The sequence below is a fragment of the Gilliamella sp. ESL1225 genome, from assembly GCF_058502635.1.
In genome coordinates, this window is sequence record NZ_CP196358.1 from 461,372 (window position 1) to 519,042 (window position 57,671).

The window sequence follows — 57,671 nt, forward strand, 5'->3', positions numbered from 1 at the left end:
GATAATTAATTTCTTCCATGCGGTGTGTAAGCAGCACATATTCAATATCTAACGGCTCGACTTCATCGTCATTATCGTGATTATAGCGCAGTTCTTCAAGCACATTGATATAAGAGCCATGATAACTTTCAATTTCAGTTTCCGTAATGGCAAAATTTGTTTCGATATTTGTCATATCAAAATCAAAATAGACCGATACCGCGTTAAACGCTTTATCAAAACGCTGGTATAGCTTTGCGAATTGTCGTTTTTCACCTAGTGTGAGATGATGAGTCTCTTCAGGTGTGGGGACAAGATGGCGTAACGCTTTTATCGCTTCTTGTAAACGAGCTTTCGCCTCTTGCCAAGTTGGGGCAAGAACGTAATTTTCACCACCATTAGAATAAAGAAATAATGCTTGTTCAACAGCATCTTGATAGAGAGTTGGTGTTTGAAAAGTGACAATTTGACCAAAGGTTTTACTCTTATCAAATAATCGATTAGTACGAGAAAATGCCTGAATAATATCATGTGGCCGCATTGGCGGCCGGTCGATGAATAAAGTCGAAATACAAGGAGCATCAAAACCGGTTAATAACCTATCTACCACAATAATAATATCAATCTGTTCAGCTCGTCTATGGTACCGGCTTTGTTTTCTAGCCAGTCTGGCATTAATATTTTGATTATAGGCGCGAATTGTTTCAAGAGTAAAATTCGTACCATAGCACTGATTATAATCAATTAACGCTTCTTTCATTTTTTCTTGATTGCGAATTGATGATTCTTCATTTTCAGACAGTGAATATGTCAGCGCGACTTTAGGAAAATCAGGCAAAATACTGCGTGTGTTCTCATTAATTTTGACGGTTTCAAGTCCGGCGACCACACGTTTAAACAAATCATAATATTCCTGTGCAATAGCGATACTTGGTACTGTTAAAATTGCACCATAAGCTTTGCCTTCACCATTTTCAGTCGTAAAACCAAGTTTGCTTTTTGATTTATTGATAATCGAGTCAATAACTTTCAAGCGATGTCTATTGTCATCATAAACTGAACTTGGAATCAACTTTTCTTTTTCTTTCGTACTTAATTGATTGGGTTTTTTATTAACATGATAGTGGTAAATAATTTTATCAATTTCATCTTCTTCAAGTGTACTTTTATATTCCACTTGAAAGCCAAGTACTGCATTATCGTTAATCGCTTCTTTTACTGTATATTCATGTAGGCGCTTACCATATTGTTGCTCAGTCGTTCTCGCTAAATCACCTAACTCAGCACGTGGATTTTCGGCAAAGATTGGTGTACCAGTAAAACCATACCATAGTGCATACTGAAAACAGCGATCAAGTTCCTGTTTTTTTCGTGGTGTGACAGCCCGGTGGCACTCATCAACAATAAATGCCACTTTAAGGGCTTTTATTTTATTGTATCGTTTTTGTTTATGTTCGCTAATGTTAGCTTCAGCCATGCGCTTCATTAAATGATTAAGCTTTTGAATAGTGGTAATAACAACACCGCGCTCTTCACTTGCCAACCGCTGTACTAAATCATTTACATTGTCTGTTTCATCAATGGATACAGGATCAAATTCAGCATAAGACGTAAAGGAACTGGTTGTTTGCTGATCAAGATCAACACGATCAACAATAAATAGGGTTTTATCAATCGCAGGAATCTGTAACAGATTACACGCCACTTTATAAGAGGTTAAGGTTTTACCTGAACCCGTGGTATGCCATACATAACCAGATTGCTGGCAAGCTGAAGCTTGTTTTACTGCCTCAATAGCATGGATCTGATAGGGGCGTAATAAAATCAACGCTTCATTGTCTTTGTCGGTAATGGAGTATTGCGTCACGATTTTATGCGCCTGAGGAATAGATAGTACAGCTTTAGCAAAAGCTAAATAATCAGTGATAGGCTTATTATTGATATCCACCCATTTACATAAAAAGCGTTCATTTAATTGTGAGTGTAATGCCGAGGCAATATAACGGGTATCTGTGCCATTACTGACTACAAACATCTGTACTGAGGAAAAGATACCTTTAAACTTTCCTTCTTTTAGGTATTTTTTAATCTGACGGAAGCCATCCATATAAGGATGCTGACGATTTTTTAGCTCAATATGAATCATCGGCAAGCCGTTGATCAACAACGTAACATCGAAAATACGGTTACGATCATTATCTTGCTGCTTACCACTAGTAAAATGATTGATCACTTCATAAATAGTACTACCGCCAGCCACATCAGCACGATTAATCACATTAAGACGAATCGTGCCAAGCGTAGCGTCTTCACGCTGTACTTGTACTTTAGCAATACCATTTTCACCGGCAAGCCATTTAGCTGCTTCATAAAAATTAATAAAAGTCAGCTGTGTTTTAACCTGCATAAACTCTTGCTCAGTTAAAGCGACGCCACGTAATATTGCACGATTATTCGCTTCAAGAATATTGCGTAAGTTTTGCCATAAAGCTGCTTCGTTGGTTAAATCATCCCGATAATGCCATTGGGACTCACCTTGAATCAGTTGATTAATAAAGTTGATTTCTAACTTTCGCTCTTTAGTAAATTGAATCGCCACATGCTGTCCTTTTTATTATGATCCACTAAATAAATAATCGCTGTAACATCGCTTTTTTTAACGTCTGATAATGGGTTAACTTATTTTGTTGCTCCGTGATTTGTTTATCTAATTGTTGGAAGAAGTTACCAATTTGGGTTTGTTCTTTTAAAGAAGGAATTTTAACTGAAATATCTTTAAAAAGTGGAAACTTCAAATTCCAAGTATCAGATGTCAATCCTTGTGAATTATTTCGAAACATATTTATCATAAACGGTAATTTAAATTGATAAGAAAAGAATAGACCAGAAATATTATTCCTAGGAATGATAACCGTATAAGCAGGGCTTAAAACACCTGAGTAAATAGATAATCCACTTGCACCTTGCCACATTCTCATAGAGTTATATGCTATATCTCCAACACATACTATTTTATAATTACTCTTATCCGAACTAGAAGTATCTCTTCGTTCTAGACTTGATGCCAAAACAACACCTGAATTAATAGTTACAGAAATAAGCTCACCTGACTCAGCTCTCTCATTTCTTTCATCAAAACACTCTTCTAACTTTTTCTTTACCCAATTTCCACTAAATCCTTTAAAGCGCACTCTCGGCACCTTTTCACCTTTTTGTGGGAACATTTTTTGTAGCATGGCTTTTTTATAATTTTGAGCTTGAGTCAAGGTGTTTTGTTGTAGTTCAATCACTCTATCTAGTTTTTGGAAAAAATTACCGATTTGGTTTTGTTCTTGTTGCTTAGGTGTAATAATCGGCATTGTCCTAAAAACTGAATCACTAATTGCAAATCTATCAGAACGTGCACCTTTATCACCATTCATAAACATAAAACGATGCCATTTAGATGTTGAAAAATAATAATCTAAAAAATCGTTATTAATCGAATGTGTTCTAAACACGTAATATAATGGTGACATAACCCCTGTTCGATTTAACTTATTGCGTTGTATTGGTCCAACTGGCGCTAAATTCGAGATCCTTGGATTATAAACAAAATCATTTGGTTGAACGACGTAGTAGTGACATAAATTTACTTCATTTGAAATATCTTTATTAAAAAAATCCCTTTGGTTTACAATACCGTATTCAGCTGAATTAGTAAAAGTTTCAGTAATAAGATTGCTTTTGTTTTTTTCTTGCACTTTATCCGAAATATCACAAAGTTTTGTTATATCCCACTCTCTAATAAACCCTTTAAACCTTAGTTTAGGCACTTTACTCTTAATGCTTGCCATTACTGATTCCTTGTAATGCCGCTTTAAAGTCTTCTAACTCTTTTTCCGCTTCTGGTGTTGTGCCTGTCAGTTCATCTAACATAGTAAACAGTTCACTTTCTGCGATTTTTAGTTCTTGTTGTGTCTGCATAATTGCTGTGGATAAATCAGTTAGAGGGATCTCTGGTTCTGCTTCAAAAGTATCAACATAACGTGGAATATTAAGATTAAAATCATTCTCTTCAATCTCAGCAAAACTCGCGAGATAACTGAATTTATCAATAGTTTTGCGTTCTACATAAGCATTAAATATCGTTTCAACATGTTCATCAGTTAAAATGTTTTTGGTTCGCGCTTTTTCGGATAATTCTTGTGCATCAATAAACAACACATCACGTTGATTATAATCTTTGCGTAAAATAATAATCGTGGTTGGAATACCAGTATTATAAAAAATATTCGCAGGTAAACCTATCACAGCATAAATATGACCGTTTTCAAGTAATGTGCGACGAATTTTCTCCTCACTGCTTCCCCTAAACAATACCCCATGTGGTAGCACAATCGCCATGGTGCCATTGGATTTTAAATGGTAGAAGCCATGCAGTAAAAAGGCAAAATCAGCACGGGATTTTGGAGCTAACACACCATAAGGCGCAAAACGAGCATCATCTAAAAAGCCTTTTACTGCACTCCATTGTGCGGAATAAGGCGGATTCATTAATACGCCATCAAAATTGGTTGGTTCATCCGTTGGCCAGTCATCACTTAGGGTATCAGCATTGCTTAAATATTGATTTGCAATTGGCACTTGATGCAGCATTAAGTTCATTCGCGCTAGATTATAGGTTGATGTGTTAATTTCCTGACCAAAATAGAGCACTGTACCCGATTCTTGGCTTTCTTTTTTGACGTTCAGCATTAATGACCCCGAACCCATAGTAGGGTCGTAAATACTAAAACCTTTTTGTTTGTGTTTACCATGCATCACAATTTTAGTCATCAACTTTGCGACGCCATGTGGTGTATAAAATTCACCTGCTTTTTTACCTGACTCAGAGGCAAACTCACTGATCATATATTCGTAAGCATCACCTAAAATATCACCGACATAACCATCTAAGTCGATCTCCGCCAGTTTTTTCATTACGCCAGCAATAGTTTCATTTTGTTTTTGTGGTGAGGCTCCAAGTTTGCGCGAATAAAGGTCAATATCCTGAAATAGGTTAGCAAAAATTTCATGCGCTTGTTCGATATTACGAAAGCCTTGCGCTAAGGTTTCCAACTGGAAAGTACTGTTATTAATATCATCTAGCAGTTGAGTAAAAGTGTATTGCGGTTCTATCACATAAGAAAACTGGGTATAAAGCATCTCTTTAAGATCTTGCTGTAATTCTGGATTAGCATAAGCCTTAGCATAGATTGCTTGTGCCTGTTTTAAATCGTCAGCTTTCTCTTCTAGCTGATCAATCGCATAATCCAACATATTATCCGATAGGTATTTATAAAAAATAATACCCAACAAATAGTTTTTGTATTCATTGGCATCCATCTTGGAGCGTAAAATATCCGCTGACGCCCAAAGTGCGTTATAAAGTGACGTTGAATTTTGTTCCATGTAGCAGAATTTCATTAATTAATAATTAAACTTGGTACTGATTTTAACAGATTTATAAATTTTTTATCCAGTATAAAAAATGATAGGTTAATTAATTTGTTACTTATGCTGGCTATTTCCTAAACATTTCCATAAATGCCATTCAATATACCGACTATGCAAATAATCTTCTTTTACTCGAGGTAACAGTATGCTTTTATTCTCAAAATTCCAGAATAATATTGCAACCATTTGATGAATACTCACAAACCACGTTACAAATAGTGCATTATTTTTTCGAGATAGTTCGCAAAATTAGAACATAACAAAATAAAAACAATAACAAAATTAAAAAAATAAAATCGATAATAAATTCCCTACATATCAATAACTGTTTCATAGATTCTAATATCGTTGTTACTTAGTTCTTTAATCCTTAATACTAAGTAGTTAAGCGCATTAAGATTGCTGTACTCGTTCATAAAGAGGAAGGAATGCCATCATTGATTGATACCTAGCTTTTAAAAAAACTCTTCATAATGGATATTATCGATACAGATAAACTTTAAACTCTTTATAATAGTCGGTAATGATAACTATTCATGACTAACTCTCCTTTGTTATATTTACCTAAATTTAGAGATAAATACTGAAATCATGCTCGAATTTACCATTGAACCATCTTTGGCATTCAGCGGCACTACGTCCCCAAAACCCAGATTCCACTAGCATGCTACAAACTATGATTCGAAATCCGTGTAAAAAGAATTCTGTTTTAGTGTCATAATCTATCATTCCAATCGTTTTATTTAACGTGTTTTTGCTAATTGTCTTAATCAGAGATTCATGATTTTTTAATAAAAGAAAATGATGTAAATAGGCTCTTTTAATACATCTAAAAAGGCAAAAAGAAAGTAACACCGAGTTCAATTTAAGTTGTTACCCTTATTTTATTATTTATAATGGTAATACTTCATAAGTACTATTAAAAATCAAACTTATATTATGGAATAGTAAAAAGGGTTTCTTATGCATTTGAAATTGACAGAAGAAGATGTGAAGTTACGGTTTGTAACACCGGCTATCGTTGAAAAATCAGCTTGGACTCATGATTTAATTAGAATGGAGTATTATTTTACTGATGGACAGGTTTTGGTTAATGGCAATCGGAAAAAACGAGGAATACAGAAGAAAGCGGATTATTTATTATTAGCTAAGAATAAAGAAACGCCTCTAGCCATTGTAGAAGCTAAAAGTCATGAATATTCAATCGGTGAAGGGCTTATGCAAGCCATTCAATATGCGAATATTTTAGATATTCCGTTTGCTTACTCAACGAATGGAAAAGGCTTTATTGAGCGAGATCTATTAACTGGAATAGAACGTGATTTATCAATGGATGAGTTCCCAACACAAGCTGAATTATGGCAACGTTACCTTGTTCATAAAAATATCACAAAATCCGAAGAGAAAATGATTGAGCAGCCTTATTACATTAATTCATTTAAGAAGATCACGCCTCGCTATTACCAACGCATTGCAATTGATCGCACTATCGAAGCTGTCGCATCAGGTCAAAAAAGAATCTTACTGGTTATGGCAACGGGTACAGGTAAAACCTATACGGCTTTTCAAATGATATGGCGATTAAAAAAAGCTAATCCAAGTATGAAAGTACTTTATTTAGCTGACAGAAATATTTTAATTGACCAAACCATTACCAATGACTTTAAACCGTTTGAAAGAATTATCACCAAAGTCCAAGGTCGAACTTTAGATAGCTCTTATGAAATTTATATGAGTCTTTACCAGCAATTGGCTGGCGATGAAGGCGAAGAGTCATTTCGACAATTTAAACCCGAATTTTTTGATTTAATCATTATAGATGAGTGTCATCGAGGAAGTGTCAAAGAAGAGTCACAATGGCGAAAAGTACTTGATTATTTCAGCTCGGCAATCCAAATCGGCTTAACGGCAACGCCTAAAGAAACCAAAGATATCAGTAATATTACCTATTTTGGTGAGCCTATCTATACTTATTCTTTAAAGCAAGGTATTGAAGATGGATTCCTCGCCCCTTATAAGGTGATACGAGTAAGTATTAACCATGATGTTGAAGGATGGCGACCCGAAAAAGGTCAAACGGATATTGATGGCAATTTAATTGAAGATCGAGAATATGACCGCAAAGATTTTGATAAAAAACTGATTATTGATGATAGAACACAATTAGTTGCCAAGCGTATAACCACATGGCTTAAAGCCAATGGTCGCGACAGTAAAACCATTATTTTCTGTACGGATATTGATCATGCAGAGCGTATGCGCCAAGCCATGGTTAATGAGAATAGTGATATTGTTAAAAACCACCCTGAATACATTATGCGAATTACAGGTGATAACAAAATAGGCAAGGATAAGTTAGACTATTTTATTGATGCCAATGAACCTTACCCAACTATCGTTACCACCTCTAAATTAATGACAACGGGGGTTGACTGTAAAACCTGTAAATTAATTGTGCTTGAAAACAATATTGAATCAATGACCGAATTTAAACAGATTATTGGTCGAGGTACTCGCTTAAGTACCGATCATGATAAATGGTTTTTTACGATTATGGATTTTCGCGATGTCAGCCGATTATTTGCCGATAAAGATTTTGATGGCGATCCGGTTGTTATCATTGAAAATCCAGTCGTAACGGGTGATGAGGATGAACCAAATCCAGAATCGCCAATCAATGGTGATTGGGATGATGAAGGAGGGGATTCTGATATTATTGACGACATTAACGCTCAAAAATCGCAAAAAATACGTGTTAGAGGTGTTGAAACCACCATTTTAAATGAACGCGTACAGATTATTGATGCTGATGGAAAATTGATCACAGAGAGCTTAACGGATTTTACTAAGCGAAATATTTTATATGAATATGCAACGCTAGATGACTTTATTCAAGCATGGAATAAAGCAAGTAAAAAACAAGCAATTATTGATACGTTAGAAGAGCATGGTGTTTTACTCTCCACACTACAGCAAGCAGCAGGCAATAAAGATTATGATCCATTCGATCTTATCTTACATATTGCTTACGACAAAAAGCCATTAACTAAAGCTGAACGGGTTAATGCTGTAAAAAAACGCGGTTATTTGTATCAATATGATGAGATCTGTCAAAAAGTATTATCCACTTTATTAGATAAATATATGAATGAAGGCATTACCTCATTAGAAGATAACAATGTTTTAAAAAATACCCCATTTGATCAAATGGGCAGTCCAATTAAAATAGCGAGTATGTTTGGCGGTAATGCCATGTATCATCAAGCTATTATCGGATTACAAAACGAACTATATTCGTTAGTAGCTTATCAATAAAACAGAAGCCCTTAATTGCTAAGGGCTTTTTCTTAAATTAATACACATTCATCATCATTCGGTCAATTTATTGAGTTTATCAATTTTGGTTAACGTGGTTTCGATTGTTTTAACAATACGGTTTTGTTCAGCAAGTGGAGGGAGAGGGATTAATAAATTTCTAAGTGTTTCAGCGGATAGTTGTTTAACTGCAGTACCTGAAGATACATATTTAATAAAAGTTTCAAAATAAGAACTACTGAATATCGCTTCTAAATAAGAAACTAATTCTTTATTAATACCACGTAAAATGACCATTTGAGCATTAATAAATCCTGTCTTAAACCGTTCAGTTTCACAAAAAAGTGCATATTTACCAATGCTACCTCGCAATAGGCAAACAAAATCTAAGTGTTGTAATTTTCCACTACGCAAATTTTCAAATTTTTCGTGACTTATGAATCTAAGATTTAAATTTTGTTTAAGTCGGTTTTCAATCATATCTTTTGCACCAAAAAAAGGGATACCGGAAGATTTAAAATCTTTCTCTGTCGGATAGCTCGAACTTCTATCACCATTTATAAACGTATTCAATTCTCCCAACCTCACCCAAACCCAATTATCAGGAATATCAAACGGAATCTCATCTTCGGTAATTTCGGGTAGTGTTTTCTCTTTTTTGATCACCTTTTCATTAATTAATCGCGCTTTTTCTGTTTCAATTTGTTTGAGCAAATCACGCGCGTCACCATCTTCAGAACGTTGCTGGGTTAACTTACCTTGAATGGCGGATTGTAATAGCGAAGCTCTAAGCTTATTCGGGAATGCTTTTTGTATATTATAAAGCTTGGTTTCATCCACTTTGAGTTTATCAATTTTAGCTAAAGCTGTTTCAATTGCTTCAACGATTCGGTGTTGTTCAGATAATGGTGGCAGAGGAATTAATAATTCAGATAAACTCTGTTTATTTAATGTATTACCTTTTATCGCATTGTTAAAATTACCTGATTTTGCAATACTTGGCAAAAATAACATTAAAAAATCTCTAAATGTATTAAATGTATCATCTTTAAATGGATTAATAGAAATGATAGCCTCATTGTGATATGCATCAATTCCTAAAATAGATATTTTTCCTATTGTTAGCTTGAAACTCATAATGAGCGTACCTTTTAATGATATACCAACATTACTAAAAGCTTTAAGTTTTCCTTCTTCTGAAATCTGTTCTTTTGTTTTTGTAATAACACCTCCATCAATCATGTCAGCAATAGATACCCATGGATAATTATTTTTCCAATATTTTGTATCAGATCGAGGTGGTGTTTTCCCTAAATGAAAGCTAACAATATCATTGAATCTCACCCAAACCCAATTATCAGGAATATCAAACGGAATCTCATCTTCGGTAATTTCCGGTAATGGTTTTTCTTTTTTGATCACCTTTTCGTTAATTAGTCGCGCTTTTTCTGTTTCAATTTGTTTGAGCAAATCACGCGCATCACCATCTTCTGGTAACTGCTGAGTTAATTTGCCTTGAATCGCGGATTGTAATAAAGCGGCTTTTAACTTATCGCTTACTAATGTTGCACTCATCTACTTGCCCGCCTCTTCATGCAGATCAATACCAATAAAATCAGCAATATCGGCTAATGATTTATCGATACGGGCATTTAATGTGGTGCGCAGCTGATGATATTCCCGAATCGTTTCTTCGGGGCTTAATACTTCTTCTTCAATAGTTGGGTAACCACATAAATCTAAATTAAAACCATTATCCGTTAAAAACGCTTTACTAAATTTTTGAGATTTAAAGGTGTCAGTATCCTCATCGGCAATGACTGTGCGATTTTGCCACCACGCTAAGCAATCATTAAAGTGTTCTAATTTCATTGGGCGAGTTTTAGAAAAATGTTTTTGATCTTCAGGCATATCTAACCGATAAAACCATACATCTTCAGTGGTTTTACTGTTATCAAAAAAGAGGATATTGGTTGTAATCGAAGTATAAGGAGCAAATACACTATTCGGTAATCGGATAATAGTGTGCAAGTTAAAATCATTAATTAACTTCTTCTTAATCGCTGTTTTTGCCCCATCAGCGCCAAACAAGAAACCATCCGGAATAATGATAGCACAGCGCCCACCACCTTCAGTAACATGTTTTAAACGATACATCGCAACCGACATAAAGAGATCCGCTGTTTCGCCACTTTGTAAATCTTTAGGGAAGTTACTTTTAATGCTCTCGCTTTCAGTGCCACCATAGGGTGGATTCATGACAATAATATCAAAGCGTTCATCTTCTCTGTATTCTCGAACCTTACGCTCTAATCCATTACCATGTTCAATGGTCGGGTTGTCTAAATCATGAAGTAATAAATTAGTAACACATAACATGTGTGGTAATGGTTTTTTCTCGATACCATAGAGGCTATTTTGTAATATAGCTCTATCTTCGACAGTGTTAACTTGTTGATCTAATAATTTTAATGCAGAGGTTAAAAAACCGCCTGTACCACAAGCACAATCAGCAACACGCTCGCCTAGTTTTGGCTGTAATACATTAATCATAAAATCAGTCACAGCACGAGGTGTATAAAACTCGCCGGCATTGCCAGCACTTTGTAAACTTTTCAGAATTGTTTCATAGATTTCACCAAAAGCGTGTTTATCTTCGTATTCATTAAAGTCAATTTCATCAATAACATTAATCACCTTACGCAGTAACACGCCATCTTTCATGTATTGGTTTGCATCTTCAAAAACATGTTTTACAATCGATTGCTTAATCGGTGTATTGACATCAATGTCTAGTTTTTTTAATTCAGGAAATAATGTCTGATTCACAAACTCTAATAAGGGTTCACCCGTCAGCGCTTCACCATCTTTATTATCTTTTGCCCAATTTTGCCAACGCAGTTCGATAGGAATAATTGATTTATATTTTGAATCAGTAAATTCCCAAATCTCTTCTTTAGCACCATAAATTTTTAAAAAGATTAACCATGTCATCTGCTCAATACGCTGTGCATCACCATTAATACCACTATCACCACGCATGATGTTTTGAATTGATTTTACGAAATTACCTAAACTCATATGAATATTTACTCTTATCTATATTTTCTATGATTATTGTACATTAATTTAGTCTTACTTGTACTTTAAAGTATCCATCGCTGAGTTATCGTTATCATTTTATTATTCCTTGTCATACAGCTTGATAAATATTACATATATGATATAAACAAAAATCTTAAAAAAATATCATGAGCAAGGGTCATACCTTATCTATGGTGAGTAATATTTTAAAAATCTGAATATATACTTGAACATAGTGATTCTATTAAATTGTTATTTATAAATTATTGTTTATACGCATTCCCGAGTTGAATGACTAATAATGAATTTATATGCAAATGTTTTTCAAATTCTCTCATGATAAGCTTTAACAAAAATAAAATATGTCAGGAAATTGTTATGAGTAAGTTGGAAAACAAAATCGAAGCACAACACCGCTGTTTATTTGATGTACTAAATGCCGGCTCTTCAATAATAATATTACGTTGATTAAGCGAGATATTCTCAACAGTAATGCCAATTTCACTGGGTTTAACGGGTGGGGTGCCTTTAATGCTGGTGAGTTTGATGATATTACGGGATTGTGTTGCCGTTTTTATGACTAAGCCCGCTTTACCGGCGGCGGTCATATCGGCTAATGCGTAAATATCTTCGCCGGTGCCATCGGGAAATATGCCGGTTGCTTCAATTAAACTGCCACCGATTGTTGAGGTGTATTCACCCGATATTACTTGGCGAGCCCCTGATTGGATATTATCTAACCCAAAAAACAGTAACGTGGTTGCAAGTCCTAGACCTATGCCGGTTTCAGTTAACGCGCTGGCAGCAATCAGCGTCGAGGCACCTTGTACGACTTTCATCCCCCCTAAAAAGCGGGGCAGTTCGTGCTCAAGGATTTCGTTTGATTTGCCCTTGGTGGTATAACCCGCAGTCACGAGTGCTGTACTACAGACTAAGTCACCGATGGGGGTAAAGCGAAAAGGCAGGCAGAGTTGCTAACTCCGTACAAAGCTATTCCAAAAATTTAGTTTATCGAGCCTGTCCATGTGTACCTGACTATTTTGTTATCATCTAATTTACTGCTCGGAATTATTAGATCACTACAGTTCAGTTAATCATTTTATTAACATTGAAAATTTAGTAAAAATAAAAGGTTGTAATCTTATTTCAACATTTATTCTAGTATCCTTTAATACAACTTCAGTCATTAAAAACTCACCATCAGCATCTTTTTCTATCTTAAAATGCTCTACACCTTCAATTAAATTATGTGCTATTTTTTTTCCTTTTAACTCTATAACTGTTTGTATCCAACCTTCTGTTGCATTAAACGAAAAAAGCAAAGACATTTCATTTTGATCAGTATATTTATATGCAAAGTGCAAATCGGGTGTATTTTGAAAAATTGGTTCGCTTTCAAAAAAAGTCAACAAATCTATTTCATCTGGTAACGATCGAATAAACATTTATTTTTTCCCTTCTCTTGGAATTGTTGTTATAAATCTGCGTGAGCCATCAGGCATAATTTCAAATGATGTTTGTAATAGAGTTCCTTTTCCTGATGATCCTATTAAAAAAGATTCTCTAATTTCAAAATTTTGAGAACCTTTTGTGTAATTATCAATAACATTACCTTTTGTATTTATTACTTTATTAAAGTGTTCAGTTAAAACAACTGTACCCGATTCATTGGTCTGTAGACCAAGACGTCTCATCATTTGGGATAATTGAGTTGAACGTTCAATATTATGTAATTCGCTATCTACTTTGCCATAGAGGAAATCAAATTTATTTGGATCTATTTCAAGCGTCGTCTCTTTTTCAGAATATCTTAAATGATTAGTTAAAGTCCAATTTTTAGTAGTTTCTACTTCTCCGTCAACCCACTTCACCTCACTAAAATCCTGAAACTTAATGGTATGACGTTTAAATGGCGTATTAGGTGATAAGTTTATTGCCCCGACTTCAAGGCTTTTAATGTCATCGGCAAGGGTGCCATTTGGTGTACTTGTTGTTATTTTATTAAACGCCGCCATATTATGACGAGTATGCGCCATTTTGTTAATGGCATTTAATTTGCTGGCTGCACCAATATCAATCAGTCCATAGGTGATACCTTCATACCCTTTAGGGACAATGCCGGTTTTAGCAATGATTTTTTCACCGATGGTACTGACTTCGTTATCGGTAATAAACCGGCTCGCACCAGCGGCGATATTATCTGCGCCAATAAAGCCAATACCCAGGGCAAGAGGTGTTCCGCTGCCCACGGTCGCTACTTCAACGCCGGCTGCGGCAATCAGGGTGAGTGCCCCGCCAATGACTTGCAAGCCACCGATAATTTTATTTTCATATTTATCAATAAACGCTTGGTTTTTCTCTGCTTGGGCTTTTAGTGTATCACCCCAAAAATACCCGATGATGCCATTTGCTATAGTCGACACCGGGGACATTAACGAGTCAGGACGGGTTGCCGCATCTAAGGCATTACTTAATTGATGAGGGTTAAGATAGCTAAAATAGTCATTAATAAATGTGCTACCCACCGCGCTTGTTGTATATTGCCAATCATCAATATGCGCCCACTTTTCGGGGATTTTAATATCGGCTAGTCCCTGAGTATTAAAACGCCCAATAAAGGTATGACCTTCGCGATTTGAGCTAATGCGATATTTAAAATCAGGGTGATGCTGTAAATAAAAACCATGGTTAGCTTTTAATTCAACATAGGCAAATTCAACCTGTGTGCCTTTTAACCGATACTTTTTGCGTGTTTCAACATGCTTAATGATAGCCGGTTGCCGCAGGTATTTGAGGAGCTTAATAGCGTTAATATAGAGGGACTCGATATCGGTAAGATTATCATGCTGCGTGGCGGTTTTGATGGCGGCTGTTAAGCGTGTTTCTTCATCGTTCTCATCACCTGTACCATCTAACACAAGGGGGCTGTAGAGATAGGCGCGGACACGTTTAACGATATCACTATTATGATAGCGATAATCCGCCTTATCAAATCCCTCACTGTGTTTAAGCTGACTAACGGCTGAAATCACGTCCTTGTAGAGGGAGGGCGGGTAAGTTGCCCCTTCGCTGTCTTCATAGTCTAACGTGCCGATGCGCTGCTCGGCGGTAAAAAAATAGGTGTTGTTTAATAATATCAGTAGCTGATAAAACATAAACCCAATGTGCTCATCCGGGCGAAACATATTTTGTTGCCAAAGCAAAGGGGCATAGCGGAAATGCTCGGCGGAATAGCCATAATTAATTTGACCCGCTAGGGCGTTATCTATCTCAACTGTAAAGGGTGAATTGCCGGAGGTTAATAAGGCAGTTAAGTCATCAAGCCAGGCTTGTGCCAGTTTTTTAACGTGTAAGCGTTTATCGCCCCTTTCTGCAAGTTCAATGGCATTTAAACCACCGCCTAGCAGTAAATGCACTTTGGGGTACACCTTTTCGGTACTAAACACACTTTTATTCTTACCTAAAAAAATTTCATCGCGGCTAAAATCATGATTGAACAGGAAATGAGTGGTATTAATGTCAGGTGATATACCATCATAAAAGCCGATGGGCTGTGCGGGGCGGTTGGTGAGTTCAACAATAATCCAAGTGTAATCAGGTTGGTATTCTGGGATTTTTCTATTATATGGAATGGGCGGTGGCACAGGTGGGGAGGGAGGGCGCATATCGAAAACGGGATTGAAAATCGGTAAGGTGCGCAAAATAAGTCGTTCGTGATAGAGGGCCTGTAATAAACACTTCGCCACCTTATCGGGATAACGGTGATAATAAGCCGCATAATGTAAGCCGTTTTTTTGCAGTAAGGGATAGAAATTTTTACAGCTATTGGGGTTGGCAACGAGCTTTTTAATAATTGGGTGATAGTCGGTTTTATGGAAGTATTTAATGCGACGAGGATAAAAAGGACTGCATCTAAATTCGCCCTCACCCTCTCTAAATTCTTGTATAAGGTTATCCCACTCGCTTGGGGTGAGCAGTTGATAGTAGTACATTTCCTTGACCCATTTTATTGTATTTATTAATTAGTATCGGTTAGTTTGGCGCGTTATTGATATTGAATAAAACCGATAATTATTGTGGTGAGAAGATTAGCATAGGAAAGATAAATTACAAAGTGGAATATTATTAAGAATTGTTAAGATAAATAATTTACTTAAATGATCGCAAAGAGTTGATTATTAATCGTCACGCTAAATAAAAGATTGTTACTAGGAAAAAATTAACATAAGGAATATTTCATAAAAAAATCTATATGACATCTGATAAAATTTTATCTTGAAACTGAATAAGTATATACTCATCGACAATTAATTAAAGTTATAAAAGGAAAGCCATTATGAATTATGCCCGCTATATTGATCATACCTTACTTGCTATGAATGCGACGGAAGCGCAAATCACAACACTATGCCAAGAGGCTTTAACTTATCAATTTTATTCTGTTTGTGTCAATTCGTGTTATGTCCCGTTAGCCTCTCGTTTAGTAAAAGATAGTAATGTAAAAGTTTGTTCTGTTGTTGGCTTTCCGCTTGGCGCTATGTTGACTGAGGCTAAAGCCTTTGAAGCCAGTGCAGCTATCAAGGCAGGTGCACAAGAAATTGATATGGTCATTAATGTTGGTTTTTTAAAGAGTAATGATTGGCAAGCGGTGCAAGCGGATATCGAGGCCGTGTTTAATGCTTGCGGTAACGTTCCATTAAAAGTGATTTTAGAAACGTGTTTATTAACAAAAGATGAAATTAAAAAAGCTTGCTTATTATGTAAAGAAATCGGTGTCGCATTTGTGAAAACATCAACTGGCTTTAGCCAATCTGGCGCAACCGTTGAAGATGTGCAGTTAATGCGACAAACTGTTGGTGAAAATATGGGAGTTAAAGCCTCCGGTGGCATTCGCGATAGGCAAACAGCAGATAACATGATAAAAGCAGGTGCGAATCGTTTAGGCGCAAGTGCCGGAATTTCGATTATTCATGATGATGAAGCAACATCTAGCAATTATTAGTCAATAAAATTAGGGATTGTTATTGAATATTAACCTCCCTAATAACACATTTATATTTGATTAAATACTATGAAAAATATCACCCTTTTAGGTTCAACCGGCTCAATTGGTTGTAGTACATTAGCCGTTATTCGTCAAAATCCGCAAAATTATAAAGCTTATGCATTGGTAGGTCACCAAAACGTGACTAAAATGACCGAGCAATGTTTAGAATTTAAACCTAAATATGTGGCAATGTTTGATCCTAAAGCGGCTGCTTTATTAAAACAAAATCTTGCCACATTTAATCTCGACATTACCATTTTTAGCGGTGAGCAAGCAATTTGCGATCTTGCTGGACTTGATGAAGTGGATATGGTGATGGCAGCAATTGTCGGTGCTGCAGGTTTAAAATCAACACTTGCTGCAATTAAAAAAGGGAAACGTATTTTACTGGCTAATAAAGAATCGCTTGTTACGTGTGGTCATTTATTTATGCAAGCCGTAAAAGATTATAATGCTGAGCTTTTACCCGTCGATAGTGAACATAATGCGATTTTTCAAAGCCTTCCTTTAGCCATACAATCCAATCTTGGTTTTGCCAATTTAACGGATCACGGCATCAATAAAATTATTTTGACGGGGTCAGGCGGGCCATTTAGGGAAACGCCCCTCTCTCAATTAACGTCAATAACGCCAGACGAGGCCATAAGACATCCCAATTGGTCAATGGGGAAAAAGATTTCAGTTGATTCGGCAACCATGATGAATAAAGGACTTGAGTATATTGAAGCTCGCTGGTTATTTAATGCATCGCAAGATGAAATGGAAATTATTATTCATCCCCAATCAATTATTCATTCGATGGTCAGCTATCGAGACGGCAGTGTGATTGCTGAGTTAGGGATACCTGATATGTGCACGCCAATTGCTTATGCTATGTCCTATCCTAATCGTATTTTATCGGGCGTTGCGGCGTTAGATTTTACAAGTTTATCAGCGTTAACCTTTAGTAAACCAGATTTTAAACGTTATCCTTGTCTGCAATTAGCCATTGAATCGTCAAATCAAGGTCAAGCAGCAACAACAGTATTAAATGCAGCTAATGAAGTTGCTGTTGATGATTTTTTACATGGTAAAATAGGTTTTATGGATATTGCAAAGCAAGTTGAAAGGATTTTAATCAAAGCTAATTTCTCAGAGCCGAAATCGATTGATGACGTTTTAGATATCGATGCATGGGCAAGAAACCAAAAATAATTAACAAACGCCAAAAATAAAGCCCAACGACGTTTGTTAATTATTTTTGCAAATACGATTAAGGTTCGTGACATGTTAAGGTAATGACAAATCTTGCCCCACCTAAAGGACTTGTAACCACAAATGCTTGACCATCATGAAAATCTGCCATTAATTTGACATAAGCAAGTCCTAAACCATACCCTCCTGTTGTACGGGTTCTACTTGTATCAAGACGTGCAAAAGGCATAAATACTTTTTGCCGCGCATTATATGGAATACCAAGACCATCGTCGTCGAGTTCAATAATGACTTTATTTTTTTGTTTATAAATATGTAAAATAGCTTTATAGGTAGCATATTTAAAAGCATTTAATAACAAATTTTTGACAATCGTTTCGGCTAAATTCACATCAATATAAGCATCAACATCTTGAAAATCACAGACTAATTCAAAATCGTTCGGTTTAAATAATGCTAATGAATCGCATACTTTTTGCCCCCAATCTTTTAAAGAAACTTTGCTGCATTTTAGTTCAATATTGCTTTGTTGCATTTTGAAATAGGATAAGCTGACATTAATTAAGGATTCTAATTCATTAATATTGTCACTCATGCCTTTTTGTAATAATTGTTTTTCAGTTTCGTCATGGCTTTCTTCAAGCATACTTAACTCAAAGCGCATTCTTGCAAGAGGGGTACGTAATTCATGTGCCATCGCATGCGAAATAATTTGATTAGTACTGACAAGGTATTCAATGTGTGTACCCATATTATTTAAGACACTCGCTAAGGGCTTAAATAGCCATCCTTTAATATTTTCAGAGCGAGCTTTTAAATTTCCTTCCGCAATTTGTTCCGCTGTTTGCCTAATTGTTACCAGATCTTTCCAAACGGCACTAAATGCAAAATAAATAAGGATAAAAAAGACAATTGCACTAAAGAGTGCCCAAATAATCAAAAAGACACTTAACGACATGGCATTGGACTCTAAAATATCACGCATAATCGTTGGTCCTAGCTTAAGGATATATCCATCTTTTAAATCGACAAATATCAGTTCACTATCTTCATCATAGGCAAACCCTTCTTTTGCCATTTCATTAAGAACTGAAGTCGGTAATGGTTCATTCTTCGGTAGTACTTCTATCGGGTAACCAAAATAAGGTTGCAATTCAGCAATAATATTATCTAGTGGGCGATTTGCATTTTGTTGCACAAACATGCGGATTAAATTGACGGTCCCACGCTGTGATTCACGAAAAACGACATGGTCATCTGGAATACCCGTAATTGAAGTTGGTAATGAATCAAAAACAAGTAATGCACCATAGGCGATAACACATTGCAGAGATAATAAAATCACTAAATAGGAAATAATTCGACGATTAAAAAAAAGAGGTTTTGCCAATACCTGTTTCAATGGTTATCTCCTTCACGTAAAAATAAATACCCTTTGCCTCGCACAGTTTTTATTCTCGCCGGCGCATCGGCATCATCAAGTAATTTACGGCGTAAACGAGAAATACGGGCATCAATTGAACGATCACAGCCATCAAAATCAATACCTCTGACTTGCGAAAAAATATCATCTCTTGATAAGATCGTTCCAGCATGGCTTGCAAGTAACCATAATAAATCAAATTCAGCTGTGGTGAGTTCAATTTCTTTATTTTCTAATATCACTTTCCGATTTTCACTGTTAATGACCAAATCATCAAATGTTAAGATTTTACTATTAGTTGGATTTGGGTTAGTTACTTTTAAGGTAAGCGGTATCTCTTTTTCTGTTTCAATTTGTTTACGACGAAGTAAAGCGCGTATTCGTGCTAATAAAAGTCGTGGCTCGACAGGCTTAGCTAGATAATCATCCGCACCGAGTTCTAATCCAACAATTTCATCGATATTATCTTCACTTGCTGTCATGATAAGAATAAAATTATTAAACCAACCCCGTATATCACGACAAATATCAAAGCCTGATTTTCCGGGTAACATAACATCTAAAATGAGTAAATCAGGATTAATTTCGCGGATTTTTTCTTCCGCAGTTTCGCCAGTGTTATGCCATAAGACATCATATCCTTGACGTGATAAATAAGATTGGATTAATTCTGCCAGTCGCTTATCATCTTCTATGATTAAGATCTGCTCAGTCATTTTATAAAATTCCAATATAAATATTTAATAGCATTAATAACTTATTATACAGATTAATGCTGCCTAGTTACAAAATATATACAAAGACCCAACAATGTAAAATAATGAATTATGCAACAATATGCGCCATTATTTATCTATTTTTCAAATTAACGTAATATGAGCGCGTTTTTACCTATTGCTAAACCCCTTTTATATACTCCACAACTTACTAAGCAAACCCCCATTATCCTTTGTGATTTTGATGGAACAATTAGTATTAAAGATGTCACTGACACCTTATTAAATCATTTTGGGCAAGAAGGTTGCGATGAGTTAGAAGAACAGTGGGAAGCTGGTATAATAGGCTCTCAAGAATGTATGCATAAACAAATTGCCTTAATGGACGCGAGTTTATCAGAACTCAATCAAGTGCTTGCAGATATTAAAATTGATGAAAGTTTCCGAGATTTTGTTCAATATACCGAAAAAAATCAAATCCCGGTTCATATTGTCAGTGATGGTTTGGATTATGCCATCCAATTTATTTTAGCGCGTCATGGACTACATCATTTACCGATTTTCGCTAATCAATTACAACATGATAATCATCGTAGTTGGCAATTGGCTTTTCCTTATGCCAATAATCATTGCCTTAAAAAAAGCGGGAATTGTAAATGTCAGCATGTTAAAGAGCAAGTGACTGCAAGCCCTATTTTATATGTAGGTGATGGTTCTTCTGATTATTGTGTTTCACATCGAGTGGATTTTATTTTTGCAAAAGATAAGTTGATTACTTATTGTCAAAATCATAATCTCGATCATTTAGCGATTAATCAATTTGCTGATGTGACGACTTATTTACAATCTCATAACCCATCTAATCAATATATGATTAATCAATAGATGGCTTTAGCGTTAAGTCCAACGCAATCATTTCAAATATTTTTAAAGTGAGTAAACTGATAGTGAGTACAATACAAGATTTATCTTATTTTTTACCGGGCAATAAAAACGGCGTTTTGTTAATTCATGGTTTGACTGGCACACCCAATGAAATGCGCATTTTAGCTAATGGTCTTAATAAAGCAGGATTTACTGTTTATGCGTTACAACTCGCGGGGCATTGTGGCACTGAAGCTGATTTATGTAAAACAACATGGCAAGATTGGTATCAAAGTGTGTTAGATGGTGCTGATTTTTTAGCTAAACATGTCGATAATATATTTGTTGCGGGTTTATCCATGGGCGCATTATTAGCCTTAAAATTAGCAGCAGATAGACCAGAACAAATAAGGGGCGTTGGTGTGCTTGCTCCAACCTTCGCATATGATGGTTGGAGTATGCCATTTTGGGCTAAAAAATTCTTCTTTTTACTTGTTTATTTTAAAAGATTGGGGATTTTTCAAAAGGTCTCATTTATTGAAAAACCTCCTTATGGTTTAAAAGATGAACGCATTCGTGCAGTTGTATCCGAAAGTATGTTAAGTGGCGATAGTGGCGCGGCTGGTTTAGCTGGCAACCCGTTCCCAGCCTTGGCAGAAATGCAATTATTAGCTAAACATATTCGACGTGAATTGCCTAAGGTTACTGTCCCATGCTTAATTATGCATTCCGGTAATGATGATATTGCGAATATTGAAACTAATGCCAAATTAGTTGAGAAAAACGTTTCAGGAAAAACGAAATTTGTCGTATTAAATGAAAGTTATCACTTAATCACTATTGATAGCCAACGACGTGAAGTTATTAAAGAATGCAGTCAATTTTTTGAACAATTAGCAAACAATAAAAGTGAAGAGAAAAAGGCGTTATGTCACAACTAGTCATTATCCTTTGGATATGTAATATTGTTTTTGATACTTTAGGGCAAATTGCCTTTAAATTTGCTGCCATTTCACCCAAAAATCGAGATGGTTTATATTATTGGCTCGATCTTGCCAAAAATAGCTGGATTTGGATTGGAATTGCGTCTTATATTGTTGAGTTTTTATTATGGTTAGCCTTTATTACCCTTATGCCATTGGCTCAAGCTGTCTTATTAGCTTCATTTAATATTATTACAATTATGCTAGTTGGTCGGTTGATTTTTAAAGAAAAACTCACTTTTTATCGAATCATCGGCATGATTCTTATTACTGCGGGTGTCATTTTTGTGGGGATGTCTTAATATGGCAAGATTTTATATTATTGGATTTGCTTTTTTACTTTTCTTTGACACCATTGCACAGTGTTGTTTTAAATTAGCAGGAGAATATGCACAACCATTAGAATTTGGCTTAGTTTGGTTAATACGCGTATTTAGTACAAAATGGATTTATATTTCAATTGCCGGTTATATTTTAACGTTTTTCACATGGATGACATTACTTAAAAAAGCGCCGGTCGGTCCTGCATTTGCTGCCTCACATTTAGAAATTGTCACGGTAATGGTGGTTTCAATTTGGTTATTTAATGAACCTATCACACTTTATAAATTAATTGGTGCCATTTTAATTATGTCGGGTATTGTTTTTTTAGCGATTGCCGAAAGCAAAATTCACAAGAAAGAAGCTCATTGATATGAGCTTCTTTTTTTTCAATAAAAGAATATAAAACCCTAATTTAAAGTAATCATTAAAAAGCGTTAAATTTAGTACGTTAAACACAATCAAAACCGTTTTTAACATCCTACTTTAGACGTCTTGTTAACAAGATTGTTTTAGATAATCTTTTAAATACGCAATACTTTCTGACGATAGCTTATCGCAATTGAGATAATTGTGTTTGGCTTCAATACTCAAACTATTCCAAAATGGTTGCCAATAAACTTCCCACCAAAATTCTTTATTCCCTTGTAAACTGCTATTGTTTTCTAAATCATCAAAGACACTTTTAGGTTCAGGCGGCTGTAAATTTTGCTCGCAAAGACAATCAATAAAATCATTATCATTAGTCATTAAAACAACAATATCTTTAGAAAACTCTTTATATTTATAACAAATTAACGTTTTGTTATGATCGATAAATTTCTGTTTTTCACAAGATAACTCGCCATGGAAAAAACGAGCAATAAGATTTTCGACAAAAATAAGATCTTCCGCAGTTACCATAAAACGCGTAAGATAAGCTTGAATTTTGTCTTCTTGCAACGATAAAAATAACGGGTAAGCAGGACTGTGGTTCGTTAATTCTGCAAATTGTTCTTTCGAAAAATCAGCTTGTAAATCATCCCGAATTTCTGTCTGTTTTTGTTCTGATGATTTATTTTTCAAAAAATGAATTAATTTCAATGACATTAATTATTATTCCTTTATTTTATAAAAATTTATTATTCTATTTAGATCTAATCATATTTGTTTTAATTTTAAAACGCCCTATTTTAATCGATAGAGCGCATTAAAATGCTGTTTCTTATTAAATAGCTAAATCGTCTTCTTCGCCGGTACGAATACGAATCACATGCTCAACGTTATAAACAAAAATCTTACCGTCGCCAATTTTACCCGTTTGCGCAACTTTAGTAATCGTTTCAATACAATTTTCGAGAATATCATCATTAACGACTAACTCAATTTTAACCTTGGGTAGAAAATCCACCATATATTCGGCACCACGATATAATTCTGTATGACCTTTTTGACGTCCAAACCCTTTTACTTCGCTTACCGTCATACCTGTAATTCCCTGTTCGGCTAACGCTTCTCGAATATCATCTAATTTAAATGGTTTGATGATAGCTTCAATTTTTTTCATGTTTGTGATCCTTAAAGATGTGATTTATTTTGTCAATTACGGCGGAAATTAAACACAGACTAACTCTAGCCTAACCCCAATTTTTAAATCCAAAAGCAGAAGTCATTGGATAACGTCGTCCTTTACCAAAGTTTCGCGGTGTAATTTTTGGACCAACGGCAGATTGGCGCCTTTTATATTCATTGATATCAACTAATTTGATTACACGTCTTATCGTCGTCTCATCATAACCTTGCTCTATCAATTGTGCTACACTCAAATCTTGCTCGACATAACCTCGTAAAATAGCATCTAAAATATCATAAGGCGGTAAACTATCTTCATCTTTCTGATCTGGCGCTAATTCGGCTGACGGGGGACGGGTGATAACTCGCTCAGGGATCACATACGATCGCGTATTACGAAATTTAGATAATGCAAACACTAATGTTTTAGGTACGTCTTTTAATACATCAAAGCCACCCGCCATATCACCATAAAGGGTGGCATATCCTACCGACATTTCACTCTTATTACCGGTTGTTAGTACTAAACGGCGTTTTTTGTTCGAAACTGCCATTAAAATCACTCCGCGACAACGCGCTTGTAGATTTTCTTCGGTAGTATCTTTTGGATTATTACTAAATAATGGTAATAATGCTGACATAAAAGCATCAAACATCGGTTCAATTGAGACAATGTCAAATTCAACACCTAAAATATCCGCTTCTTCTTTTGCATCGGCAATACTTATATCCGCCGTATAACGAAACGGCATCATGATCGCTTGGACTTTATCTTTTCCTAGTGCATCGACGGCTATTGCTAATGTTAATGCTGAATCAATGCCACCCGACAACCCTAAAACCGCACCATTAAAACCGTTTTTTATGACATAATCACGTGTAGCAAGTACTAATGCATCATAAATTACAGCTAATTGATTACAATTCGCTGTAATTAATGAGAATTTATGATTTGAAGAATCGGTTATTTGCGGTGCGCAATTCATCTCAATAGTCGAATAAAGCGCTTCTAAATTGAATACGGCATTTTGTTCAATAAAAGGAGCCAGTTGTAATACAATGTCACCTTGTCCATTACTAACAAAAGAACGTCCATCAAAGACTAATTCATCTTGCCCACCGACTTGGTTAACATAAATAATCGGTAAACAATGATTGGTAGCATGCTGCTTAATGAGATCTAAACGATTCGTGTGTTTATCATAATCATAAGGTGAAGCGTTAATGGCAATAATAAAATCTGCATTGGCTTTTTTTAACGCCGCAATCGGTTTTGGATGCCATAAATCTTCGCAAATTAATAAGCCGATATGATGCCCTTTAAATTCGACAACGGCGTTAGTTTCTCCCTTGCTAAAATATCGTTTTTCATCAAAAACATCATAATTAGGTAACATTTGTTTATGATAATTTATCATTTGTTTACCATGATGAATAACAGAGACGGAATTATAAATGTGACCCATGTGCCATTCTGGATGACCAATAATTACGCCACATTGCCCACTGTTTGCTATTATTTTATTTAAAGCTGACTGACAGCGTTCTTGGAAATCTTTGCGAAAAAGCAAATCTTCTGGCGGGTAGCCGCATAACGCTAATTCAGAAAAAACAATCACATCATGTGATGCATAAGATTGCATAATTTCAAGGATACGTTGGGTATTGGCTTCAATATCACCAACACGCCAATTTTGTTGAGCAAGAACTATTGATAACGACATGACAAAACTTCATTAAGAGCAAATTAAAATTATCGGTCAGTTTAAATGATTCTAAGTTGCAGGGCTACCTTTTTATAGCTACCATAAAACAATAAAAATAAATGACTTTATCTGGAAATCATCATGAACAAAATCTTGACTGTTTCGCTAGCTAAACGAAGTTATCCCATTACCATTGGTGCCAATCTTTTAACCGAATTTTCACCTTTTCTATTAACTTCAGATCAACGCGTTTTAATCGTTACTAACGAAACGATAGCACCTTATTATCTCGATCATTTAGAGAACATGTTACAAAAACAGGGGGTTAAAACGGATAAACTCATTATTAAAGATGGCGAACAATATAAAAATCTTGAAACATGGAATACCATTCTAACGACCTTACTCAGCCATAATCATAATCGAAATAGCACCCTAATTGCCCTTGGTGGTGGCGTTATTGGTGATGTAGTTGGATTTGCAGCCGCTGCTTATCAACGCGGTATTAAATTTATCCAAGTGCCAACCACGTTATTATCACAAGTCGATTCCTCGGTTGGTGGTAAAACGGCGATTAATCATCCTCTCGGTAAAAATATGATTGGCGCGTTTTATCAACCCCAATCTGTTGTTATTGATATAAATTGCTTACAAACATTGCCACAAAGAGAATTATCATCTGGGCTTGCCGAAGTCATTAAATATGGCATTATTTTAGATGCAGAATTTTTTAATTGGTTAGAAGTGCATATGGACGACTTATTGCAGTTAAATCCTCAAGCTTTATCGTATTGTATTTATCGTTGCTGCCAAATAAAAGCGCAGATTGTTGCCAATGATGAAACAGAACAAAGTGAACGTGCATTATTAAATTTAGGTCATACGTTTGGACATGCGATTGAAACTGAGCTTGGTTATGGGAACTGGCTACATGGAGAAGCCGTTAGTGTTGGTATTTTGATGGCTGCTCATACCGCCAATTTATTAGGTTTATTGCCACAAGAAGATATTGAGCGTATTAAAAATTTATTACATAAAGCTAAATTACCTGTCACAAAGCCCACTAGCATGATAGCCAGTGCTTATTTACCGCACATGTTACGCGATAAGAAAGTCCTTTCCGGTAAAATCCGCTTAGTATTACCGACTAAAATAGGCGCAGCAATGGTTAGTGAACAAGCCGATGAGAACACTATTCTCACAGCAATTGATCGCGTCTAATTACTCTCTCTTTTTTATCCTCTTTCATATTCATGCCTTAAAGCAAATGGCTGTTAATTTGGCTTTATGGTATGAATAACCACTTTCATCAAAAAAATATTTTGATTAATGTTAATAAAAATCACATCACAGTTTAAATTGTACAATTTTATTTACAATTATTTTAAAATCTTTATGCATTGGTAAACACTGATTTAAATATTCTATTAATTATTTAATTTAAATCATTTTTTTATAAAAAATTATTTACGATAATGTATTTTTATGTTTACATACGATTGTCAATGTAATTTATTTTTTACATATTAATTTATAGAAAATAGCTTTTAAGCTCACTTTTCTAAACCAACAAGGAAACATCATGCTGAAAGATACCTTGGATAATACCCGTATTAACGATGAACAAACGCTAATCTCTCCTGAACAATTGAAAGCGTTATATCCTATTAATGATAATCTTACTGAGCAAATTGCACAATTTAGGCAAACCATCGTCGATATTCTAGAAAGACGTGATCCTCGATTAATCGTTGTCTGTGGACCTTGTTCAATTCATGATCCTAAAGCGGCGATAGAATACGCGCATAAACTAAAGAAATTAGCAGACAAGGTCAAAAATGAGTTATTTATTATTATGCGTGTTTATTTTGAAAAACCGCGGACAACAGTTGGCTGGAAAGGCATGATCAACGATCCCTATATGGATAATTCGTTTAATATTGAAGAAGGATTAAAAAAAGCTCGTCAATTATTAATCGATATTAGTCAAATCGGTTTACCAATAGCAACTGAAGCCCTCGATCCAAACACACCTCAGTATATTAGCGATCTCATTAGCTGGTCTGCTATTGGCGCCAGAACAACGGAATCACAAACACATCGCGAAATGGCATCTGGTTTATCGATGCCTGTTGGTTTTAAGAATGGTACCGACGGCAGTCTAGATGTCGCAATTAATGCAATGAAATCAGCATCAATGTCGCACCGATTTGTTGGTATTAACCAACAAGGAAGCGTGACATTACTTCATACCACCGGTAATCCTCATGGGCATATCATTTTACGCGGGGGGAAAACACCGAATTATGATGCAACTAGTATCGCAAATTGCGAGGAGCAAATGCATAAATTGGGATTACAAGCGGCGTTAATGATAGATTGTAGCCATGCGAATTCTAACAAGGATTATCGTAATCAATCAAAAGTGGCGCAGTGTGTGCTGGAACAAATTTTAGAGGGCAATAAATCCATCATTGGTATTATGCTCGAAAGTAACCTCAACGCGGGCAACCAATCATCAGAACAAGCTTTGCAAGATTTAAAATATGGCGTTTCCGTCACAGATGCATGTATTGATTGGGCAGAGACTGAGCAATTACTTAGCAAAATGAGTGAACAGTTACAGCAGTCAGTAAAGTAATCCTTATAAACGCAAACTCTGTGAGATTGTTTTTTTAATTTAAGAATATCAAATGAAATTGATAACTAAATAAACTTAATAAATAACCTGTTAATATTGACTATCGGTCATATTAACAGGCTACTTTTTAAGGATATAAATACAGAGCTTATAAATCAAAATTTAGTGATATAAACTAGATATTTACCTTTTATAAACGGAATAACGCTTTTCTAACTGTTGTAATTGTTTAATCCGCGCATCTAATCGTGATAATTGTGTTTGATCCCCATTCGTTTGATTTTTAGCATTTTTTAAAAGTTGAATGGCTTGTGCAAATTCGCCCTCTAACGCGAGTGATTCTGCATGAGCAGCCATTTCTTTTGAACGGGCACGTAGTCCCCCATAAGCGATGACAAGCAAATCCCAACCATTAGGATCTTGATTGTTATCATAAGTATATCGATGTAATAAACTCACTGCTTGTTGATACTGCTTATTTTTAAGATAAGCATTGGCAAGATTTAACTGTAATGTCGCATTGTCCGGATTTTTGTTGAGTGCGGTTTGCAAACGGCTAACCGCTTCATTCGCGTTATTGAGATCTAAATCAATATCTGTCAGTAAATCAAGATACCAAATATTATTGCTATCCTTGTCTAACAAAGATTGTATTTGTTTTTTGGCTGCAAGGTAATTTCCGGCATTATAATTTTGCAAAGCAGTTGCATAAATAAGGGCTGTTTGTGCCTCTGGATTAGCTAATTTTTTATAATCACCAATTAATAGATCACCCCCATTTTTATTATTGCCAATCATAATAACCAGTCTTGCTTTAGCTAAATAATATTCTAGCGAAGAGGGCACAGTTTTGGGTTTATATTGTAACGATCGATTGCGAACATCCGCTAATCGGCTCTCGGGTAAGGGGTGAGTCATTAAAATTTCGGGTAATTTACTTGAATAACGGCTCTGATCGGCTAATTTATTTAAAAATTCAGCCGAAGCATAGGGATCAAATCCTGATTTAGCTAAGGTTCTTAATCCAACTCGATCAGCCTCTTGTTCATTACTCTGTGTAAAACTGATTATACTTTGACTTGAGCCAGCCATAGTTCCTGCCATAGCGGCCATTCCTGCTTCGGGAGCGGCTAAAGCAAGTAAAAGCGAACCAAACGTCGCTCCCCAAACATAAGGACTATTACGATTTTGGTTTTCCATCGCGCGCGCTAAATGTCGCTCAGTTACATGGCCAATTTCGTGTGCCATTACTGAGGCAAGTTGGCTTTCATTATCTGTATCTAAAATTAATTTTGAATGTATAACGACATTGCCGCCAAAAAATGCAAATGCATTTAATACATTACTTTTCATAATATAAAAATGAAAAGGCATTTGTACGGATTCGGCTTGTTTGACCAGTTTTTGTCCTATTGAATTGATATATTGGTTTAAAAGAGGATCATCAATGATTGGCGCACTATCTCGTAATAAACGTACATAATAATCCCCCATTTCCATTTCTTGACCAATGCTTAAAGTTGATGAAGCAATAATACCCATATCGGGAAGATTACTCGCATCTGCATAAGCGGGTGTAAAAATCGCACTTTGCCCTATTAATAATACTGAAATAAGAGAGGCCGTGATTTTTCTTAACATCATTTAAATACCCCAGTAATTAACGCATTGGATAAGACAATATAAATTTTAGCTGAAAATCTCAATTAAAATCGAAATATTCAGCTAATTACAACACATTTGAGTGCATTGACTTAATCATTCTCAGCAAACAGGCGATTTATGCTGTATTTTTTTGATAAAATCAAGAATATCAGTCACTTTAATTAACTGTTTATCTGCCGCTGCACGATGTTTATATTCAATTTCACCGTTTTCAAGATTACGCTCACCAATCACAATCATATGAGGAATACCAATTAATTCCGCATCAGCAAACATCACTCCTGGGCGCTCTTTACGATCATCAAATAACACGTCAATCCCAGCCGCTTGTAAATCATGGTAAAGTTTTTCGGCAGTCGCTTGCACTTTTTCAGATTTATGCATATTCATCGGAATAATCACAACGCTAAATGGCGCAATAGCTTCAGGCCAAATAATGCCGCGATCATCATGGCATTGTTCAATTGCTGCAGCAACAATTCTGGTTACCCCGATACCATAACATCCCATAGTCATTACATGGTTTTGCCCATCCTCACCTTGTACGGTTGCTTTCATCGCATTTGAATATTTTGTACCTAATTGGAAAATATGCCCCACTTCAATGCCGCGTTTAATTAATAATGTGCCTTTACCATCTGGACTTTTATCGCCTTCAACCACATTACGAATATCGGCAACCTCTGGCAAAGTAACATCTCGTTGCCAATTAACATTGAAATAATGTTTGCCATCATTATTAGCGCCCGCAGCAAAATCGCTCATTACTGCGACATCCCTATCAATAATCATTGGGATCGGTAAATTAACTGGACCTAATGAACCAAAGCCCGTACCAATCACAGCTTTAACGTCATCTTCACTTGCAAATTCAAAGGGGGTTGCAACTAATGATAATTTTTCAGCTTTAATTTCGTTTAAGGTATGATCACCTCGAACAATTAATGCAACTAGTTGGTGACCGCTTTCTTTATCGGCTTTTACAATTAACGTTTTTACGGTTTTTTCGATAGGGATATCAAATTGAGCAACCAGCTCTTCAATAGTTTTAGCATTTGGTGTGTCTATTAATTTAAGATCTTGCGTTGGTGCTGGGCGAGTCGTCGTTGGCGCTAATGCTTGCGCCATTTCGATGTTGGCCGCATAATCAGATTCCGTTGAGAAAATAATATCATCTTCACCGCTATCAGCTAATACTTGAAACTCATGCGATGAATTACCGCCAATTGATCCCGTATCAGCGCGCACCGCTCTAAAATCTAATCCAGCACGAGTAAAGATTGCACTATAGGCCTTGTACATATCATCATAAGTTTGCTGTAATGAAGCTTGTGACGTATGAAAAGAGTACGCATCTTTCATGATAAATTCTCGTGAACGCATAACGCCAAAACGGGGCCTTACTTCATCACGGAATTTGGTCTGAATTTGATAGAGGTTTAACGGTAATTGTTTATACGAACTTATTTCATTACGAATTAAATCGGTGATAACTTCTTCATGTGTCGGTCCTAAAACAAAATCTCTATCACCACGATCTTTGATTCTTAATAATTCAGGTCCATATTGTTCCCAACGTCCACTTTCTTGCCAAATATCTGCAGGCTGTACAACTGGCATTAATAATTCAATTGCCCCCGCTTTATTCATTTCTTCACGGACAATGTTTTCAACTTTTTTTAAAACGCGATAACCTGTTGGCAACCAGGTATATAAACCCGCCGCGACTTTGCGGATCATACCGGCTCTTAACATTAATTGATGACTAATCACTTCAGCATCTGCTGGTGTTTCTTTTAAAGTAGAAAGAAGATATGTACTTGATCGCATAATCATTCCTGATATTTTGTTCTAAGGGTAAATAATAAAATAATCGTTAGTTTATCAGGCTATTTCTTATCTCGAAAGAGAAATATATGCTGCCTTTAGTTAATTAATGTGATCTATATCACTTAGCTAAATCCGATTATGTGATCTTAGTCACGTGGGCTTATATGCAATGTTGTTATTATGTGCGCGTTTTTTTGAACTTTGGAGAGAGTTATTATGGACAATGAAAAACGTGTCAATACAAGCCCTATCAAACAACCCGCATCTAATCAATCTAAATGGCGTAAAAGTGATACGTTATGGATGTTAAGCTTATATGGAACAGCAATTGGAGCAGGTGTTTTATTTTTACCAATTAATGCGGGGGTTGGTGGTTTAATCCCATTATTAGTTATGTTAGTGTTAGCTTTTCCAATGACATTTTTTGCTCATCGCGCGTTATGCCGTTTTGTATTATCTGGCAAAAGTGAAAATAGTGATATTACTGTCGTTGTCGAAGAAGCTTTTGGACGCACTGCCGGTAATTGGATAACCGTTCTTTATTTTTTTGCTATCTACCCTATCTTATTAGTTTACAGCGTCGGTATAACAAATACTGTTGAAAACTTTCTAATTCATCAACTTTCCATAACACCACCACCACGTGTGCTGTTATCGTTTCTTTTAATTGCTTTTCTTATGGGTATTGTTCATTTCGGTGAAGCATTAATCGTTAAAGTGATGTCAATGTTAGTCTTCCCGTTTATCGCTGTGTTAATGATCTTAGCATTATTTTTGATTCCTGAATGGAATGGGCAAATATTTACTGAATTTTCATTCACCAATACGGGTGAAGGAAGCCGCAGTATATTAATGACGCTTTGGTTAGTTATACCTGTTATGGTATTTGCATTTAACCATTCACCTATTATTTCTTCATTAGCGGTTGCTAAACGTAAAGAATATGGTGAGGCACTTTGTGGCACTAAATGTACCCAAATAATTGCAGCTAGCAATATAATGATGGTTGTGACCGTTATGTTTTTTGTATTTAGTTGTGCACTTTGCTTAACCCCAGCTGAACTTTTAGAAGCGAAAGCTCAAAATGTTTCAACTTTAACTTATTTAGCTAACCGTTTTAACTCACCTGTCATTGAATATATTGGACCTCCAATTGCAATTATTGCTATGGCTAAATCATTTTTAGGTCATTATTTAGGTGGAAAAGAAGGTTTTAATGGTATTATTAATAAAGCATTACGTGCTAATAATAAAACAATTTCTCAAAAGAACCTTGACCGTATTGCGCTGATTTTTATGCTGATAACCGCTTGGATCATTGCAACATTAAATCCAAGTATTTTAGGTTTAATCGAATCACTTGGTGGACCAATACTTGCAATGTTATTATTCTTAATGCCAATGTATGCTATTCATAAATTACCTATATTAGCTAAATATCGTGGTAAATTAAGCAATACTTTCATTACTATTATGGGACTTATTGCGATTTCAGCTGCCATTTACAATTTAGTATAAACTTGATAATTTAGGTAGTATTACCATTTGTTATTAATTAAATTAGATGATTTTTATTGAATAATTACTCATAAAAATCATCAGAACCGAATTAATTTTAAGGAAAAATATGAGCTCGGTATTTTCAATTTTCAAAATCGGTATAGGCCCTTCAAGTTCTCATACTGTTGGACCTATGAGAGCCGCTAAACGTTTTATCGATCTTCTTATTGATGAAGGTAAAATGCCGTCTATCACTAAAATAATTGTTGATGTTTATGGCTCGTTATCCTTAACTGGCATTGGACATCAAACAGATGTTGCCATCATTATGGGCCTAGCTGGTGAACAACCAGATACAGTTGACATTAACGGAATTGAAGGTTTTATTAATAATGTCAAAGAAACACATCGCTTACCTATTTATCAAGGCAAATATGAAATTGATTTTCCAATTCAACAAAATCTGTTGTTACATAGTGAATTTCTGCCAAAACATGAAAATGGTTTAACGATAAGTGCTTATCAAGATGATACCCTTATTCTACAAAAAACCTATTATTCAATAGGCGGTGGACAAATCGTTGCTGAAGAAGAATTTGGATTAGAAAATCATAATGCCGTTGCCTTACCTTATCCATTTAATTCAGCCGAAGAACTCCTTAAGCACTGTGCGGAAAATTCATTATCAATTTCTACAATTATCCTAAAAAATGAACTAGTTATACATAGCCAATCGGAAATAGAATCCTATTTTAATGATATTGGTAAAACTATGTTTGATTGTATCGATAGAGGTATGCAGACAGAAGGGTTATTACCGGGCGCGTTAAAAGTACCAAGACGTGCTTATTCACTTTATCGTCAATTAGCGACAACAAAAGATAAGTTTGTTGATGATCCTATGATTATTATTGATTGGGTTAATATGTTTGCGTTAGCTGTGAGTGAAGAAAATGCGGCAGGCGGTCGAGTTATCACAGCACCTACTAATGGTGCTTGCGGTATTATACCGGCGGTTTTAGCTTATTATAATAAGTTTATTCATCCGCTCGATTCAGAACTCTATATGCGATTTTTCTTAACATGTGGCGCTATTGGTCAACTTTATCAGAAAAATGCTTCTATTTCGGGCGCTGAAGTGGGCTGTCAAGGTGAGGTCGGCGTTGCATGTTCAATGGCTGCAGCCGGGTTAGCTGAACTATTAGGTGGAAACCCTACCCAAGTTTGCATGGCAGCTGAAATTGCCATGGAGCATAATCTAGGGCTGACCTGCGATCCTGTTGGTGGTCAAGTACAAGTTCCATGTATTGAACGTAATGCTATCGCAGCCGTTAAAGCAATCAATGCCACACGCATGGCGCTAAGACGTACAACACTTGCTAAAGTGCCTTTAGATAAAGTTATACAAACAATGTATGAAACAGGTAAAGATATGAATGAAAAATATCGTGAAACGTCGAAAGGCGGGCTAGCTATAACCGTACATTGTAATTAATTAGATTAACTAATGAAAAACACGTATTGGATTTAGCAATACGTGTTTTTGTCAAAAATTCTATATTAAAAGATCCGTGCAATGAACTTTTTTATTATTAGTTGCTTTTTATTCAGATTTTAACTGTTCACTTAAACTTTGTTTTTGTAAACTCGCTACAATTTTATCTGATATTCCTCCAAACCCTCCATTACTCATAATTAAAATAGTATCACTAGGTTTGGCTGAGCGCGTAATCATTTCAACTAAAAGGTCAATATCACCTGACCAAAACGCCGGTTGTATACATGCTTCTGTCACATCAGATACTAACCATGGCAACTGTTCAGGTTGAAAAATATAGACTTCATCAGCACGACCTAATGATGGAGCAAGTTCATCTTTACTCACACCGAGTTTCATCGTGTTAGATCGGGGTTCAATAACAGCTAAAATACGATTATTACCTCCAATTTTGCTACGTAATGCTTCTAACGTTGCCAAAATGGCCGTTGGATGATGTGCAAAATCGTCATAAATTTGAATATTGTTTACTTCAGCATATAATTCAAGGCGACGCTTTGCATTGACAAACGTCGTTAACGCCGCGCAGGCATCTTGCGGTGTGATACCAACATTATAAGCAGCAGCAATGGCTTTTAATGCATTATGCATATTATGTTCACCAACCAATGAATATTCCACTTCGCCAACTTTTTCTTCTTTTAAATAAACCGCAAAGTGGCTGGCATCAGCACTAATACGTTTAGCATGCCAACCGTTTTCAGATTCAGTTAATACTTGCTCACTCCAACAGCCTTTTGTTATTACTTGTTTTAAATTAATATCGTCTTGAGGCATAATAATTTGTCCTTGGCTTGGGACTAATCTGACGAGATGATGGAATTGCTTTTGAATTGCCGCTAAATCATCAAAAATATCAGCATGATCAAATTCAAGATTATTTAAAATTAAAGTTCTTGGGCAATAATGCATAAATTTAGAACGCTTATCAAAAAATGAACAATCATATTCATCAGCTTCTATCACAAAAAAATTACCGTCACCTAAGCGAGCATTAATTTCAAAATTGCCAGGAACGCCACCAATTATGAATCCTTGTTGATAGTCTTGCTTTTCTAAAATCCAGTTCATCATTCCTGCTGTTGTCGTTTTACCATGTGTGCCAGCAACAGCAATAACCCATTTATTTTTTAGGACATTATCATGCAACCATTGTGGTGCAGAAATATAATCAATATTGTGATCTAAAATATATTCAACACAAGGATTACCACGTGATAGCGCATTACCAATAATGACTAAATCAGGCATTAATTCCAATTGCGAAGGATCATAACCTTCTAAGATAGTTATCCCTTCTTTTTGTAAAAGAGTACTCATTGGAGGGTAGATATTTTTATCTGAACCAGTAACTTGATGACCTAATGATCGTGCAATTAATGCAATACCAGCCATAAAGGTGCCACAAATGCCAAGAATATGTATACGCAAATGAAATCCTTAAATTTATTTAATTAAGCTAAATTATATTAATTTTTCAACGTCTTTCAAGCTATGAATTATAGAGGTTAAATTAGCACATTCAATAACAGAAATTAAATTATTTTAATGCCCAGATATGATGGATAAATAATTTTGCCGCCTGATTGCCGCGAAATTCATCAACTTCAAGATAATAAACGGCTTTAATTTGTTTAACCGAATAATCGGGCCATAATTGTCTGTTCGCATTAAAATAAATACCCTCAATAATTGCACCGCCGTTTTTAGATTCTAACACTAATTTTAAGTGTTTTTCGGCTATGAGTTTTTGTTGATGAACAATAAACTCGCCTTCAAAGCGAGGCTCTGCAAATCCTTCACCCCATGGACCTGCTTCTTTCAACTGCTTTGCAACCATATAATTTAAATCTTCGCTAGCAATTTCCCCATCGGTTTCAATTTTTTTTTGTAAGATTTCTGGCGACAACTTTTTATCTAACAATTGTTTAAAACTTTCAGAAAAAATATCTAAATCCTGTTCATGAATAGTGAGACCCACTGCCATAGCATGACCGCCAAAACTGACAATTAAATGTGGGTGAGTTTGATCTAATTCATCGAGGATATCGCGTAAATGCACACCTGCAATTGAACGCCCAGAACCTTTTAATAAACCATTTTCAGATGCAGCAAATGAGATGACTGGTCGATAATACTTATCTTTAATTCGTGATGATAAAATACCAATAATGCCTTGATGCCATTTTGGATGGTAAACCACAAGACCATTAGGAATGACCAAATTATTTTTTTCGATTTGGTTAATATAAGTCATTGCCTCTTGTTGCATTGTCTGTTCTATCGTTTTCCTATCCAAATTAAGCAAATTCAAATCGTGAGCAATGGCTAATGCCTCATTTTCATCTTCGCTCAATAATAATTTAACACCAAGTGACATATTGTCCATTCTACCTGCTGCATTTAGGCGAGGAGCAATATAAAAAGCCAAATCGGTTGATGAAAGGCTGATCGGCTCTTTTTTTGCCACATTCAATAAGGCTTTAATGCCAACGCAACAATAATTAGAACGAATACGATTAAGCCCTTGGTGAACTAAAATACGATTATTCGTATCTAATTTAACGACATCGGCAATTGTTCCTAATGCGACAAGATCGAGTAATGAAGCAACATTAAATTCTGTTATGCCATTTTTAGTAAACCAATTTTCTTGCCTCAATTTAGCCCTTAACGCCAACATAAAATAAAATGCAACGCCAACCCCGGCTAAATTTTTCGAACTAAATGTGCAATCTGCTTGATTTGGATTAATAATCGCATCCGCGCACGGTAATTCTTCAGGTGCTAAATGGTGATCGGTAATAATCACCATTAAATTTTGCTGTTTAGCAAATTCAACCGCTTCATTAGCTGAAATACCATTATCTACCGTAATTAGTACTTCATTTTGCTTTGCAATAGCTTTTTTAACGACCGAAATACTTAAACCATAACCATCTTCAAATCTATCAGGAATAAGATAATCTACAGACTTGCACCCCATATTTTTAAGCGCTTTAACAACTAAAGCCGTACTGGTTGCTCCATCTGTATCAAAATCGCCGACAATTATGATTTTTTTTTGTTGACTGATTGCTGAGTAAAGAAGATCAACGGCTGAAGATATTCCCTTTAACTGATTAAAATTGCATAAATTTCGTGTTGTATAATCCAGATCATGCATTGATTTAACGCCTCTCAACGCATAAATTTTCTGCAATAAAGGAGGAATATCACCTGAAAAAGTAGGAAAAACGTCAGGTAGCTGTCGTTGTTGTAAATTAATTACGTTCATAGTTATTTAATTAGCATCTAAAACTTACTTAGTACAAATTAACGCTCAATGATAAATTTTCATTTTAAAATAATGGATAACGGTATTAATTAACGATCATCTTATAATGAATTATCATATCAAAAATTTTTTAAACTCAATTGAGTTAATGAGATATTTACGTAAAATTCGAAAGATTAGTCTTTATGATCAAAATAGGATAATGACTATGCATTATCCTATTTTCAGATATTATTTATTTCGAACTTTTCGATAATATTTCTACTAATTTATCAGCAGGAACATAGCCCGAAATAAGCTGACCATCACTTAAAAAAATAGCCGGCGTACCCGTAATACCTAACTTATTACCAACTGTATATTGTTCACCGACGTAATCTTTTTTGCCAGAGGCTGGGGTAATCGGTAATCCTTTATAAGCATCATTAAAGGCAGCTTTAGGATCAGCGGCACTCCAAATCGATTGCATATTTTTTGCCACATCACTATCAAGACCCGCACGAGGGAAAGCAAAATAATGAACAGAAATACCTGAATCTAAATATTCATTAATGTTTTCATGCAATTTTTGGCAAAAATGACAAGTATAATCAGTAAAAACATAAATTATGTATTTCTCTTTAGGCGCCTTAAATACAATCGCATCTTTCGCAATGGATTTAATTAACTCTTTATTATGAGGATTTGCAATATTCATAGGTTTACCTTCGTCTAATTTGTAAATAGGACCTGAAGTCAAGTATTTACCATCATCAGTCATATAAAATAAACCATCTGGTGACGATACGCTTTTAATTCCTTTTACTTCAGAGTTTTGGACAATTACCTCATTAGCCTTATAACCAAGTTTCTCAAGAGATTTGATTATGTCGGCATCACTGGCAAAAACTGACATAGAAATTAAAACTAAACCAGAAACTAACTTTTTCATGAATAATATATCCTTTATAAAATACAATTTTACGCGCGTGGATGATGCTGACTATGTAACTGTTTTAAACGTTCTGTCGCAACATGCGTATAAATCTGAGTTGTGGACAAACTACTATGTCCTAAGAGCATTTGCACGACACGTAAATCGGCACCATGATTAAGCAAATGAGTTGCAAAAGCATGCCTAAGAACATGTGGAGAAAGTGCTTCGATATTTATGTCTGACAGTATCGCATAATATTTTATCCGATGCCAGAAAGTCTGACGTGTCATTTTTTTACCAAGCCGGCTAGGAAACAACACATCAATAGTGGTTTGTGACAAAAGGGCATCACGACCAAATCTAAAAAAATAATCGAGCCAATAAATCGCCTCTTCACCTAATGGGACTAATCTTTCCTTATTTCCTTTACCAATAACTCGAATAACACCTTGACGTAAACTAACATCACTGATTTCTAAATTTACTAATTCAGAAACACGCAATCCCGTTGCGTATAATACTTCTAACATCGCTTTATCACGTAATTCAATCGGATCTTGCGTATTTGGTGCTGCCAGTAAATTTTCAACTTGTGACTGCGTTAAATCCTTAGGTAGTTTTTTAGCTAATTTAGGTGAAGATAAACACGCCGACGGATCATCATCGCGATACTTTTCACGGTATAAAAATTGAAAAAAATGTTTGATGGCACTTAATAACCTTGCTGAACTTGATGCTTTATAGCCTTTTTCAACGCGTTCTAACAAAAAATGCTGTAAATTCAAAGATTCACAGGTTAATAATGTTACCGTTTGCTGCATTAAAGCATAACTTAATGTAAACAAATCTAATCGATAAGAAGCAATGGTATTTTCTGATAAGTTGCGCTCAAGCCATAAAGAATCTAAAAATTGTTCAATCAGCATTTTATTCTGTGGATCAATATTATCTTGATATAACATAATTTTAGAGGGTTTAACACGCTGTGATTTTTCAGTCATTAATTTAATACTCATTGAAGTAACATTGATTTCTAATGTTGGTTAGTTTAACCTTTTTTATTATTATGTGTGTGGCATAAAAGCAAAGAATTAAATAATATAACCTCGCTTAAGAAACGAGGTTATGAGTTCGAATAAATCGACTAATCTGCTAAATTAATATCAAAAACATCAATATTATCTAAACCACCATAAATACTATACCAAGGTGTAGCATATTGTTTCATTATCTGATTAAGATGTTCCACATTTTCACGCCCAGTTGTATCTAGCCAACGAAGTAATCCTTCTTTACCACCTTTAGCGTAGGCTTGTACACCATCAAACCATGTTGCGCGCCCACCTAAAATACCACTAAATTTTGCGCCTGCATTACCGGCAAATTTTAATTCATCATGGAAGGTTTTTGTTGGCACACCTGCAGATAAATAGATAAATGGGCGTGTTGCCGCATCACTCGCTTGCTTAAAATAATCAGCAGCCTGTTTTTGTGAATAAGCAACAGGGTTATTTTCGTTAAACCCTTCGACATTTTTAAAAATAACAGGTACTTCGACTTTTAAAATATCGATATGATAGTTATCTTTAGTGAATTCTTGAATGGTTTTGATGACTTTTTCGGGTTTAATCTTTGCAAATTCTAAACTTTTATCATCGGTAATTACATTATCGTAAACAATAGGTTCAACAAAAACAGGAATATCTGCTGAACGCGCTTCATCACCTAATCTTTCTAAAAAAGCATGCTTCTTATCTAAAATATCACTTGGATCATCTGGATTATAATAAACAAGCACTTTAGCCGCATCGGCGCCCTTTTTAATTAATCTTTGTAATGAGTCTTGAGGAATTAAATCTGGTAATCGTCCTGCTTGAGTGGCATCATAGCCTGTTTTTTCATACGATAAAATTAAACCTGCATTAGGATTTTTTTTCTCAATTCCTTTAAAGCCATATTCTTCATCTAATAAAATTGCACTGACATATTTAGTGAGTTCTTGAGAGACGAGTTCTTTAAATTGATAAACCATGTCCATATGAAAATTTTCTTTTCCGACAGCATCTTGCATCATTTTAACCATCGATCCACGTTGATCGATTGCTAAAGCCGAAATCACACCATCATTATTTGATAATTGTTGTAATCGATTAAATTTTCCCCGAGAAATACGTTTTTTAGTCATCTCTTAAATCTCCACTTTTAATTTTAATTAGATAATGTCATTGCTATTGACAACTATTTACAACAATTCATCATACATCAGAAAAAATTTGGAAAACATATTATTTTAATATCAACCTAATTTATCGTCATTTAGTCCCTTGACCATAAAAATTTTAATATCGTTCACAAAAATTTCTTTTATCGATGATTACTTTTATTACAGTAATGATTACTGTATAGTGTAAATTACTTAGCACTTAATTTGTAAAAAAATATTTACAAGGTAGTTATGTCAAATACAATATCTTTAAAACGTCAACTTACTCGCCAAGATTATAAAACCTTAGGTTTATCTGCGCTCGGCGGTGCATTAGAATTTTATGATTTTATTATTTTTGTTTTCTTAACCGCTTATATAGGAAAATTATTCTTTCCAAGTGATTTGCCTAGCTGGTTAGCTCAAGTACAAACTTTTGCTATTTTTGCTGCCGGTTATTTAATACGCCCCTTTGGTGGTATTGTCATGGCGCATTTTGGTGATCGCTTAGGTCGTAAAAAAATATTTACGCTCAGTCTATTATTAATGGCATTCCCAACACTATTTATTGGTTTTTTACCAACTTATGAACAGATAGGGATTTTTGCTCCATTACTTCTACTTTTAATGCGTTTATGCCAAGGATTAGCTGTTGGAGGCGAAGTGCCTGGTGCTTGGACATTTGTTGCTGAGCATGTTCCCAAAAATAGAATTGGACTTGCATGTGGGATTTTAACGAGTGGTCTTAGCTTAGGTATTTTAGTTGGCTCTCTTGTTTCTTCACAAATTATTAAAATATTAAGTCCCGAAGATATGCTCGAATATGGTTGGCGAATTCCGTTTATTTTAGGGGGCATTTTTGGTTTTATCGCCATGTATTTACGTCGTTGGCTTAAAGAAACTCCGATTTTTTTAGCTATGCAAAACCGTAAACAACAAGAATCTAACCGTAAATTACCGATTATGAAAGTTTTAACGGATTATATACCACAAACGATTTTATCGATGTTATTAACCTGGGTTTTGTCAGGCGGCATTATGGTTATGATGTTAATGATGCCTGGACTTTTACAAAGTAGCTTTAATTTTAGCGCTAATGATGCTTTTCATGGCAATTTATTGACTATTATTGGATTAATAATCAGTTGTACCTTTTATGGAAAATTAATGGATCATTATTCAATGCCCAAAGTCATGCTATGTGGCTGCATCATTGCTGCTTTCACCATCATTGCATTTTATTGGTCACTTAATTATCCCCATTTGCTAATTCTTACTTACCCTTTAGTAGGATTAGGTATTGGCATTGTCGGATCTTTTTCTTATTTTATGGTACGCGCTTTTCCGACAGATGTAAGATATAGTGGGGTTTCCTTCTCGTTTAATATGTCTTATGCCATTGCAGGTGGATTAACGCCACCATTGATTTCATTATTGACTCATTTCTTCAGTAAATATGCCGCCATCTTTTATGTATTAGGCTTATTTTCTCTGGGCATAGCTATCGCGTTATTTTTATTAATTCATCAACGCTATAAACGTTACATGGCAGCAGATCTTTCTTAGATAGGTTATTTTTTAATAAAGATCAACATAAATAAAAACGGTCACTCAATGAGTGACCGTATTGACTTAAAAGGGATTTATGCCCTATGCATTAAGTCTGATAGCTTGGCGTATTATATTAATTAAGACGTTCTTTAATACGTGCAGCTTTACCTCGTAATTCACGTAGGTAGTAAAGTTTAGCTTGACGCACTTGACCACGACGTTTTACAGAAATCGAGTCAACAATAGGTGAGTGAGTTTGGAATACACGTTCAACACCTTCACCATTAGAAATTTTACGAACGGTAAAAGCAGAATGTAAACCACGATTGCGAATTGCAATCACAATACCTTCATAAGCTTGAAGACGTTTTTTGTTACCTTCAACAACCCAAACTTTCACTTCAACGGTATCACCCGGACGGAAAGACGGAATGTCTTTTTTCATTTGTTCTTGTTCAATTTGCTGAATAATTGCATTTTTCATAGTCATTTCTCTTTGCTAGTTAACTGCTATATTAGTCGCTTTGTTTTTGATGATATTCACATTTGAACTCATCTAATAAACATTGCTCTTCATCAGTCAGAGCTAGATTTGTTAGAAGATCATCTCTTCTTAACCAAGTTCGTCCTAACGATTGTTTTAATCGCCAGCGGCGAATCGCTTCATGGTGACCTGACATTAATACGTCCGGTACCGCCATACCATCTAACACCTCAGGTCTTGTATAATGAGGGCAATCAAGTAAACCATTAGCAAAAGAGTCTTCTGCTGCTGATGATTCATGATGTAACACACCAGGAATAAACCTAGCAACTGCATCAATCAATGTCATCGCGGGTAACTCGCCACCACTTAATACATAATCGCCAATTGACCATTCTTCGTCAATTTCGCTTTGAATTAAGCGTTCATCTATACCTTCATATCGCCCACAAATAAGAATTAACTTATCGTGATTTGATAAATCACGCACCCCGTTTTGATCCAGTTTGCGCCCCTGCGGGGATAAATAAATAACTTTTGTATTTTCACCCAAAGCCACTTTTGCTGCACTTATTGCATCTTTTAGTGGTTGCACCATCATTAACATCCCTGGTCCACCACCATAAGGTCTGTCATCGACAGTCTTATGCTTATCGTACGCAAAATCGCGAGGATTCCAATACTCAACGTGTAATAACCCGTTTTTGACCGCTCGACCTGTTACTCCATAGCTTGTAATTGCTTGAAACATTTCAGGAAATAGGCTAATAACGCCAATCCGCATAATCTATCCTTACAATTAAAAAGCAGGATCCCAATCGACTTCGATCATTTTAGTATCTAGGTCAACTTTTTTAATAAATTGCCCTTCAATAAACGGTATTAAACGTTCTGTTGCACCAAATGCATCTTTTAAATTCGCTTTGACCACTAAGACATCATTTGAGCCCGTTTCCATTAAATCGGTCACTTGCCCTAAATCATAACCGTTTACTGTTTTTACACGGCAACCGATCAGATCTTTCCAGTAAAAATCCCCGTCATTTAAATCAGGTAAAGCATTTGCGTTAACGTAAATTTCAAAATTCGTTAAGCTATTAGCCTCATCGCGATCATCAATGCCGTTGAGTTTTACAATCATATCTTGATTATGAGGTTTAAACGTTTCGACGATTATTTCTTGCCATTTTCCAGCACGCTGAATATACCAAGGTGAATAATCAAAAATGCTCTCTGGAATTTCTGTAAACGAAAAAACCCTGAGCCATCCACGAATGCCGTAGCTAGATCCTAGTTTACCTACCACAATAAGATTGTCAGTATTCATATTTACAGTATTTTTTGATTAAATTAAGCTGCTTTACGGGCTTGTTTGATCAGTGAGTTAACACGATCTGAAACGGTTGCACCTAAGCCTAACCAGTGATTTACGCGATCAAGATCTAAACGTAATTCTTCTGCATTACCTTGCGCAATTGGATTAAAAAAACCAACGCGTTCAATAAAACGACCATCACGTGGACTACGGCTATCAGTGACAACTACTTGATAAAATGGGCGTTTTTTAGAACCGCCACGCGCTAAACGAATAGTTACCATAACATCCTCTTAAATTAAAAAATAAACTTCCTTTTGCCCAACATGGACAAGATAAAAGCCTCGAAATTATACTCTTTTTAGCAAAAAGTGCAATGACTGATTAAAGGCTTATTACGGTTTTTACCTCTATTTACTTGACTTAGCCAATATATATAAAGCTGTTAAATCAATATTCAGGATAAAATAGAAAGATTGCAGAATAATTTTCTTTTTAATTTTTCTTTTTAATGAAAGCACGTTTTAAAACAGAAAAAAAACCTAACGAGCGTGACATTTTACTACCATCTAAATAAACACGAATCGCTTTGAGCGCTTTTTTCGGTTTTTTTGAAGCAAAAGTAAAGGTGCCATTTTGTTTAGTATGAATTGAAAAACGGGGGATCCATTTACCCTTAAACAGGACTACCGCTGTTACATGTTCGATTTCAGTCCATGGAATTTGTACGTATTTTCGGGCATCACGATGATGATAAAACTCAAAAGCTTGATTACCAATTATAATATCGCCATATTCACTTAATGGGGTAAAAGCGGTAGCCTTAGTGGTATAGTCAATTTTATTATTTAATGATTGCAGCATAAAGCCCTTCCATATATCAATCCTAGATCAGTTTTAATAAAGTATTTTTTTAAATATTTATATAACCTTGTCTAAATAAGTCGATTTAGTTTTATTTTTAATAAATTCCGTAAAGCCACATCTTTAAGGCTAAAAAGCGTGGCTTTACGATGAGATTAAAGAAGACCGATGACATGTCCAACAATGCCGACAATAAATAAGCCGAGAATAATGATAATTGGTGAGACTTTTTTCTTTAAAAGCCACATACAAAAGAAAGTGAGTAGCAATGGCACAAGACCTGGAATCAATTGATCAAGGTTATCTTGTAAGCTTGTTACTTTTTCTTGCGTAAGTGATAATCCTTGCTGCGATTGTATTAGGGCTTGTTGTATGCCTGTTGTACCAGCAGGAAGGCTATTCCAATCAATAAAGGCACCATTATCAAGTTTAACAGTCGAAACTATCGGTTGAAATTTAATAGAGACCCATCTTTCAACAAGTGCCGCAAGGACAAACATCCCTAAAATTGAAGCACCCTTCGTGATTTTTTGTAATAAACCACCAGAGAGATTATCAGTAATTTTCGAGCCGGTACGATAGCCAAATTCTTGGGTATACCACATAAAACCAATACGAAAGATATTCCACAATAAAAAGAATAAGATAGGACCAATTACATTATGATTTAATGCAAGAGATGCGCCGAGTGCGCCAAGCATAGGTCGCAAGGTAAACCAGAAAACAGGATCACCAACACCGGCTAAAGGTCCCATCATTCCCACTTTAACGCCTTGAATAGCAACATCATCGACAGGCGCCCCGTTGGCTCTTTCTTCTTCTAGCGCCAAAGTTACACCAACAATGGGTGATGCTAAGTAAGGATGAGTATTAAAAAATTCAAGATGGCGTTTTAATGCCGAGGCGCGATCTTCAGTATTGGGATATAATTTTTTAATCGCAGGAATCATGGCATAAACCCAACCGCCATTTTGCATACGTTCGTAATTCCATGTCCCTTGCAAAAAGGTTGTTCGCCATACAATATTAAGACGTTCTTTTTTTGTTAACGAAATTCTATCTGTCATGTTGCTGTCCCTCTTTTTATCCATCTTTTTAATAATCATTTAAAATATCATCAAGGGGATCCCCATGATTATTATCATTGGATGAATTACCACGATCACTTAAATTTAAATAAATTAGTGCTAAAGCAATACCCAATGCGCCAAGTGCAATTAATGTTAGCTGTGAAATCGCAGCAACAACAAAACCAATAATGAAAAAAGGCCATACTTCTTGATTTGCCATCATATTGATGACCATCGCATAACCAACGGCAACAACCATTCCTCCACCAATTGCCATCCCTGTCGTTAGCCATTCTGGCATAGCATTTAAAGCATTTTTAACCGTTTCAGCAGGAATAAAAAGTAAAGCTGCAGCAGGTATTGCAATTCGTAATCCTTGTAAGCAAAGACCTAATAGCTGTAACCTTTCAATTTTACGGATATTGCCTTTTTTCGCAGCCGCATCCATTAAATGAACAATCGGCACCGCAACAGTACGCACAATCATTGTTAAAAATAATCCAGCTACCGCAAGCGGTATTGCAACAGCTATTGCAGTTGGAACACTTGATATACCTTGCCCACCTAACACCATAATGATAGATGAGGCAACTGCAGCAAGCGCGGCATCCGGTGCAACAGCAGCGCCTATATTTGCCCATCCAAGAGCTATCATTTGCAGTGATCCACCTAAATAGACACCGGCTTCTAAATTACCCGTGACAAGTCCAATTAATGAACAAGCAACCAGAGGCTGATGAAATTGAAATTGATCTAAAATGCCTTCTATACCGGCTAAGAAAGCAACAATAATGACTAAAACAATCGCAAAAATCGATAATGTCATTGGCTAACTCCTCAATAAATAATTTATTTAATGCAAATTTTCATCATCATTTTGATTTAATGAATTCAATTTTTTGGTGCTAATTCTTCACGTGCTTTTTTCAATAATTCATCCATATTGTCACTTGAATCATTGGGAACTTTGCGAATATCAAATTTAACGTTTTTATCGATTAATTTTTGAAAGGTATCGACATCGTTTTGATCCATCGATAACACCTTATTTACAAGCACTTTACCCACTGAATGCGCCATCGAACCCACATTCACTTCAGAAATATCCACCCCGCCATTAATGGCACGTAATACATCTTGTGGATTTTCGAACAGTAAAAGCGCTTTAGTATTAGCAAAACGAGGATCATTAGCTACCTCAATCATTTTACTTATAGGGACAACATTGGCTTTAACATTTGGCGGTGCGGCTTCGGTGATTAATTTTTTTCGTAAATCATCTTTTGCAACGGCATCTGAAACGACAATAATGCGATCTGGGCGCGTTGTTTGAGTCCATGATGTAGCAACTTGTCCATGTAATAATCGAGAATCTATTCGTGCTAATACAATTTGAATTTTACCATTACCATTATTATTAATTTTTGGTGATGATGTTTGCTGTATAATAGATGAAGGTGATAAAGAAGGTGTTTTAGAATTCGTTAAAGTCGCTGTTGTACGTATGCTCTCTTGTGCAACACTTATTAGGCTTAACGCAATCTCTTGCGCACTAGACATAGATAAACGTGCAGAAAAAGCTTCAATAAGCATAGATAAATTTAAACCGGCAACAATACACCATTTAGGCCCTTTTTGTTGACATAAACGATTAGCTTGATTAAAAGGCGTTCCTCCCCACAAATCAACTAAGAATAAAACGTCATCTTGATTTTCGAGTTTCTCAATGGCGTTAAGAATGCGCTGATTAAAGGTTTCAGGACTATCACTTGGATGTAATGTAACTGTTTGAATATTGTCTTGTTGCCCAAAAATCATGGTGGCGGACTCTAAAATACCTGTTGCAAATTCACCATGAGTTGCAAGAATAATGCCTACCATACCTGCCCCTTATTTTTATTTTTCAATTGCATAAATTTAAAATAATAAATTATTTTAGATCTAACAAATAAAGAAAAATTTTATCAAAGTCACATTTTAAACAAATAGGCTAATGATAAAAATTTTATCTTTGGTAAAAAAACGATGTCATAAATTTGAATAATATGGGTAAATAAAAATGGCGAAAATTTACCTATCACATTGAATTAATTAAATTTATTTACCATTTGAAAATCAATAAATATATTGAACAGTAATCTAACAACAGTCAAGATACTTTTATTTTTATATCGGAGGGAGCGCTTGTCGTAACATTCCCTTTTTTTGCTGTAATAACTGTTGCGCTTTTTGCGCATCAAGATTAGCTAAAATCATTAAAATCGCTGTCTTACAATGTTTATTACACGCACTTAATGCGTTAATTGCAGTAGCCCTTTCGCAAGATGTTGCTTGCATCACAATCGTGATTTGCCGCTCCACCAATTTGGCATTTGTTGCGATGACATCTACCATTAAATTGCCATAAACTTTGCCAATTTTTATCATGCTAGCCGTTGATAACATATTTAGAACTAATTTTTGTGCTGTTCCAGCTTTCATTCTAGAAGAACCACTTATCACTTCAGCACCAACTAATGGCGTGATGGTAATATCTGCTAAATCAAGCATCGGTGCAGAAGGATTGCAACAAAGGCTAATGACGGTTGCTCCGATTGACTTGGCATATTGCATACCACCTAATACATAAGGCGTGCGTCCACTTGCTGCAACGCCGACTAATATATCTTGTGCATTAAACTGTATTTCAGATAAATCCTTTACAGCAAGGTTAGTATCATCTTCGGCATTTTCAACAGCATGAAACATAGCCGATTTACCGCCTGCAATGAGTCCAATGACTTGTTGTGGATCTGTTCCATAGGTTGGTGGGCATTCGCTAGCATCTAAAATACCTAAGCGCCCCGAAGTACCCGCACCTAGGTAAATTAAACGACCTTGATTAAGAAAAGCTTGGCTGATTTTATCAACAGCTTTTGTAATATGAGGTAATTCTTTTTCAACCGCATAAGCAACAGTTTTATCTTCTTGATTAATAATTTTCAATATGTCTAAGGTGGAACAGGTATCTATATTTAGACTATGATCATTACGACTTTCAGTCAGTAAATTATCAATATTTGTTTTGTGAGACATGTTTTTTTAAACCTAGCCATAAGAGAGAAATAATCATTGCAAATAATACGCCAAAACCAACCCCAATATGAATAATAGAGATATTAAGAGCGACCGCAGCTGAATAAAGTGCTAGCATAATCAACATCGCCGAATACTCACTTAAATTCTGTACGGCAATAACACTCCCTGCACCAATTAATTCTTTACCTATTTTCTGAATTAAAGCATTTAGGGGAACAAGAAAATACCCTCCTAAGGCACCAATCAAAATTAATAATCCATAAGATAAGAGCATATTAGCTTGAACGGTAAAAACAATAATTGCACATCCCATTAAAATACCAGCAGGAATACAACGTAAAGTTTTATTCATCGGGACAAATATACTAGCAAGCCCGGCGCCAATTATAATACCGATTGACGTATAAGCATAAAAGTAACTCGGCATCGTATTATCATCAATATTAAAAACGATCGGAATCCAACTGATTAATAAAAATCTTAAGGTAATACCCGCTCCCCAAAAAAGGCTAGTACCATATAATACAAAGCGCGCCTCTTTATTGCTAAACAATAATTTTATAGTACGAAAAAAATCTTTAATGATAGTAAGAAACTGCCATTTTTTTTTGAATCTAACTACAGGTAATCTAGGGATAAACAAGTTAGCGACAATAGCAAGGCAAAACATAGCAAAACAACTCCAAAATGCCAATTCGATATTATGGTCTGCCAAATAGCCGCCAACTAATGCACCGAGTAAAATGGCTAAAATTGTCGATGCTTCTATTAATCCATTTGCTTTAACTAAATTTTTTCCAGAAGCTAATTGACTTAAAATTCCGTATTTGGCAGGAGAATAAAAAGCAGCACCAATACCAACAATAGCATAACCAATAAAGGGATTAATATTGATACAGATGCTTGCAGCACCAAGTAATTTTAAGCTGTTAGCGATCATTAACACTTTGCCTTTCGATAAACTATCTGCAAATTGCCCAACAAAAGGTGAAAGTAAAATAAATGGAATGACAAAGCCTATTTGTAATGCTGAGTGACTCCATTCTGGGTAATGAAGATTTTTAATAAAGGCGATAATGGCAAATAAAATCGCATTATCACCAAATGCCGAAAAAAATTGAGCAAAGAGAATAGCAACAAACCCTTTATTAAATAAATGATTAGGTATGTCATCATGCATTAAATGATCGTGGTTTGATTGATTAATCACCATTTTATTATATCCTTTATCAATTATTATAATTATGCGACATCATCAGCCATTTTACGTAATGTGACAAAATCAATCTTACCTGTTCCTAACAATGGGAGCTCAGTCACAATTCGAATATCACGCGGAATCGCTAATGTCGGAATACCTAATTCTTGAGCGGCTTGATTAAGCTGTTCACGACCTAATTTATTGGATGTTGTAAATAAAACAATGGCTTCCCCTTTTGCTGCATCACTTTTAACAGTTGCACCATAAATAGCATCAGGATCAACTTTTTTACCGAGGGCTTCAACATTTTCTAGTGATACCATTTCACCACCAATTTTAGCAAAACGCTTTAAGCGGCCTTTAATACTGATGAAATCTTCATTATCAATATCAACGATATCCCCGGTATCATACCACTTGTCTTCAAGTACACCCTGTGCATTAATTGCCGCTGGTTTTTCTAATTTTCCTGGATTTTCAACCCGCAAATAGCCCTTCATAACATTCGGACCTTTGACCTGCAAATTTCCACCTTCTGTAATACCCGGTACAGGCATTAGACGTGCTTGCATTCCTGGTAATAATCGCCCAACCGTTCCTTTTTTAAATGCCATAGGCACATTTAGTGCGATAACTGGACCACATTCTGTTACGCCATAACCTTCTAAAATACGTATACCATATTTATTACGCCATAAATTACTGGTCGATTCAGGTAATTTTTCAGCACCGGCAACAACATAACGTAATCTCATAAAATCATATGGATGAGCATAGCGGGCGTAATTAGCTAAAAAAGTTGGCGTACCGAATAATATCGTGCAGTTTTGGTCATAAATAATTTCAGGTACCAAGCGATAATGCAGTGGATTTGGATATAAAAATGTTCGACTGCCAGAAAATAGCGGTAAAAATAAACCTGCTGTAATACCAAAAGCATGGAATAAAGGTAAAGCTGACATAAATCTATCCGCTGGCGTTGGATCAATTACCGTTCTAATTTGTTCAACATTGGCAATAAGACTGCTATGACTATGCACAACACCTTTCGGATCACCTTCAGATCCTGATGTAAATAAGACTAACGCCTCTTCATCACTTGATTGATGACACTTAACCATTCTTGGAATAAATTGCCCTAAAACAATATATAATTTATCCATAAACGTTAGCGTATTACGTAGATCTTCAAGAAAATACCATTTAACTTCTTTAAGTTCATCAACTAAATTTTCTAAATTACCTTTAACGATAAATTTGCGTGAGGTAATAATCGTTTTAATTTCAGCGGCTTTGATAGCGCATTTTAAGCTTTTAACGCCAGCTGTGTAATTTAACATAGCTGGAATGCGATTTTTAACAGATAAACCAAAAATAGTTGCAACTGTAATCGTTGCATTCGGTAAGAGAACACCAACACGTTCTTTCGTTTCTGTAAATTTATTAACTATGCAGCTTAATCCGATAATTTGTTTAACAAGATTTCGGTAAGATGCTTCGTGACTTGTTGGGTCTTGCACCATGCGTGTTTTAACCCCATAACGAATTTGTGCCTCTAATAATGCCTCAAATAATGATAGATTAGGACGACTTGCCATACGTGCTTCCATCATAATTTGATGAAGTTTTTCACCAGCAATATAACGTCTTTCACTTGCTTTTGGCGCATTTGGCATTGGAATATTTGTTGGCTCTAAGACATTTATCGTTATTTTTGGAAATAATCGACGTCTAAAAAGTCCTTTTAAGCGGCTCGTTAAAGTAAACTCAGCGCCTTCGATCCAAATCGGAACGATAGTTGCTTTTGATCGCGCGGCAACAAAAGCGGCGCCATCATAAATTTTCATCAGTGAGCCGGTTGTTGTAATTCGTCCTTCAGGAAAAATAACAATTGATCGACCTTTTTCAATCTCTCGTACTAACCGCTTAATCGCCATCGGACTCGTTGGCTCCATTGGCACAAAATCAACATAACGACGTGCTAAACGCACAATCCAATGATTATAATAGCCGGCATAAATAGCAAAAACGGGTTTGATGGGTAAAAATACACCAATCAAAATACCATCTAAAAAAGAAACATGATTAGGCGTGATAAGAAGTTTTTCTTGTTTAAGATTGTTCAGATTGCCACGAACATTTACTTGAAATAATAATTTTAGAATAAATTTTAATAATTTGAATATCATATATTTTCTGATCCTTATGCTAAATGCATTCGGTCATCATAAAAATATTATCTAATTTATACAATCATTTTATAGCAAGATTGATAAATATTTAGCCGCATTGCGCATAAACTATGCGATTAATGATTGTTTTGTATATTGAATCAATACTCCCATTACTTTTAACTAAGAAATAAGTTAACTAGAACATAACAAATAGCATTGTTTTTAAAACGTGTTATAAATAACAATATATGACAGCACAAAATGCGATTAATTATCGCTTTTAAGTTCATGTTTTTGTGAACGACCTAATAGTGCCATAGCGGCTAATTTAGGATCTTTATTTTCATAAAGGACTTGGTAGATTTGTTCAATAATTGGCATATCTACTTGATGTTTTTGAGCCAAGAGCCACACTTCTTTTGTATTGCGGCGTCCTTCAACAACTTGACCAATGATGTTTTGTGCATCATCAATAGATTTATTTTGACCTAATAATATGCCAAAACGACGATTTCGTGATTGATTATCGGTGCATGTTAGAACTAAATCACCTAATCCCGCCATTCCCATAAAAGTGGCTGGATCGGCACCCATTACAGCACCTAAGCGCATCATTTCCGCTAGGCCACGGGTAATTAATGCTGTTCTGGCATTAGCGCCAAAACCTAAGCCATCAGATAAGCCAGCACCTATCGCAATAACATTTTTAATTGCACCACCTAATTGCACACCAACAAAGTCATGACTACTGTAAACACGGAAACTTTTACTGCAATGAAATAGATTTTGTAATTCTTGTAAAAATTCATTATCACTTGAAGCAACGGTCACAGCGGTAGGCAATCCTGATGCGACTTCTTTAGCAAAAGTTGGACCTGAAATAACAGCAAGTGGCATGTTATCCCCTAAAATCTCAGTTGCTACATCTTGTAATAAACGACCAGTATTAACTTCTAACCCTTTTGTTGCCCAAACGATTTTAGAATCTTGTCGTAAAAAAGGTTTTATCTGTTTTAAGATATCGCCAAAAGCATGGCTGGGCACGACAATTAACAAAATAGACGTGCTCTGTACTGCCATTTGTAAGTCTAATTCGATATGTAATTGTTCTGGAAAAGAAATATCAGGAAGAAATTGTTGATTTTGTCCATCTTGTTTTAGCTTTGTCATGGTATCAACATTATGACCCCATAAGAGCGTTTCATGTCCATTACGCGCTAATAAAATGGCAAGCGAGGTGCCGTAAGATCCGGCACCAAGAACGGTTACAGCTGCATTTTTTTTCGTCATGAATTAATTAATATCCGTTGCAAAAAAACAATGAAGATTATTGTAATGTATCAGCTGGGGCAGTTTCTTGTTGCTGCTGCTGTTGTTGCTGAAGATAATTCATATAAAAAGCATCAAAATTGACAGGTTCTAAATTAATGGGTTGGAAAGTCCCTTTATTAATTAAGCTTGCAATGGCTTCACGGGCATAAGGGAATAAAATATTTGGGCAATAAGAGGCAACGCAATGTTGTAATTGGCTTTCATTAAATCCAACCATAGCAAAAATCCCTGCTTGCGTCACTTCACAAATATAAGCGACTTCATCTTGAGATTTAACCGTTAATGTCACTCGTAATGCCACTTCATAAAGATTGTTTTCTAATCCTTGAGAAGATGAATTCATTTCAATATTAACTTCAGGTTTCCATTCTTTAGTAAATATATGCGGAACGTTAGGCGTTTCAAAAGAAACATCTTTAATATAAATACGTTGAATAGAAAATGATGTTTCAGGTTGAGCAATATTATTTTGTTCTGTCATGATTAAACCTTCTTGTTGATTATATTATTTCCGAACTAATGGTAAATTTTCACCATTCCAGCCAGCAATGCCATCTTTAAGTACATAAACAGTTGTAAAGCCTTGAGTAACAAGGTTCTCAGCTGGTTTATTGGCAGTAAGACCATTATCGTCGATCACAATAATTGGATTTTGTTTATATTTTTCAATTAATTTAATACTACCGTTATTAATATCGATCGGTAAAATATTAATGGCTTCAGTAAGATGACCTTTTTTGAAATTATCCGCGGAACGAAGATCAACAATAACAGCATCATTTTTATTAATCAGATTAATGGCTTGCGCATTAGTAATGATTTGCACTTTTGAGAATCGTGTTTTGACGGTTAAAACAATAATAACCACAAGCAAAACAATCCAAGCCAAGGATAATATCAAATGATTTTTTATAAAGGGTAAAATTTCGAGCGTAATAAAATCCATATCGTTCTAAATACCTAAATTTCAGATTAAGCGCAGATTATAACGATATTAAACGATGAAATATAGTACCAATCTCTAATTCTTCGTATTTTGTTAGGATTACGATGATAATAACATTGAACGTTAAAATGGCATAAACCTACATTTTTTTTCGGTTTAAGCTATATCAATATCATAATCCTATATAAAAAAGGAATTGCTCTGTGAAAAAGACTGTTTTGCATTTTTTTAGTGCAGTTTAATAATTTTCTTAGCGTCAAATTGGTGCAATTTAATTTTTCTTTTTAAAGAGTATTACAACTAAGAAAAAAAATAATCTTAGCTCATCAGTAATTAACACGAATTTTTTTAATAAATAAAAATTGGCATTTTATTTGCATAGTAGATTTATTAAATAATATATACAAAGTACATAATGGTTGATATTGGAAAATAGTCATCTATTATAATTATATGATTAATTGTTGTCCCTAAATGGAGAATATTCATGTCTACACAAAAAGTCCTTACATTAATAAAAGAAAATGATGTTAAATTTGTTGATTTACGTTTTACTGATACAAAAGGTAAAGAACAACACGTGACAATTCCTGTCAGCCAAATCGATGCAGATTTCTTTGAAGATGGAAAAATGTTTGATGGCTCATCGATAGCTGGTTGGAAAGGCATCAATGAATCAGACATGGTATTAATGCCAGATGCAACAACGGCTATCATCGATCCTTTTTATGAAGATTCAACGTTAGTTTTGCGTTGCGATGTTTTAGAGCCAGCCACATTACAAGGGTATGATCGTGACCCACGTTCAATTGCTAAACGTGCCGAAGAATATTTAAAATCAACAGGTATTGCCGATACGGTTATTTTTGGACCAGAGCCAGAATTCTTTTTATTTGAAGATGTGCGTTTTGGTACACCTATGTCAGGAAGTTATGTTCATATTGATGATATTGAAGCAGCTTGGAACTCAGGCACTAAATATGAAAATGGTAATAAAGGTCATCGCCCAGCTGTAAAAGGCGGTTATTTCCCTTTACCTCCGGTGGATTCTTCACAAAATATTCGTTCAGAAATGTGTTTAATCATGGAACAATTAGGATTAGTTGTTGAAGCTCATCATCATGAAGTTGCAACAGCGGGTCAAAACGAAATTGCATGTCGTTTTAATACATTAACTAAAAAAGCAGACGAAGTTCAAATTTATAAATATGTCGTGCAAAATGTTGCCGATGCTTATGGTAAAACCGCAACCTTTATGCCAAAACCAATGTTTGGCGATAATGGTTCAGGTATGCACTGCCACCAATCTTTGTCTAAAGATGGCGTTAACCTTTTTGCCGGTGATAAATATGCTGGTTTATCTGAAATGGCAATTTATTATATTGGTGGGATTATTAAACATGCTAAAGCCATTAATGCGTTTGCAAACCCAGCAACTAACTCTTACAAACGTCTTGTACCGGGTTACGAAGCACCTGTTATGTTAGCTTATTCAGCACGTAACCGTTCAGCATCTATTCGTATTCCTGTTGTAACTAGCCCTAAAGCGCGTCGTATTGAGGTTCGATTCCCAGATCCAGCAGGTAACCCTTACTTATCATTTGCTGCGCAATTAATGGCAGGTCTAGATGGCATCATTAATAAAATTCATCCAGGTGATGCGATGGATAAAAATCTGTATGATCTACCGCCTGAAGAATCTAAACTTATTCCACAAGTAGCAGGTTCATTAGAAGAAGCATTAAAAGCACTTGATGCCGATCGTGAATTCTTAACTCGTGGTAATGTATTTACTGATGATACTATTGACGCGTACCTTAAATTAAAACAAGAAGAAGTGGATCGTGTTCGTATGACTCCGCATCCAGTTGAATTCGAGCTATACTATAGTTTATAAATTTATAGTTCATACATTTAATGGTTTATCTGTTTAAAGGATTTATAAATTAACGAAAATTAAAAATCTTAATTTATAAATTCCAATTGTTAAAAGACGTGTTTTGAGACAAAACATTTTTATTGTCAATAAATACTAAGAAAGTAAATCGCCTATTATGACTATTTTAATCATTAAAATAGTCGTAATATTTATTGTTTATCAAATCAAACCTATTGAGATAAGATAATAAAACTTATTTAGGATCCTTTAATTTTTAGATTTCAGTTTGTATCTAAAAGCCATACCGATTATTAATTAACCTGCTCTAAAGGTAGAATGGAGAACCATCATGACGTTTGCGAATGAATTTAATGCAAATCTTGTTCTTGATTCTATTATTACCAATATTCTTATCCTTGATAACGATCTTAATATTTTATATGCCAATTCTGCTGCTCAACAGTTATTGTCACAAAGTTCAAAAAAATTAATTGGCATGCATCTTATTGATTTATTTAGCTATTCA

The 57,671-nt window shown here is 35.3% G+C and carries 48 protein-coding genes (2 of these 48 running past the window's edge); 14 read left to right on the forward strand and 34 right to left on the reverse strand.

The annotated features are described in order from the left end of the window. The 3 genes in view from ACSYSW_RS02055 to ACSYSW_RS02065 are tightly spaced (at most 25 nt apart) and all read right to left on the reverse strand, a layout consistent with a single transcriptional unit that may run on beyond the window. Window positions 1-2,578 carry the 5' portion of a type I restriction endonuclease subunit R gene (locus ACSYSW_RS02055; RefSeq protein WP_491706278.1) on the reverse strand. Its footprint begins 491 nt before the window's first position, so only the first 2,578 of its 3,069 coding nucleotides appear in the window; its start codon is at window positions 2,576-2,578; its stop codon lies beyond the left edge, outside the window. A 25-nt stretch (window positions 2,579-2,603) separates the two neighbouring features. After that, window positions 2,604-3,815, reverse strand: coding sequence for a restriction endonuclease subunit S (locus tag ACSYSW_RS02060; protein ID WP_491706279.1), 1,212 nt, complete (start codon window positions 3,813-3,815; stop codon window positions 2,604-2,606). Beyond that, window positions 3,802-5,412: a type I restriction-modification system subunit M gene (locus tag ACSYSW_RS02065; RefSeq protein WP_491704934.1), complete on the reverse strand. Its 1,611-nt coding sequence runs from the start codon at window positions 5,410-5,412 to the stop codon at window positions 3,802-3,804. The genes ACSYSW_RS02060 and ACSYSW_RS02065 overlap by 14 nt, the downstream gene beginning before the upstream one ends. A 1,008-nt stretch (window positions 5,413-6,420) precedes the next feature. Here ACSYSW_RS02065 and hsdR point away from each other — a divergent pair. Then, window positions 6,421-8,772 carry an EcoAI/FtnUII family type I restriction enzme subunit R gene (hsdR, locus tag ACSYSW_RS02070; RefSeq protein WP_491706280.1) on the forward strand — a complete coding sequence of 784 codons (2,352 nt, stop codon included), beginning with the start codon at window positions 6,421-6,423 and terminating at the stop codon, window positions 8,770-8,772. Window positions 8,773-8,826: 54 nt separating this feature from the next. Here hsdR and ACSYSW_RS02075 read toward each other — a convergent pair whose 3' ends face one another. The 5 genes from ACSYSW_RS02075 to ACSYSW_RS02095 all read right to left on the reverse strand — a co-directional run bounded on the left by ACSYSW_RS02075 (window position 8,827) and on the right by ACSYSW_RS02095 (window position 15,848). Beyond that, on the reverse strand, window positions 8,827-10,347 hold the full coding sequence (locus tag ACSYSW_RS02075) for a restriction endonuclease subunit S (RefSeq protein WP_491704932.1): 1,521 nt from the start codon (window positions 10,345-10,347) through the stop codon (window positions 8,827-8,829). After that, window positions 10,348-11,853, reverse strand: coding sequence for a type I restriction-modification system subunit M (locus ACSYSW_RS02080; protein WP_491704931.1), 1,506 nt, complete (start codon window positions 11,851-11,853; stop codon window positions 10,348-10,350). A gap of 368 nt (window positions 11,854-12,221) precedes the next feature. Beyond that, window positions 12,222-12,770 carry a hypothetical protein gene (locus ACSYSW_RS02085; RefSeq protein WP_491704930.1) on the reverse strand — a complete coding sequence of 183 codons (549 nt, stop codon included), beginning with the start codon at window positions 12,768-12,770 and terminating at the stop codon, window positions 12,222-12,224. A 180-nt stretch (window positions 12,771-12,950) separates the two neighbouring features. Beyond that, on the reverse strand, window positions 12,951-13,301 hold the full coding sequence (locus ACSYSW_RS02090; RefSeq protein ID WP_491704929.1) for a hypothetical protein: 351 nt from the start codon (window positions 13,299-13,301) through the stop codon (window positions 12,951-12,953). Then, window positions 13,302-15,848 carry a hypothetical protein gene (locus ACSYSW_RS02095; RefSeq protein WP_491706281.1) on the reverse strand — a complete coding sequence of 849 codons (2,547 nt, stop codon included), beginning with the start codon at window positions 15,846-15,848 and terminating at the stop codon, window positions 13,302-13,304. A gap of 341 nt (window positions 15,849-16,189) precedes the next feature. Between ACSYSW_RS02095 and deoC the strand changes: the two genes are divergently transcribed. Beyond that, window positions 16,190-16,858, forward strand: a complete 669-nt coding sequence (gene deoC / locus ACSYSW_RS02100) for a deoxyribose-phosphate aldolase (protein WP_491706118.1) — start codon at window positions 16,190-16,192, stop codon at window positions 16,856-16,858. 69 nt (window positions 16,859-16,927) lie between these two features. Continuing rightward, entirely contained in the window at window positions 16,928-18,097 is a 1,170-nt protein-coding gene (ispC, locus tag ACSYSW_RS02105) for a 1-deoxy-D-xylulose-5-phosphate reductoisomerase (RefSeq protein WP_491704927.1), read from the forward strand. 58 nt (window positions 18,098-18,155) lie between these two features. On the opposite strand, the gene ACSYSW_RS02110 is transcribed toward ispC, so the two are convergent. Further along, window positions 18,156-19,499, reverse strand: a complete 1,344-nt coding sequence (locus tag ACSYSW_RS02110) for an ATP-binding protein (protein WP_491704926.1) — start codon at window positions 19,497-19,499, stop codon at window positions 18,156-18,158. Continuing rightward, complete coding sequence (locus ACSYSW_RS02115) at window positions 19,496-20,236, reverse strand: winged helix-turn-helix domain-containing protein (RefSeq protein ID WP_491704925.1); 741 nt, start codon at window positions 20,234-20,236, stop codon at window positions 19,496-19,498. Before ACSYSW_RS02115 ends, ACSYSW_RS02110 begins: the two co-directional genes overlap by 4 nt. Window positions 20,237-20,395: 159 nt before the next feature. On the opposite strand from ACSYSW_RS02115, the gene ACSYSW_RS02120 reads away from it, so the two are divergent. The 4 genes from ACSYSW_RS02120 (at window position 20,396) to ACSYSW_RS02135 (ending at window position 22,776) form a co-directional block, all read left to right on the forward strand. Then, window positions 20,396-21,121 (forward strand): MtnX-like HAD-IB family phosphatase, encoded by a 726-nt coding sequence (locus tag ACSYSW_RS02120; RefSeq protein WP_491704924.1) that lies wholly within the window; start codon window positions 20,396-20,398, stop codon window positions 21,119-21,121. 62 nt (window positions 21,122-21,183) lie between these two features. After that, window positions 21,184-22,041 carry an alpha/beta hydrolase gene (locus ACSYSW_RS02125; RefSeq protein ID WP_491704923.1) on the forward strand — a complete coding sequence of 286 codons (858 nt, stop codon included), beginning with the start codon at window positions 21,184-21,186 and terminating at the stop codon, window positions 22,039-22,041. Beyond that, window positions 22,029-22,385, forward strand: a complete 357-nt coding sequence (locus tag ACSYSW_RS02130) for an EamA family transporter (protein ID WP_491704922.1) — start codon at window positions 22,029-22,031, stop codon at window positions 22,383-22,385. Before ACSYSW_RS02125 ends, ACSYSW_RS02130 begins: the two co-directional genes overlap by 13 nt. A gap of 1 nt (window position 22,386) precedes the next feature. After that, window positions 22,387-22,776 (forward strand): DMT family transporter, encoded by a 390-nt coding sequence (locus ACSYSW_RS02135; RefSeq protein ID WP_491704921.1) that lies wholly within the window; start codon window positions 22,387-22,389, stop codon window positions 22,774-22,776. A gap of 126 nt (window positions 22,777-22,902) precedes the next feature. On the opposite strand, the gene ACSYSW_RS02140 is transcribed toward ACSYSW_RS02135, so the two are convergent. The 3 genes from ACSYSW_RS02140 to ACSYSW_RS02150 all read right to left on the reverse strand — a co-directional run bounded on the left by ACSYSW_RS02140 (window position 22,903) and on the right by ACSYSW_RS02150 (window position 25,679). After that, on the reverse strand, window positions 22,903-23,493 hold the full coding sequence (locus ACSYSW_RS02140) for a hypothetical protein (RefSeq protein WP_491704920.1): 591 nt from the start codon (window positions 23,491-23,493) through the stop codon (window positions 22,903-22,905). Window positions 23,494-23,611: 118 nt separating this feature from the next. Next, window positions 23,612-23,950 (reverse strand): nitrogen regulatory protein P-II, encoded by a 339-nt coding sequence (glnB, locus tag ACSYSW_RS02145; protein ID WP_491704919.1) that lies wholly within the window; start codon window positions 23,948-23,950, stop codon window positions 23,612-23,614. A 70-nt stretch (window positions 23,951-24,020) separates the two neighbouring features. Further along, complete coding sequence (locus tag ACSYSW_RS02150; protein WP_491706282.1) at window positions 24,021-25,679, reverse strand: NAD+ synthase; 1,659 nt, start codon at window positions 25,677-25,679, stop codon at window positions 24,021-24,023. Between the two features lie 123 nt (window positions 25,680-25,802). On the opposite strand from ACSYSW_RS02150, the gene aroB reads away from it, so the two are divergent. Beyond that, window positions 25,803-26,882: a 3-dehydroquinate synthase gene (aroB, locus tag ACSYSW_RS02155; RefSeq protein WP_491704917.1), complete on the forward strand. Its 1,080-nt coding sequence runs from the start codon at window positions 25,803-25,805 to the stop codon at window positions 26,880-26,882. 361 nt (window positions 26,883-27,243) lie between these two features. Next, window positions 27,244-28,302, forward strand: a complete 1,059-nt coding sequence (locus ACSYSW_RS02160) for a 3-deoxy-7-phosphoheptulonate synthase (protein WP_491704916.1) — start codon at window positions 27,244-27,246, stop codon at window positions 28,300-28,302. A 183-nt stretch (window positions 28,303-28,485) separates the two neighbouring features. Here ACSYSW_RS02160 and bepA read toward each other — a convergent pair whose 3' ends face one another. Both bepA and proS read right to left on the reverse strand, forming a co-directional pair. Beyond that, entirely contained in the window at window positions 28,486-29,943 is a 1,458-nt protein-coding gene (bepA, locus tag ACSYSW_RS02165) for a beta-barrel assembly-enhancing protease (protein ID WP_491706117.1), read from the reverse strand. Between the two features lie 123 nt (window positions 29,944-30,066). Beyond that, complete coding sequence (proS, locus tag ACSYSW_RS02170) at window positions 30,067-31,797, reverse strand: proline--tRNA ligase (RefSeq protein ID WP_491704915.1); 1,731 nt, start codon at window positions 31,795-31,797, stop codon at window positions 30,067-30,069. 216 nt (window positions 31,798-32,013) lie between these two features. Between proS and ACSYSW_RS02175 the strand changes: the two genes are divergently transcribed. Both ACSYSW_RS02175 and ACSYSW_RS02180 read left to right on the forward strand, forming a co-directional pair. Further along, window positions 32,014-33,315, forward strand: coding sequence for a serine/threonine transporter (locus ACSYSW_RS02175; protein WP_491704914.1), 1,302 nt, complete (start codon window positions 32,014-32,016; stop codon window positions 33,313-33,315). A 109-nt stretch (window positions 33,316-33,424) separates the two neighbouring features. Further along, window positions 33,425-34,792: an L-serine ammonia-lyase gene (locus ACSYSW_RS02180; RefSeq protein ID WP_491704913.1), complete on the forward strand. Its 1,368-nt coding sequence runs from the start codon at window positions 33,425-33,427 to the stop codon at window positions 34,790-34,792. Window positions 34,793-34,900: 108 nt separating this feature from the next. Here the strand turns inward: ACSYSW_RS02180 and mpl are convergent, their stop codons facing one another. The 5 genes from mpl to ACSYSW_RS02205 form a co-directional block, all read right to left on the reverse strand. Continuing rightward, complete coding sequence (gene mpl, locus ACSYSW_RS02185) at window positions 34,901-36,286, reverse strand: UDP-N-acetylmuramate:L-alanyl-gamma-D-glutamyl-meso-diaminopimelate ligase (RefSeq protein ID WP_491704912.1); 1,386 nt, start codon at window positions 36,284-36,286, stop codon at window positions 34,901-34,903. A gap of 109 nt (window positions 36,287-36,395) precedes the next feature. Continuing rightward, window positions 36,396-38,132 carry a single-stranded-DNA-specific exonuclease RecJ gene (gene recJ / locus ACSYSW_RS02190; RefSeq protein WP_491704911.1) on the reverse strand — a complete coding sequence of 579 codons (1,737 nt, stop codon included), beginning with the start codon at window positions 38,130-38,132 and terminating at the stop codon, window positions 36,396-36,398. Between the two features lie 235 nt (window positions 38,133-38,367). Further along, the gene (gene dsbC / locus ACSYSW_RS02195) at window positions 38,368-39,063 is read right to left on the reverse strand and encodes a bifunctional protein-disulfide isomerase/oxidoreductase DsbC (protein ID WP_491704910.1); all 696 of its coding nucleotides are present in this window, start codon (window positions 39,061-39,063) and stop codon (window positions 38,368-38,370) included. Window positions 39,064-39,092: 29 nt separating this feature from the next. After that, the gene (gene xerD, locus ACSYSW_RS02200; RefSeq protein WP_491706116.1) at window positions 39,093-39,992 is read right to left on the reverse strand and encodes a site-specific tyrosine recombinase XerD; all 900 of its coding nucleotides are present in this window, start codon (window positions 39,990-39,992) and stop codon (window positions 39,093-39,095) included. Window positions 39,993-40,192: 200 nt separating this feature from the next. Next, window positions 40,193-41,233 carry a tagatose 1,6-diphosphate aldolase gene (locus tag ACSYSW_RS02205; protein ID WP_491704909.1) on the reverse strand — a complete coding sequence of 347 codons (1,041 nt, stop codon included), beginning with the start codon at window positions 41,231-41,233 and terminating at the stop codon, window positions 40,193-40,195. Window positions 41,234-41,503: 270 nt separating this feature from the next. Here ACSYSW_RS02205 and ACSYSW_RS02210 point away from each other — a divergent pair, with 270 nt between their 5' ends. Further along, the gene (locus ACSYSW_RS02210; RefSeq protein ID WP_491704908.1) at window positions 41,504-42,817 is read left to right on the forward strand and encodes an MFS transporter; all 1,314 of its coding nucleotides are present in this window, start codon (window positions 41,504-41,506) and stop codon (window positions 42,815-42,817) included. A 118-nt stretch (window positions 42,818-42,935) separates the two neighbouring features. On the opposite strand, the gene rplS is transcribed toward ACSYSW_RS02210, so the two are convergent. The 14 genes from rplS to ACSYSW_RS02280 form a co-directional block, all read right to left on the reverse strand. Next, a complete protein-coding gene (gene rplS / locus ACSYSW_RS02215) occupies window positions 42,936-43,286 on the reverse strand; it encodes a 50S ribosomal protein L19 (protein WP_491704907.1) in 351 nt (116 codons plus the stop codon). 31 nt (window positions 43,287-43,317) lie between these two features. Continuing rightward, entirely contained in the window at window positions 43,318-44,070 is a 753-nt protein-coding gene (gene trmD, locus ACSYSW_RS02220) for a tRNA (guanosine(37)-N1)-methyltransferase TrmD (RefSeq protein ID WP_491704906.1), read from the reverse strand. Window positions 44,071-44,085: 15 nt separating this feature from the next. Continuing rightward, window positions 44,086-44,613, reverse strand: coding sequence for a ribosome maturation factor RimM (rimM, locus tag ACSYSW_RS02225; RefSeq protein ID WP_491704905.1), 528 nt, complete (start codon window positions 44,611-44,613; stop codon window positions 44,086-44,088). Between the two features lie 23 nt (window positions 44,614-44,636). Further along, a complete protein-coding gene (rpsP, locus tag ACSYSW_RS02230) occupies window positions 44,637-44,885 on the reverse strand; it encodes a 30S ribosomal protein S16 (RefSeq protein WP_491704904.1) in 249 nt (82 codons plus the stop codon). A gap of 211 nt (window positions 44,886-45,096) precedes the next feature. Next, window positions 45,097-45,465, reverse strand: coding sequence for a DUF956 family protein (locus ACSYSW_RS02235; protein ID WP_491704903.1), 369 nt, complete (start codon window positions 45,463-45,465; stop codon window positions 45,097-45,099). 155 nt (window positions 45,466-45,620) lie between these two features. Next, complete coding sequence (locus tag ACSYSW_RS02240; RefSeq protein ID WP_491704902.1) at window positions 45,621-46,532, reverse strand: PTS system mannose/fructose/sorbose family transporter subunit IID; 912 nt, start codon at window positions 46,530-46,532, stop codon at window positions 45,621-45,623. Window positions 46,533-46,560: 28 nt separating this feature from the next. Then, window positions 46,561-47,361 (reverse strand): PTS mannose/fructose/sorbose transporter subunit IIC, encoded by an 801-nt coding sequence (locus tag ACSYSW_RS02245; protein ID WP_491704901.1) that lies wholly within the window; start codon window positions 47,359-47,361, stop codon window positions 46,561-46,563. Between the two features lie 65 nt (window positions 47,362-47,426). After that, the gene (locus ACSYSW_RS02250; RefSeq protein ID WP_491704900.1) at window positions 47,427-48,416 is read right to left on the reverse strand and encodes a PTS sugar transporter subunit IIB; all 990 of its coding nucleotides are present in this window, start codon (window positions 48,414-48,416) and stop codon (window positions 47,427-47,429) included. 285 nt (window positions 48,417-48,701) lie between these two features. Then, the gene (murQ, locus tag ACSYSW_RS02255) at window positions 48,702-49,610 is read right to left on the reverse strand and encodes an N-acetylmuramic acid 6-phosphate etherase (protein ID WP_491704899.1); all 909 of its coding nucleotides are present in this window, start codon (window positions 49,608-49,610) and stop codon (window positions 48,702-48,704) included. After that, the gene (gene lplT, locus ACSYSW_RS02260; protein ID WP_491706115.1) at window positions 49,588-50,793 is read right to left on the reverse strand and encodes a lysophospholipid transporter LplT; all 1,206 of its coding nucleotides are present in this window, start codon (window positions 50,791-50,793) and stop codon (window positions 49,588-49,590) included. Before lplT ends, murQ begins: the two co-directional genes overlap by 23 nt. Before the next feature lie 62 nt (window positions 50,794-50,855). Beyond that, on the reverse strand, window positions 50,856-53,003 hold the full coding sequence (aas, locus tag ACSYSW_RS02265; protein ID WP_491704898.1) for a bifunctional acyl-ACP--phospholipid O-acyltransferase/long-chain-fatty-acid--ACP ligase: 2,148 nt from the start codon (window positions 53,001-53,003) through the stop codon (window positions 50,856-50,858). A gap of 252 nt (window positions 53,004-53,255) precedes the next feature. Further along, window positions 53,256-54,278 (reverse strand): NAD(P)H-dependent glycerol-3-phosphate dehydrogenase, encoded by a 1,023-nt coding sequence (gpsA, locus tag ACSYSW_RS02270; RefSeq protein WP_491704897.1) that lies wholly within the window; start codon window positions 54,276-54,278, stop codon window positions 53,256-53,258. A 37-nt stretch (window positions 54,279-54,315) separates the two neighbouring features. After that, a complete protein-coding gene (gene secB / locus ACSYSW_RS02275) occupies window positions 54,316-54,801 on the reverse strand; it encodes a protein-export chaperone SecB (RefSeq protein ID WP_491704896.1) in 486 nt (161 codons plus the stop codon). Between the two features lie 24 nt (window positions 54,802-54,825). After that, window positions 54,826-55,266, reverse strand: coding sequence for a rhodanese-like domain-containing protein (locus tag ACSYSW_RS02280; RefSeq protein ID WP_491704895.1), 441 nt, complete (start codon window positions 55,264-55,266; stop codon window positions 54,826-54,828). A gap of 487 nt (window positions 55,267-55,753) precedes the next feature. On the opposite strand from ACSYSW_RS02280, the gene glnA reads away from it, so the two are divergent. Together glnA and glnL are read left to right on the forward strand one after the other, a co-directional pair. Further along, window positions 55,754-57,163: a glutamate--ammonia ligase gene (gene glnA / locus ACSYSW_RS02285; protein WP_491704894.1), complete on the forward strand. Its 1,410-nt coding sequence runs from the start codon at window positions 55,754-55,756 to the stop codon at window positions 57,161-57,163. Window positions 57,164-57,494: 331 nt separating this feature from the next. Further along, a protein-coding gene (gene glnL / locus ACSYSW_RS02290) for a nitrogen regulation protein NR(II) (protein ID WP_491704893.1) crosses the window boundary here: on the forward strand, window positions 57,495-57,671 show its beginning. 870 nt of this gene lie beyond the right edge of the window; the window shows 177 of its 1,047 coding nt (coding positions 1-177); it begins with the start codon at window positions 57,495-57,497; its stop codon lies beyond the right edge, outside the window.

Bases quoted from the DNA above. Each gene is read 5' to 3' on its own strand.
- ACSYSW_RS02060 (WP_491706279.1), bottom strand. From the start codon at position 3,815: ATGGCAAGCATTAAGAGTAAAGTGCCTAAACTAAGGTTTAAAGGGTTT.
- ACSYSW_RS02065 (WP_491704934.1), bottom strand. From the start codon at position 5,412: ATGGAACAAAATTCAACGTCACTTTATAACGCACTTTGGGCGTCAGCG.
- hsdR (WP_491706280.1), top strand. From the start codon at position 6,421: ATGCATTTGAAATTGACAGAAGAAGATGTGAAGTTACGGTTTGTAACA.
- ACSYSW_RS02075 (WP_491704932.1), bottom strand. From the start codon at position 10,347: ATGAGTGCAACATTAGTAAGCGATAAGTTAAAAGCCGCTTTATTACAA.
- ACSYSW_RS02080 (WP_491704931.1), bottom strand. From the start codon at position 11,853: ATGAGTTTAGGTAATTTCGTAAAATCAATTCAAAACATCATGCGTGGT.
- ACSYSW_RS02090 (WP_491704929.1), bottom strand. From the start codon at position 13,301: ATGTTTATTCGATCGTTACCAGATGAAATAGATTTGTTGACTTTTTTT.
- ACSYSW_RS02095 (WP_491706281.1), bottom strand. From the start codon at position 15,848: ATGTACTACTATCAACTGCTCACCCCAAGCGAGTGGGATAACCTTATA.
- ispC (WP_491704927.1), top strand. From the start codon at position 16,928: ATGAAAAATATCACCCTTTTAGGTTCAACCGGCTCAATTGGTTGTAGT.
- ACSYSW_RS02115 (WP_491704925.1), bottom strand. From the start codon at position 20,236: ATGACTGAGCAGATCTTAATCATAGAAGATGATAAGCGACTGGCAGAA.
- ACSYSW_RS02120 (WP_491704924.1), top strand. From the start codon at position 20,396: ATGAGCGCGTTTTTACCTATTGCTAAACCCCTTTTATATACTCCACAA.
- ACSYSW_RS02130 (WP_491704922.1), top strand. From the start codon at position 22,029: ATGTCACAACTAGTCATTATCCTTTGGATATGTAATATTGTTTTTGAT.
- ACSYSW_RS02135 (WP_491704921.1), top strand. From the start codon at position 22,387: ATGGCAAGATTTTATATTATTGGATTTGCTTTTTTACTTTTCTTTGAC.
- ACSYSW_RS02140 (WP_491704920.1), bottom strand. From the start codon at position 23,493: ATGTCATTGAAATTAATTCATTTTTTGAAAAATAAATCATCAGAACAA.
- glnB (WP_491704919.1), bottom strand. From the start codon at position 23,950: ATGAAAAAAATTGAAGCTATCATCAAACCATTTAAATTAGATGATATT.
- ACSYSW_RS02150 (WP_491706282.1), bottom strand. From the start codon at position 25,679: ATGTCGTTATCAATAGTTCTTGCTCAACAAAATTGGCGTGTTGGTGAT.
- aroB (WP_491704917.1), top strand. From the start codon at position 25,803: ATGAACAAAATCTTGACTGTTTCGCTAGCTAAACGAAGTTATCCCATT.
- ACSYSW_RS02160 (WP_491704916.1), top strand. From the start codon at position 27,244: ATGCTGAAAGATACCTTGGATAATACCCGTATTAACGATGAACAAACG.
- bepA (WP_491706117.1), bottom strand. From the start codon at position 29,943: ATGTTAAGAAAAATCACGGCCTCTCTTATTTCAGTATTATTAATAGGG.
- proS (WP_491704915.1), bottom strand. From the start codon at position 31,797: ATGCGATCAAGTACATATCTTCTTTCTACTTTAAAAGAAACACCAGCA.
- ACSYSW_RS02175 (WP_491704914.1), top strand. From the start codon at position 32,014: ATGGACAATGAAAAACGTGTCAATACAAGCCCTATCAAACAACCCGCA.
- ACSYSW_RS02180 (WP_491704913.1), top strand. From the start codon at position 33,425: ATGAGCTCGGTATTTTCAATTTTCAAAATCGGTATAGGCCCTTCAAGT.
- recJ (WP_491704911.1), bottom strand. From the start codon at position 38,132: ATGAACGTAATTAATTTACAACAACGACAGCTACCTGACGTTTTTCCT.
- dsbC (WP_491704910.1), bottom strand. From the start codon at position 39,063: ATGAAAAAGTTAGTTTCTGGTTTAGTTTTAATTTCTATGTCAGTTTTT.
- ACSYSW_RS02205 (WP_491704909.1), bottom strand. From the start codon at position 41,233: ATGACTAAAAAACGTATTTCTCGGGGAAAATTTAATCGATTACAACAA.
- ACSYSW_RS02210 (WP_491704908.1), top strand. From the start codon at position 41,504: ATGTCAAATACAATATCTTTAAAACGTCAACTTACTCGCCAAGATTAT.
- rplS (WP_491704907.1), bottom strand. From the start codon at position 43,286: ATGAAAAATGCAATTATTCAGCAAATTGAACAAGAACAAATGAAAAAA.
- trmD (WP_491704906.1), bottom strand. From the start codon at position 44,070: ATGCGGATTGGCGTTATTAGCCTATTTCCTGAAATGTTTCAAGCAATT.
- rimM (WP_491704905.1), bottom strand. From the start codon at position 44,613: ATGAATACTGACAATCTTATTGTGGTAGGTAAACTAGGATCTAGCTAC.
- rpsP (WP_491704904.1), bottom strand. From the start codon at position 44,885: ATGGTAACTATTCGTTTAGCGCGTGGCGGTTCTAAAAAACGCCCATTT.
- ACSYSW_RS02235 (WP_491704903.1), bottom strand. From the start codon at position 45,465: ATGCTGCAATCATTAAATAATAAAATTGACTATACCACTAAGGCTACC.
- ACSYSW_RS02240 (WP_491704902.1), bottom strand. From the start codon at position 46,532: ATGACAGATAGAATTTCGTTAACAAAAAAAGAACGTCTTAATATTGTA.
- ACSYSW_RS02245 (WP_491704901.1), bottom strand. From the start codon at position 47,361: ATGACATTATCGATTTTTGCGATTGTTTTAGTCATTATTGTTGCTTTC.
- ACSYSW_RS02250 (WP_491704900.1), bottom strand. From the start codon at position 48,416: ATGGTAGGCATTATTCTTGCAACTCATGGTGAATTTGCAACAGGTATT.
- murQ (WP_491704899.1), bottom strand. From the start codon at position 49,610: ATGTCTCACAAAACAAATATTGATAATTTACTGACTGAAAGTCGTAAT.
- lplT (WP_491706115.1), bottom strand. From the start codon at position 50,793: ATGCATGATGACATACCTAATCATTTATTTAATAAAGGGTTTGTTGCT.
- aas (WP_491704898.1), bottom strand. From the start codon at position 53,003: ATGATATTCAAATTATTAAAATTTATTCTAAAATTATTATTTCAAGTA.
- gpsA (WP_491704897.1), bottom strand. From the start codon at position 54,278: ATGACGAAAAAAAATGCAGCTGTAACCGTTCTTGGTGCCGGATCTTAC.
- secB (WP_491704896.1), bottom strand. From the start codon at position 54,801: ATGACAGAACAAAATAATATTGCTCAACCTGAAACATCATTTTCTATT.
- ACSYSW_RS02280 (WP_491704895.1), bottom strand. From the start codon at position 55,266: ATGGATTTTATTACGCTCGAAATTTTACCCTTTATAAAAAATCATTTG.
- glnA (WP_491704894.1), top strand. From the start codon at position 55,754: ATGTCTACACAAAAAGTCCTTACATTAATAAAAGAAAATGATGTTAAA.